This is a genomic window from Siminovitchia fortis, from assembly GCF_003605365.2.
Lineage (GTDB): Bacteria > Bacillota > Bacilli > Bacillales > Bacillaceae_C > Siminovitchia > Siminovitchia fortis.
This window is the reverse complement of record NZ_QYTU02000016.1, coordinates 1-57671: the sequence shown is the minus strand read 5'-3', so window position 1 is coordinate 57671 and position 57671 is coordinate 1. Positions and strand designations below refer to the sequence as shown.

Below are 57671 nucleotides of genomic sequence, written 5' to 3'. Positions count from 1 at the left end.
TTCATCCATAAACCGGTTGATCAGCTCGATCGTGAATCCTTTGCGAAAAAGGGCCTGCTGCATCCGCCGCCTGTATTCGTAACCTGTATATTTTTTGTATCGCCGTTTCATTTTTTCCGCTTCTGCTTTCAGGGTTTCCCATTCAAGACTTTCGTCTTTTTCATAATTGATTCCATCCATCGCCGCCAGGATGATTTCAGGCGGGAAGCCCTTAGTTGACAATGTATATTCCAATTTTTGCTTAAGCATTCGTTCTGAGAGCTTTTTATTTTGGGCGGCATACTTATTGCCCAAACGGATTGCATCTGCAACCTGCTTTTCTTTATTATATTCAGCCAATGCTTCATTTATCTTTATTTCGGGAACCCCTTTATTTGCGAGCTCCCGTCTCAGCACAAGCGGCCCTTTTTTCCCCGAATTGGCATATGTCCGCACATAGGCTTTGGCAAATTCCAGGTCATCAATGTATTTTTGTATAGTCAGTTCCTGTAAAACAACATCAATGATTGAATCAGGCCATTCTTTTTTTTGCAGGTGAGCCCTGATTTCAAGAGCCGAGCGCATGCGGTAGGATAAAAATTGTATGGCTGAATGATACGCCTTTCGAATCTCATCTTCATGCTGGACCCGTGTTAAATCCTGCTCCGACAATTCCTTTCCCTTTGTAAGCTGATATTTGATCAGGATATCTTCATCTACAGCAAACGCATAAACGTGATCGAGAAAAATATTGTAACGGCTCTGATTTTTCTTTTGGACAGCTATTTTGGTGATAACGGGCATGTTTTTCACCCTCATCCATATCAATTCATTTCTATTTTATCATAAACAGGCGAACACGTGGCTGTATTAGAATGATGCCTTAAGGAAAAGCTGATGTTAATTCTTTAGGAGGTGTGCAGGTTGAAGAAAAAGCAGGAATACAGGTCGAAAAATAAGCTTTCAGCCACCCAGGAGGTACTGTACCAACGGGAGTTCAAGCGGGCGGACCAGGCGGGCGGTTATTCACAAAGGGGACGAAGATAACTTTTTTCATGAGTGAAAAAATGTGTTAGGCAAATAATATGGAAGCAGGCAATGCTGCAAATCCCAAGAAAAAGGAGTTTGAGTATATGGGACGCTCACAAAATCAGAAAACCCGCGATAAAAATAAGCAAAAGCTTCCGCAAGTGCCAAAGCAGTTAAAGAGTGACGGACGTGATATTGAGTTTTCAAGGGAACTTGCGGACAATGACGACCTAGAAGCATTGGCAAGGTCTGAGGCCGCAGACCAAAGAGCCAAACGGCGGTAGGAAGGTACATGTGTGCCTTCCTTTTTTTGAAACGCCGGCTTATTCAATACTTCTCCACAAATAGAAGGAGGCATAACTTAAATAGGGATGCCAATCTTTGCTGTAATTTTCCATTTCTTCGTATGTAGGCTTTCTGTCTAACTGATATAGCTTTTTGATCGCATTTTGCAGGCCAATATCAGCCATGGGAAACAGATTCTTTCTTCCCAGGCCAAACAATAAGAAGCTCTGCGCCGTCCATGGGCCAATCCCCCTAATTTTTACCAGTTCCTTTACCACTTCTTCATCGGGCTTTTCCGCCAGTTCTGCAAGGTCCAACTCTCCACTGGCAATCATCTTCGAAAGATCGATGATATATTCTGCCTTCCGCTGGCTGAAGCGAAGATTCCTCAATTCACCGGCGTTCATTTTTGCTGCCGTTTCAGGCATTGGGAAAAAGGGGACGCCCTCGATTTCAAAGCCGAACGTTTTCACAAATTGTTCAGTGAGGGAAATGGCGAATGACATATTGACCTGCTGATGAATGATTGGTCTTATCAAAGCAGGATACAGCGAAAATTCCAGTACAATCGGCGTTCCAAAATGAATTTCGAATATATCATTCAATGCTGTTGTTGAAAAATGCCGATGAATTTCAACAAGCGGCAGATTCCATTGGAAAATGGAAGCAATTCTATCCATCACCTGCTGTTTTGTTTGAATATTGCTTCCCCTGATCATAAAAGCAGGCTGCTCTGTTGTACCGACTGCCTGAACATCGGCTACTTCCGGCTTCTCTTTATAAATCGGAACCCGGATCAGGCGTTTTTCCTTGTCGACGATATTCAACGGATCTCTTGCAAGCCTCTCCAAAGCCAAGTCAAAATGATAAGGACCATCTATGACAGCTTTTTCCTCCCACATATAACCATCCCCCTTATATTAAGAAAAGCGCAAGCGCCTTGCCCATCGACGTACAGACTGGAGTGCCTCCGACGAGATAAAGGAAACACGGCGAGGAACGAGCCGATGTTGACTTATCGTAGGAGGAGGTGCGAAGTCTGCTAGTCGATAGGCGCTGGAGCTAGACAACAAAAATCTTTGTTCAAAATTTTAAAGCTAAAACATCTTATGCTTTCTTACTCAGCAAAAAAGGCAGTTCCGCATTCAATCGATTGGAACTGCCTTCATTATAGAACAACATGGCTAATCTTCATAATTATGCTGGCTGTCGATTTTCCCGTCTTCGTCATGGATATAGGCCATGGTCCCTGCTTCTTTTGCGAGTCTTTTAGCCTCCTCTGCGGCTTCGGACTTGGAGCCGGTGGTACATTGCGGCTCGTCCACTCCCTCCTTCTTGACGGCCCAGTTCCCCTCATCATACGGTACCGCATGGAACCTTGCTTCATCTGTACCTGCACGCTCTTTGAAATATTCGTTCCTCTCTTCCTTTGACATTGTGTCTTCCTCCTCCTTTTCAATCATTTCTACACTTTACCCGGTCCTTTTACAAAAAAACATAAAAGCCCGGGAAGACCGGGCTTAGTGCGAAATGATCGGATTTTTGATTTTCTCCCTCATCATATAATCATCCAAGCTTTTGAACGTATATCCATCTTTCTTTAAGTCCTTGATGACTTTCTCCAGTGCATCAGCATTGTCTTTGGACACGGTGTGCAGCAGCATCACTGCTCCGGGATGAACTTGGGCCATGATGTTATCATAAGCATATTTCCATCCTTTCTGCTGATCTGTCTGCCAGTCTTTAAAGGCAAGTGACCAAAGAACATGGATGTAACCCTGTTCCCTTGCAACCTTTAAGGTTCTTTCGCTCAGAATGCCGCGGGGCGGACGCAAGTACTGCATCTCAGTCTGCCCTGTCAGGGCCGCTGTTTTTTCCTTTACCCTCTCCAATTCCTCCTGGATCTTTTCATCGCTGATCCCGGTCATGTCCGGGTGGCTCCATGAGTGATTTCCAATGATGTGGCCTTCTTGAACCATCCGCTTGGCCAGGTCAGGTGCACTTTCCAAATAATGGCCGGTCACAAAAAAAGTTGCGGGAACTCTTTCTTTTTTCAATACATCCAATACTTTTTCAGTATAACCATTTTCATATCCGTTATCGAAGGTTAAATACAAAACCTTGTCTCTTGGATTTCCTTTATAAAACGCATCATATTTTTCAAGAAGGCTGTCATAGGCCTCTCCGGCCTCCGCCTGCTTGCCTCCGCTCCCTTTCTTAAATCCCCAATGAATCGCGCTGTTAGATAGGGCCTCGGCAGCGTTCGCCTGAAAAAGAACGAGAAAAAATAAAGGCAATAATAACATCCATCGTCTCATTTATAATCCGCCTTTCACTCTTTTCCCTTAGATTTTTCCATTGCGGGATGATTCATCCGTGGTGGAGTTTTCCAAAAGAAAGACGAAAGGGGCTTTGTTTAGTTTTAATACTATGCCGAATGGGCGGGCCAAGCGAAAACTCGGCAGGCATTCCGTACCTATGCCTTCCGAACAAAAGAGATAAACGGAAACTTGGTAGCCATTCAATGCCTATGCCTTCCGAACGGACGGGCAAAACGAAACTTAGCCGTCACAGTCGCCAATCCAACCAAAAAGCCCAGGCATGCACCTGAACCTTATTGCTTCGCTTCAAAAGAGAAGCTTAAATGGTCCTGAATCGGTATCCAGGCACCGATTTCCTGGGAAGTTACATTTTTAACAATGATTCTGTGCTTCGAACCTTTCATCACCAGATAGACTTCTCCGAACGTAAGGCTGCCCTTTTCATGCACTGCCGGTGCGTAAGCATATAAATATCCCATTCTTGTCGGAGGTATATTGTAAACCTGGTGATGCTTCGTCCCTCCGCCGACAGCTGTTTCAAAAGACAGCGGCAGCTTCACTTTTTCAAATGCTTTTTGCTGCATCATTTTTTGAACGTCTTCGGCTTGGCCCACTTTGGCTGTAAGGCCGCCTTTGATGATTTTTTGGGCCTCTTGGACATAATGTATTTGATAATTCCCTGTTCCGCCGCGGTTGTCATAAAAATTTGTATTCACCTTTTGATATTGCCAATTCGGAGTTGTTTCTTGTGACTTATAATTCAAAGGCCATTCACCCAAGTAAATGGTTGCTCTGGCACCGAATGAAAAAGGTGACTTGGTCGCCGCCGATTCATTCAGCATCCGGATCAATTTCGGATTTTCTATTTTTATCTTGGATGACTCCAACAGCTCCTTGGTAAAATTGCTTGGCTGCAAGCGTGGCAGGTCAGGTGCTGGGTTTGTAAAAGTGTTCTCTTTGCTTATGTTTACAACAGAGGAAGGAACCTCCACACCTTTTTCTTTACTGCCTTCTTTTTTAGCTGCCATTACCGCTGAAGGCACCGATAAGAAAATCAACAGGGTGAACACCTTCAGGATGATGTGATGCCGTTTCATGTTGCATTTGCTCCTTTCGTGTAACCGGCAATAGAAAATGATTTTACGGTTATTTTTTCAAAAACCTGAAGGATTATCCCTGTTAAAGCAAATAAAATCCGATCCCCATGATAAAGTATGCCGCCAGCATCGTCAGCCCCTCAAACCAGTTGGATTCACCGTCATTAATGATAACAATGGAAAGCAAAACAGCCGTTGCCATCGAAACAAGCTCCGGCACCGTAAATACAAGCGGCATGTTTGTCGGAAAAAACAAGGAGGCAAGTACAAGGATTGGGGCTACAAACATGGCTACCTGAAGTGTAGACCCAATTGCAATTTCAACGGACACGTCCAACTTATTCTTATATGCCATGATGATGGCGGAAGCATGCTCCGCTGCATTGCCGACAATGGCTACGATAATGACCCCGATAAACAGCTCAGACCAGCCAAATTGTTCCCCAACCGCCGTAAAGGTGTGTACAAGCTTTTCGGACACATAGGCGACTGCCAGTGTAGCAAGGGCGAGTATAATAATCGCTTTCCACTTGGACCATTCGGGTTCTTCCTCCTCTTCTTCGTCAACATCTTCTACCCCATGATGTTTGGTTACAGGATACACCCCCCGGTGTGTCACCAGCTTAAAAAATAGAGCGGCCATGTAGAGGATGATCATGATAATGGAAATGCCAATGCTTAAAGCCATCGTTTTTTGATCATTCATGTTGGTCGTGAAGAGTTCAGGGATCAAAAAAGCGACAATCACCGCAAACATCAATAATCCGACGTTATGCCGAGCATCATAGATGCTGAATACCTGCCTTTTGTATTTCAAGCCCCCAATAAAAAAGGACAGCCCTGCTACCAGAAGCAGGTTCCCGATGACAGATCCTGTCAAGGAAGCGAGGACGACACCGATGAGGCCCGCCTTTAAGGCAAAAATGGAAATAATCAGCTCCACCGCATTGCCGAAAGTCGCATTCAGCAGTCCGCCGATCCGCGGTCCCGCCACAATTGACAGGCTTTCCGTCGCTCTCCCCATTACCCCTGCCAGTGCAATGATTGTTAAACAATAAACACCAAACATCGCCGCACTTGGCCAATGCAGCATGGATCCAATAACCGATGCCGGCAATCCCAAGGCAATCAAGATCAAAAATATCTTATTTATCATCCTCTCATTCTCCTCCTGACTAAGCCGCCTACACCTCGATGATCTCGAATGTTTCAGCCACTTCTATTGCGCCCTCAACAGATTGAACCATGGAACAATTCTTTTTGGTAAGCTCCATCGCTCTTTCGAGCTTCTCTTCCTTAAGCTGCGTCCCTGTTATTTTAAAATGCAGATGGACTTTTTCGACCCTGTTGGCCTTTCCTTTGTTCCTTTCGGCGTCAGCAGTAATTTGAATATCTTGCACATCTAACCGCATTTTCTCCAATATATTGCGCAGTATACCTCCGCTGCAGACTGCTAATGAGGAAACCAATAATTGATAGGGCCTGAACCCATAGTTTTCATCACCTGAGACATCAAGTCTCCCATATGGAAGCTCCACAAAGAAACCTCCTTCTTTCATTTTGAATTCCATCTCATTTCCCCTTTCAAAGCCTTTCGGCTAATTGTTTACATGAGAATTTTACCGAATTTTTCCTAATAATGGTTTCATCAAGGCCCGTTCATTACATTTTCCCTGCTTTTTTTGTAAAATAAGAATTGATCTCTCCCCCAACCATGATAATGATGGCCGAGAAATAAAACCACAGCATCATGACGATAATGGTTCCGATACTGCCGTACATCGCGGTGTAGTTTCCAAAATTGGACACGTAAAAGGAAAAACCGAGTGAAACAGCAATCCAGCCGACGCTGGCAAAAATAGAACCCGGCACGGCAGTTGCACACCGTATTTTAATACTTGGCGCCAAATAATAAACGACGAGAAAAACCAGGAATAAAATAACCGGTGTCAGCACCCATCGGATAACATTCCAAATTTTTAGGAATTGATCCGAAAGACCCAAATAGGAGAAAATGAACATTCCGAGCTGCTTGCCAAATACAGGCAAAAGCAGCGCAAGGATGAAAACGAAAATCAAGGCCACTGTCAATACAATGGATAAGCCTCTGCTTACTATGAAAGAGCGTTTTTCCTCCACTTCGTATGCCCTATTCAAAGACTTCATCAAGGCATTCATTCCTTTTGAAGCTGCCCAAAGAGTGGCTATAAAACCAACAGACAACAAGCCTCCGCTTCGATTATCCATAATTTCGGAAATGGTCCTTTCGATCATCGTATAGGTTTCCAGCGGTGCAAAATCTTTAAGCGTGTGAAATATATCCTGCTGGGTTAATGGAGTATAGGGGAGCAACGTGAACAGGAAGATCAGCATCGGAAAAAGGGACAAAAGAAAAAAATAGGACAGTTGGGCAGCAAAGCCCGTTACATCGTTATCACTGATTCTTCTTGCTATTTCTTTGCCGAAATCTATTATTTTATTTCTTTTTTTTCGGCGTTTTACCTTTTTCATTCCCAATTGGAACACCCCTTGTCGCTTCATACTTTCTGTTGGTTTATATAATTACCTTTCCCTATCTTAGCAAAACATTTTTCCAAATGAACTAATCAACTTGACAATCCTTCTATTTTTTTCAGAAGATTGGTATACGGAAATTATTATGAAACCAAAAAGAACACTGGGCAAGATTAAAGAGGAAAAAACTGAAGCGAGAAAAGAGACTGCGTAAAAATTTCTGCCTTCCCGGTATCGGGAAGGCTTTTAGTATTGACAACCCTTCGCATGCGTGAAATCATTGTATTCATAAATATAGCCCCGAGAGGATGAACCAAGTGGATCTTTCAAAAAACACACCCGAGAATATTGAGTATTTAATCGGGCAGATAACAGAGAAATTGCGCATGGTCAATGCCGCTGCCATGAAGCCGGAAAGCATCAACAATGAAATGTACGAAGAATTATTGGAAATCCATGAAATGGTGATGAAAAAAGACCATTTCAGCCCAAGCGAAATGCAAGCTTTGGCCGAAGAAATCGGAAGACTTAGAAAGGCCTGAGTTAAAAAGGATCGGATCATAGTGAGAGCCAAATTGGGGCTCTCTTTTTCTATCAGTCCTTTACATAGAGTGTATAAAGGGCTAACATTTAGATTAAAAGAATTCAAATAAAATAGGTGATGTCGTTGAAAACGTTTGAACAGTCCCGGCTGCTGAAAAGTCTGCCGAAACAATTTTTCGCGTCGCTCGTTGAAAAGGTGAACAGCGTGAGGGCTGAAGGCCATGATGTGATCAACCTGGGCCAGGGAAATCCCGACCAGCCGACACCGCAGCATATCGTTGAGCGCCTCAAGCTTGCAGCCGATCATCCTGAAAACCATCAATACCCTCCTTTTCGGGGGAAATCGGAGTTAAAACAGGCCGCTGCTGATTTTTATCTGAGAGAATACGGCGTCTCCCTCGATCCGGGAAAAGAGATTGCTATTTTATTCGGAGGAAAAGCAGGCCTTGTCGAGCTGCCCCAATGCCTTTTGGATCCGGGAGATACGATGCTTGTTCCCGATCCTGGCTATCCGGATTATTGGTCTGGTGCAGCTTTGGCAAAAGTACATATGGAAATGATGCCGCTGAAAGAAGAAAATGATTTCCTCCCTTCTTTTGATGACATACCGGAAGATACGGCAGGCAAAGCGAAAATGATGTTCCTGAATTATCCGAATAATCCTACAGGAGCTGTCGCCACCGAGGAATTTTTCCGGCAAACAGTTGAATATGCTTCCGCCCGTAACATTTGTGTCGTTCATGACTTCGCCTATGGCGGCATCGGATTTGATGGAAAGAAACCTGTCAGCTTCTTGCAGGCGGAAGGTGCGAAGGAAACAGGCGTCGAAATTTACACATTCTCCAAAACATATAATATGGCAGGATGGCGAGTTGCCTTTGCTGCAGGAAATGCGTCGGTGATCGAAGCCATCAATTTGATGCAGGACCATTTATACGTCAGTCTGTTCGGTGCTGTCCAAGACGCCGCTGCCGAAGCCCTGTTGGGTTCACAAAGGTGCGCAAAAGAAATCAGTGCCATGTATGAAAAAAGAAGAGATGTATTCATTTCAAGCCTTCGGGAAATCGGCTGGGATGTAAGATCGCCCAAAGGTTCTTTTTTTGCCTGGCTGAAGGTGCCGCAAAAATATACTTCTGAGGAATTCACCGGCCTGCTCCTGGAAAAAGCCCATGTTGCCGTAGCACCCGGAATCGGCTTTGGAGAGTATGGGGAAGGATACGTAAGGGTTGGACTGCTGACATCGGAAGAGCGCCTTCGCGAAGCCGCTTTGAGAATAAAGAAATTAGGCATTTTTTAATTTATTAAAGGATGGTCTCCCGTTTAGAACGGCCATCCTTTATTTTTTAATCATTCATTTCCCAAGAAATAAGTTTGCGTAAGAAAAGCACACAGCTAATATCCTGCTGCATGCTTCACTTCTCTTCATCCGGTATATAAGGCTCGATCAGTACTTCGACCCGCCTGTTGGCTTCCCGGCCTTTGGCTGTTTTATTATCCGCGATAGGCTGGAATTCTCCAAAACCTTTTGCACTGAATAAACGCGGATCCAATTTTTCATCTTCAAGCAGCACTTTCATGAAATTGACTGCTCTCATGACACTCAGTTCCCAGTTGGACTGAAATTCCGAGTTTTTGATTGGAACATTGTCAGTATGCCCGCTGATAATCACGCTTCTTGGCAGCTCCATTTCGAGCAATGCTGCAAGCTCCTTTGCGGTTTTCTTGTCGCTCTCCCTTACATCGGCGCTTCCGGATTTAAAAAGCACGCTGTCATTGATCGTGATCAGCAATCCTTCCGATGTCAATGAAGTGGAAAACTTGTCCTCATACTCTTTTTCCTGAATGTAATTATCAACCTTCTCTTTAAGCGCCTCAAGGATTTTCAAATCGGCTATCTCATCTGCGAATTGCTCCATCGGATCACTTTTAGGGTCATCCTCGGTTTCATCAATTTGCTCTTCGATTTCCAACGGTTTTTCAAACTCAACCGGTCCATCTCCTCCGACGAAAATCCCGCTGAACACTTTAGAGATCTGCTGAAATTTCTGCGCATCCACAGAACTAGCCGCAAACAGCACGATAAAAAGAGCAAGAAGCAGTGTCATTAAGTCCGCATAAGGGAGAAGCCAGGACTCCCCCAGCTCATCTTCATGCCGCTTTTTTCGTTTACGCTTGGACATTTGCCGCCACTTCACTTTCATCTTGCAATTCTTTTCTCTCTGTCTCCGGAAGATAAGAAGCCAGCTTCTGCTCTATCATTCTCGGAGCCTCTCCTTCAAGGATGGATAAAATTCCTTCTACCATCAACTCTTTCAATCTTACTTCCTCAATGGATTTCCGTTTTAATTTATTCGCAAATGGATGCCATAGCACATAGCCTGTAAAAATACCAAAAAGCGTTGCAACAAAAGCCGCAGAAATGGCTGCTCCAAGCTCGTCAGTATTATCCATGTTTCCCAAAGCGGCAATCAAGCCGATTACTGCTCCCAGTACTCCCAATGTAGGGGCATAAGTGCCTGCCTGGGTAAAAATTTGCGCTCCGGCAGCATGCCGTTCTTCCATTGCATCAATTTCGTCGCTGAGAACTTCCCGTATGTAGTCGGCACTCTGGCCGTCAATCGCCATTAAAAGGCCCTGCCTTAAAAAAGGTTCATCGACTTTTTCCATTTCTGCTTCAAGGGCAAGCAATCCTTCCCTTCTAGCCAGCTGCGCCATTTCAGAAAAAAGGATAATCAATTCCTTTGGTCTCGGCATCTTCGTTTCTTTGAAAATGATACCCAACAATTTCGGGATTTTTTTAATTTCGGATGATGGGAAGGCGATTGTGACACTGGCAGCGGTCCCCACGAAAATGACCAACATGGCTGCCGGATTCAGCAATGCCGTAATGTCAACACCTTTTAAAACCATCCCCACCCCAATGGCAATGACTCCGAGAACAACCCCGATCAATGATGTTTTATCCATTTGCTTCACCCTATACTTTAAAATGTCTTATCTATAATATCGGCTGAAGCAATAAAGTTTTAAGTGTCATTCATCATCCTTTTTCTATGTTTTTCCAGAGCCGATAAAATTTGATAAAAGTCTGAAAGTTGCCAGAGAGGAAAAACCTGCATTTGATGTGATACCCGGCGTACACTGTTATTGTTCTTAGTCAAAAAACCTTCTTTCAATTTTGTGCTCATATCGTTTAAAAATGGACGAATTCGTCTTGATTCCTTTTTTTGCAAGCATGCTGTTATACTTCAGTAACTTTTCGCTTAATTGTTTTCTTAGTTCCTCGGTTTCGAGTTCATCCTCGGAGTGGCGAATCAGATCCTCTATTGTCATCAATTCCTTTTTTGCCTCCATTTCGTCCGGAGAAAAGCCGGCATTTTGCAAGATCCGGTAGGCCATTTTTAAATCATCGGGAATCCCCTCCAACTTGTCTGGAGGAAGCGGCTTCCCCTTTCCGGAAAGGTTGTCAAATTCACCGTTCTCATAGGCTTTGCGGATTTTATCCTCGGAAATGTTATAAAACTTATCCACCTGATAGCACCTCCCGCTTTCATTATAGCATCAGGGGATTACCATTTATTCATGCCCTTTTCAAAAAAATAGATCAATAATTTCTCACTCTGTCGTACTTAATGGTGTGACCGGGCAAGCCGCCGTTATAGATGGCGGGTTTCCTCCAAAGGTCTCCCCCGTTAAAAAATTCCCCTTGCTCTCCAATTTTTTTTATATTATAATTCAAATCGTAATGATTACGATTTAAGTCGATAAACATTCATATCCTCACAATTGGATAATCATTTTAAAAGGAAAGGATTGAAGGGATGAGATCCAAATATCATTTTATCATCCTATTTTTCATTGCTGCTTTTATATTGGCCGGCTGCGGCAAAAATTCCGCCCAGGACGACGGTAAGAGTAAAGAGACTCTGACCGTTTACACTACTATCTTCCCTATTGAGGATTTTACAAGAAAGATCGGGGGGCCGCATGTGCAAGTCCAGAGTGTGTACCCTGCGGGAGCCGATGCCCATACGTATGAACCGACCATAAAAACCATGATGGCTATCGCCGAATCCGACTTATTGATTTATAACGGTGCAGGCCTTGAGTCTTTTATCGGAAAAATGGAGAGTTCGCTGAAGAACGAAAAAGTGGTGAAAGTTGAAGCATCCAAAGGGGTTCAGTTATTAAGCGGCGACGAGGAACATGAGCATGATGAAGAAGTACATGGCGGTGATGGACACCAGCATGATCAAGACCCTCATATTTGGATAGATCCTGAAAACGCCATGATTATGGCGGAAAATATAAAGAATGCACTCAGCGAAGAGATGCCTTCCGCCAAAGATGATTTTGAAAAAAATTATCAAGACTTAAGAGCGAACCTTCAACAGCTTGATGCCGATTTGCGTACGGTGATCGAATCGGCTGGCCGAAAGGAGATTTTGGTTTCCCATGCAGCCTACGGATATTGGGAACACCGATACGGATTGGAACAGATCAGCATCACGGGCATAAGCTCCGAAAACGAGCCATCCCAAAAACAGCTGCAAGCTATTATAGAAACAGCAAAAAAGCATCATATGAAATATATTATCCACGATCAAAACCCGGCTGCAAAAGTGGTGGATACAATCCAAAAGGAAACTGGGACAAAACCGCTCACTTTACACAACCTCGAATATATCACCGAGAAAGATAAGCAGAACAAAGAAGATTACTTCAGCATCATGGATAAAAATATTGAAACATTGAAAAAAGCATTGGCAAAATAAGAAAAGCGCAAGGCGCCCGTCTATCGGCGACAAGCTAGACTACGCTTGCGAAGGCGTAGCTTGCCTTCATCAGCGATTGGCTTAATCCTTGCGCCGATGGCGCCTGAAGCTGGACATCACGTTAATCTTGTTTGCAAAGAAAATTCGGTAAAATTTTATGCTTTCTTTAGCTTTTAATAATAAACCGGGCGGCACTCAAATTGTTAAGTGCCGCCCGGTTTTTGTTTTATCCAGCTAGCGCCCAACGGGACGCTTCCGTATTTCCTTAAACTGCCGCTTCCACTTTTTCCAAGGCAAGAGCTGGTCCGAAGAATTCATATCGGATGTTTTCATCGGAAACGCCCAGCTGCACAAGCATATTTACAACACTTTTCAAGAATGGCTCAGGTCCGCATACATAGCAGATCGTGTCTTTAGTAATTTTATCTGCCAGAAATTCTTTTGTAATATAGCCTGTAAAGTGATGTCCGCCGTCTTTGTTCGCCGGAGATTGATATCCATAGTAGCAGCTGCCATGTTTAAGTTTTCCTGCCAACTCACAAGCTTCTTCACTGAAGGCGTGTACACCCTCATGTCTTGCTGAATGAATATAAGTTACTTCACGATCAGAATTGTTTTCAACCAAAGTTTCAAGCATGCTCATCATTGGTGTAAGTCCCACTCCGCCGCTGATCAGTGCTACCGGGGCAGTTTCTTTCATATTCAATACAAAGTCTCCCGCAGGGGCACTTGCTTCAAGTGTATCACCAACATTTACATGATCATGCAAGTAATTGGATACTTTTCCGACTGGTTCAAAATCCGCTTCTCTTTTTACAGAGATTCTGTAATATTCCTTGCCAGGTGCACAAGATAAGCTGTAATGGCGGATGGATGTAAATTGCTCACCAGGAACACGAACTCTTACAGATATATATTGGCCGGCTTTATAGGTTGGGAGCGGCTTTCCGTCTTTTGCTTTTAAGTAGAAGGAAGTAATGACGTCACTTTCCTTCACTTTGTCGACAACTTCCAATTCTTTAAAGTCTTCCCAGCCGCCTTCTTCGGCTTCTTTATACATATTTGCTTCAATGTCAATAAACACTTGTGCGATTACGCCATAGGCTTCAGCCCATGCATTAATGATCTCATCTGTCGCCGCATCGCCAAGCACTTCTTTAATGGCTTCCAATAAATGTTTTCCTACGATTGGATAATGTTCCGGTTTTACCCCAAGACCGCGGTGTTTATGAGCTACCGGCATAACTGCAGGAAGAACACTTTCCAATTGATCGATATTTTTGGCTGCTGCCAATACCATATTCGCGAGAGCTGTTTGCTGGCGTCCTCTTGACTGGTTGGCGTGGTTAAAGATGTTAAGCAATTCTGGATGATTATTAAACATGTTTTTGTAAAATACAGAAGTAATTGTAACCCCATGTTCCTCCAATACTGGAACTGTTGATTTGATAATATCGATTGTTTTTTGTGAAAGAGCCATTTTTCATTCTCCTTTTAAAAGATGTATTTAATATATATCTTTAATTTCACTTTAATGGATTCAAATGAGAGCTACAATCCCTTTTTAGGATGTGTAAAAAAGCTGACAAAAACCCGACGCAATTTGTTCACAAAAGATGCATTTTAAATATATGTTTGAAACAAATCCCATTGCAGAGCGCTCTACTGCCCTTTGGAGCTTTAAAATGGTATGATATTCAGAGGTGATGGAAAAATGAGATTGACAAACTACACTGACTATTCTTTGCGTGTTTTAATATACCTTGCATTGAAAAAGCCCGGCGAATTGGCAAATATTACAGAAATTGCAGAGTCGTACGGCATCTCAAGAAACCATTTGACAAAAGTGATCCATGAGCTTGGGAAAATGGGCTTCATCCATACGATCCGCGGACGCGGCGGCGGCATCAAACTGGCGCTTCCTCCTGAGGAAATCAATATCGGAGAAATTGTGAGGAAAACAGAGGATGACTTCAATATAGTGGAATGCTTCAGCCAAGGTTCCGGACATTGTGTCATCTCCCCCGTCTGCGGCCTAAAACATGTCCTTAACCGCGCCCTATCCGCCTATTTGGCCGTCTTGGATGAATACACGCTTGCCGACATCGTAAAATCTCCTTTCGATTACCGTGCTCTGCTCGGAATGGAGAAATAACATTGATTGGATTTACCTTCCTGTGCTGTTAAAATAAAACAGACTACTTTTTTACAAAGGAGAATGTATATGGCTGAATTTCAGGAAACACTTGAAAAGTATGCAGAGCTTGCTGTAAAGGTAGGCGTCAATGTTCAAAAAGGGCAGACGCTTGTGGTGAATGCAACAATTGACAATGCGGAATTTATTCGGCTTATAGTTAAAAAGGCATACGAAGCCGAGGCCAAAAATGTTGTTGTCAATTGGAATGATGATGTCGTGACTCGCCTGAAATATGATATGGCACCTGATGAAACTTTTCATGAATATCCGCTGTGGCGCGCCAAAGAAATGGAGGAGCTGGCGGAAAACGGTGCAGCCTTCATGTCTGTCGTTTCTTCCGGCCCTGATTTATTGAAAGGCGTCGATCCCAACCGGATTGCCAACTTCCAGAAAGCAGCAGGAAAAGCGTTGAATAAATATCGCCAATACATTCAATCAGATAAAATCAGTTGGACCGTCATTGCCGCACCATCCGAAGATTGGGCAAATAAAGTCTTCCCGGATGCTCCTCCCGAAGAGCGGGTCAACAAGCTGTGGGATGCCATCTTCAAGGCAACAAGGGCCGATCTCGACGATCCGGTCCAGGCTTGGAAAGACCATGACCGCAATCTTCACGAAAAAGTCGACTACTTAAATGAAAGACGCTATAAAAAACTGCATTATAAAGCGCCCGGCACCGACCTGACGATTGAACTTCCGAAAGGCCATCTATGGGTCGGAGCTGGCAGCATCAACGAAAAAGGCGACGAATTCATGGCCAACATGCCAACTGAGGAAGTTTTTACAGTACCTTATAAATATGGCGTTGAAGGTACAGTTTCAAATACGAAGCCGCTCAGCTACGGCGGCAACATCATCGATGGTTTTACGCTGACTTTCGAAAAAGGAAAGATCGTTGATGTGAAGGCCGAAGAAGGCGAAGATATTTTGAAGGGATTGGTCGATACGGACGAAGGCTCCCATTATCTAGGTGAAATAGCACTCGTTCCTTTCAATTCCCCCATCTCTCAGTCAAACATTTTGTTTTACAATACACTGTTTGACGAAAATGCATCCAACCATATTGCAATCGGAAGCGCCTATGCCTTCTGTCTGGAAGGCGGCAAAAACATGAGCCAGGATGAACTGGAGAAGAACGGATTGAATACGAGCATCACCCATGTGGACTTCATGATCGGCTCCGAACAGATGGATATTGACGGAATTCTGGAGTCAGGAGAAAGCGAGCCGGTATTCAGAAGCGGAGACTGGGCGTTTTAGAAATAAGAGGTTTGGCGTTCGCGCCAAACCTCTTCCATTTATTAATAATCAATTTCTGTTGCCCAATTGCCTCCGAATTCATCTAAATAACGATCTTCAAATTCTTCCAGCTCTTCCATCAATGGAATGTCGACAAGACTCCTTTGGCTGTTGTCCATTCCAGCGGGGTTTTTTGGTCCAAATGCTGATTCCTGCTTCCTTTTGACAATCACAGAATCATCCCACCGCTTCATCACGGAGGAACCATCCGGATTGTACATGACTCTTTTTGACAGCTTATCCATTGCGACATCTCCCCTTTTTTAAAAAAATATTCCGAGAACACCGGCGGCCAGAGACGCCTACAAACAAATAAATGGAAAAGCATACTCATCTATACCCTTAAATACGATCAGTAAACATGAAATTTAAATTATTTTTTTCCATCAGGTATAATGGGTAGCAGTTTGACATCAATGAGGTGAAAGAAATGGAACAACGCCCAAGCAAGAAAATGAAAGAATCACTGACTGTAAAAACAAGCCACGTATCTCCTCCGGATACAAATCATCATGGCAATTTATTTGGCGGAAAGTTAATGTCTGATGTGGATGACGTAGCATCCATTGCTGCCGCAAGGTTTTCACGGAAACCTGTTGTCACGGTATCAACGGACTCCGTCGACTTTTTCAAACCGATTCGGATAGGCGATGCCGTTACAATGGAGGCGATTGTCACATGGAGCGGTACAACGTCTATGGAAGTATTTGTAAAAGTCTTGTCTGAGCATTTGATTACAGGCGAGAAATCACTTGCCGCTTTTTCTTTCCTTACATTTGTCGCTTTGGATGAAAACGGCCGGCCATGCCCTGTACCTAAAGCGATTCCGGAGTCGGAGGAAGAGCGCTGGCTCAATGAAACAGCCAAAGCACGGGCAGCCCATCGCCAAAAAAGAAAAAAAGAGAGCAAGGAATTGGCTGATTTTTTTTCAAAACTAAACCTGTGACCAGGAATATATTGGATGATTACATTTTCGCGCTTTTTTTACAGGAAGGTTAAGTTTATATAACAGCCGCCGTCGATATGAAAATAAAATCGGTGAGTTATCAACGCTTATGTCAGTTTTTGCCCTTTTTTGTCTGTAACAATTTCTTCCTCCTGCCATTTACAGCAAGAAATATCCCTATAAATTTATTATACTTAATGTAGGATATTACAAGTAAAGGCAAGGTGGTACATATGTTTTCGAACACTGAAATCGGGATTGACCTGGGAACAGCGAATGTTCTAGTTTATACAAAAAATAAAGGGATTATTTTGAATGAGCCATCCGTTGTGGCGGTTAATACAAATACAAAGCAAGTGGTTGCATTTGGAGCGGAAGCAAAAGAGATGATCGGCAAAACACCTGCCAGCATTACGGCCGTCCGCCCGCTCCAAGACGGGGTCATCGCTGATTTTGACATCACCAGCCAAATGTTGAAGCATGTCATGAAAAAAGCCGGAAAAACGTTGGGATTTGCTATCCGCAAACCGGATGTGGTTGTCTGTACGCCATCCGGGGCCACCTCTGTTGAAAGGCGCGCCATCCATGATGCGGTCAAATCATGCGGAGCAAAGAATGTTCATTTGATTGAGGAGCCTGTTGCTGCTGCCATCGGAGCCGATCTTCCTGTAGAGGAACCTGTCGCAAATGTCGTTGTGGATATCGGCGGGGGAACAACGGAAGTAGCCATCATTTCTTATGGCGGTGTTGTCAATTGCAATACCGTCCGGATCGGCGGTGACTTGCTGAACGAAAACATCATTCAACACGTGAGAAAAAGCTACAATCTATTAATCGGGGAGCGGACAGCAGAAAACATCAAGATCGAAATCGGTTATGCGCTTGTTGAGCATCCGGAGAAAAAAATGGATATCCGGGGACGGGACCTTGTAACGGGGCTCCCGAAAACGGTCACGTTGAGTTCCTATGAAATCCAGGAATCATTGAAAGAATCATTGCTTCATATTTTAGAAGCAATCCGTGCTACATTGGAAAACTGCCCGGCTGAATTGAGCGGCGATATCGTAGACCATGGGGTCGTTTTATCAGGGGGCGGCGCCTTGCTGAATGGCATGCAGGAATGGCTGAGTGAAGAAATTATTGTTCCTGTCCATATTGCACCAAACCCGTTGGAATCCGTGGCAGTAGGAACGGGGAGGGCTCTCAAATTTATCAATAAACTTCAGACCGTTGGAAAGTAGCAGTACCCATAAATTGACGGAAAGAGCGGATTTTTCTTTGGAATCTACAATTTAAGGGCTTTAGGCAAAAACGGACACGATTATTGATGATTCGTTACCGTTTCACAGGCCTTCCCGTAAATACGGGCACGATTAGTCCAGGTTCGTTACCGTTTCATAGGGCTTCCCCCTAAGACATGCACTAATGGCGCCCCTCTTTGGTAAATAATGGATTTCCGCTTTGTTTTTACTGATAGGATTCCAAATATATAAAAGCTGTCCGGAAAGTCACTTTCACTGACTTTCCGGACAGCTTTTTTTATTATAGTTAAAATTTCACCGAATTTTCTCTTCAAACGAAGATTACATAATGTCCAGCTCCAGGCTCCAACGGCGCAAGGATCAAGACGAATTGACTGTGGTGGCTGAAAAGCTCCCTCATCAAAATTCGGCTTGTGCTTGTCGCCTAAGGGGGCGCGCCTTGCGCTTTTCTTATTTCAATGGACCTTCTTCATCCATCAGGTCTTCCTGCCCACTTGAAGCCCGAACCTCATCAGTCAATGCATCGATGCTGCTACGAACATTGCCTTTTCCAGACAAGTTCTCCAACAGCTCTCTTACATCGATGCCGGAAGAAGCCTTCAAAGATTCCTGCATACTTGCCATCAGATTGGTCGCATAGCCGGTAACCTTATTGGCTCCGCCTTCTCCCTGCCCTCCTGTGTCAACAACGGTAATCTTATCGATGTTTCCAAGGGGCGCGGCGACTTGCTTCGCATATTCAGGAAGCATCTTCAAGACCATATCCAACACGGCAGCCTGCCCGAATTGCTCGAACGCCTCCGCCACTTTGCGTTTCGCTTCCGCTTCGGCAACCCCTTTGAGACGTATCACTTCCGCTTCGGTCTCCCCTTGTGCACGCTGTGCATCAGCTTTTGCGATTCCATCCAGACGTACCCGTTCCGCATCAGCTTTGGCGGTCGCTTCCACACGGTATTGATGGGCATCTGCTTCAGCTATCTGCTTCGCCTTATCTGCACTTGCCGCCTGCTCCACGGCATAGCGGTCTGCATCTGCTTTCTTCTTGACTTCCGAGTCATATTGACGCTCACGGCGCAAAATTTCTTTTTCTTCCAGTTCAATCTGCTTTTGACGTTCAATGATTTTAATCTGCATTTCCTGTTCGGTTACTTCCTGCTTGGCACGCGCTGTTTCCAGGTCATAAGCCTGGTCGGCATTTGCCCTCGCCGTATCCTGATCGCGGCGGTATTCAGCCATTTTCAGTTGATTCACTTTTTCCGCTTCCGCGATTTCCGTGGCACGTTCAAGTTCGGCTTTTTTCGCTTCTTTCGCAGCTTCCGCCCGCTTGATACGGGTTTCTTTTTCCGCGTCAGCCGTTGCGATGTCCGCGTCACGTTTCACCTGAGCGATCCGCGGCTTACCGAGTGAATCCAAATAGCCGTTTTTATCACGGACTTCTTTAATAGTAAAAGATACAATGACAAGACCCATTTTGGCCAGGTCCTGTGAGGCAACGCGCTGTACCTCTTGAGAAAATTTATCCCGGTTTTTATAAATTTCTTCGACCGTCATGGAGCCGAGTATGGAACGGAGATGGCCTTCCAGCACTTCCTTCGCTTCGTTCTCTCTTTCTTCTTTCGTTTTTCCCAAAAACTGTTCGGCAGCCGTGGCAATTTCTCCGATGGAACCGCCGATTTTAATGATAGCCGTTCCGTCCGCCATTACTGGAACACCCTGCTCCGTATATACTTCAGGCGTGGTTACTTCAAGCTTGCTTGACAGCAAACTGAGCGGCTGCGCCTGCTGAAAAACCGGAAGGACAAAAGCACCGCCGCCCCGGATAATTTTAATTTTATTCCCTGCATCATCCACATGGACGTTTTTTCCCCCAAGATAGCTTCCTGTCACGATCAACGCTTCATCAGGACCTGCCGTACGATATTTGGTGATAAATACGGCGATTAACGCAATCAAAATAAAAACAACGACTAATAATACAATCATTACACCAAAAGGCATCAATCAATTCCCCCTCGTTAAGTAAAATTCTTTTTGTATGGCATTACGTGCAATACACCATCTTTCACTTCGATCACCAGTATTTCAGACCCTTGGGAAATGGGCACATCTTCAAAACTGGCTGCCGGCTTGGAAATCATTCCGCTGTAGCTCTCAATCACCACTTCCCCGAAACCTTTTTCAGGGATGGAAATGCTCACCGTTCCGATTCTTCCCTCCAAAGATTTTTCAGTATAGCTCAATGACTGTTCCGCGGAAGACATGGGAATGAGGACAAAGACGTTGAGTATCGTGTCCAGCAGAAGCGCTGCTAGTGCGGCAATTCCCATGATGAGAAAGCTGTTCAGAGAAGTGACCGCTTCAAGAATATATCCGCCGGCGGAGAAAAAAGTAATAAAGGCCAATATTAATATTGGATTTAGAAATCCGGCCGCTTCCCCCAGTCCTTCCAGGACATCTCCAAAGAACAGGTACAGAATCGTCAAACTGCCTGAGGCGATCAACAAAATCAAATAGATGGTTTCAATTGGCATACCGAACAGAGTCATACCCATCCATCCTTTTTCATGATATTGAGGAAATCACTGTCATACATCCCGCCTTTTCTCTTTTTTATCGCGATAGTCATCATACGTTCGAATGAACATTAAGTTTCATTTTTTGTAAAAAATTATACAGATACCGCTCCTTGAACTGACTGTTTGGCCGTTTCCCTCCTGCATATGGTGACAAGAAGATAAACGAGCGGCGTATCCAAGATGGCCACGACAAACTTAAAAGAATATTGGCTTAAAATCAGCCCGATCAAGGCCCCAAACGGCATTGTGCCATAGAAAGCGATGATGATGAAAATCGTTGTATCAACAAGCTGGCTTATCATGGTTGAAGCATTGTTCCGGATCCACAGCTTCTTTTCTCCATGTCTTTTCTTCAAACGGTGAAATACAGTCACATCAAGGTTTTGGCTGATCAGGAACGACAGCAGGCTTGCCAATGTGACACGGAATCCGGCTGAAAAAATGGTTTCAAATGCAGCCTGGTTTTCATAGAAAGGCGCCGGCGGAAGTTTCATAGTGACATAGATGAATATTACAGCAAGAAATTGCGTGATCAATCCGGCCATAACCGTTTTCCTGGCCGCATTTTTACCGTAGACTTCAGTAATCGTATCCGTGATTGGATAGGTGAAAACATAGACGATGACCGCCGCCGGCAGTATGACCCAGTTCCCGATGCTGATCAGTTTTACAGCGAGTATATTCGATAAAATCAACAATCCGACAAAAGCACCGTTTAAATAGAGAAGCATTCACCATTCCCTCCTAGCGGTTATCCACTTTTTCCGGATACAGATCGTGATTCAGCATGCGATATTCCGCCATCTGCTCATATTTCGTTCCGGGCTTTCCGTAATTGGAGTATGGATCAATGGACAGGCCGCCTCTTGGAGTGAACTTGCCCCATACCTCGATATATCTGGGATCAAGGAGTTTGATCAGATCGTTCATGATAATATTGACGCAGTCTTCGTGAAAGTCGCCGTGATTGCGGAAGCTGAACAGGTAAAGCTTGAGTGACTTGCTTTCGACGATTTTTTTGTCGGGAATATAGCTTATGTACATTGTCGCAAAGTCCGGCTGATTGGTCTGCGGGCAAAGTGAGGTGAACTCAGGACAGTTGAATTTGACAAAATAATCCCTGTCCGGATGCAGATTATCGATGGATTCCAAGACTTCAGGCGAATATTCGAATAAATATTTAGTGTTCTGATTCCCAAGCAGCGATAAGTCATTCAATGTATCTTCGTTTCTTCCGGCCATTTAAAAACCTCCCAAATTTCACCCGTTTTGTGAGGAAGGTTCAAAAAACCAGGCATCAAAAAAGCCATATCGCGCGGATATGGCAGCATTGTATAAGCCATAGTTTTTTATAGAGGGTTAACGCTATGAACCTCTTCCCATCCGGGTGTTTATAATGATTTCATCAATAATGATATCTGAAGAGGAGAACATGCGTCAACCACCGATTTTAGGGAGCAGAAAGAATCGGTGTGCGTCATGCTGTTTTTTCTGTCCTATCTTCGCTAAAATAAGAAAAAACGACTGGAGGAATCGCAGATGTCCTTATTAGATGAAATCCTTGATTATAATAAAGTTTTCATCGATGAAAAAATGTATGAAGCTTATGCGACAACGAAATTTCCCGACAAGAAGCTTGTTATTCTCACTTGCATGGATACCCGTCTGGTCGAGCTTCTGCATAAAGCAATGAACATGAAAAACGGTGATGTCAAGGTTGTCAAAAATGCGGGGGCGATCCTGACACATCCGTTTGGAAGTATCATGCGCAGCCTGCTCATCGCGGTATATGAACTGAAAGCCGACGAAGTGTACGTCATCGGACATCATGATTGTGGGATGAGTGCAATTGAAAGCGGACAGGTCCTTGAAAAAATGCAGGAACGCGGAATCACCAAGGAAACCTTGGATATCATCCAAAATTCCGGGATTGATCTTGATGAGTGGCTGACCGGCTTTGACAGCGTCGAAGAAAGCGTCGAACACAGCGTCAACATGATCCGTAACCACCCGCTCATGGCAGATGAAGTGCCTGTTCACGGCCTGGTCATCGATCCGCGGACCGGAAAACTTGACCTCGTTGTCAATGGCTATGAAACGCAGCCGGCTAAGTAGGAATTGATCGCAGCTGCTTAAGCGGAGCATTCAGGTTTAAACGAGAGTTGGGAGCTCTTACAAGAGTTGGAGCTTTATACGTGAGTTGGAATTACGCCGGACAGCCCGGCTGTCCGGGGCCGTTTCTTTTATTTTGCTGCCGCTCCCCTTCCGGAAAATTGATAATCATAGCAGGTCATATAAAGTTCTTGCAGTTCCTGCAATGTCGGTACTCTTGGATTATTGGCTGGGCTTCCGCTGTCCATCGCATCCTTTGCCATTTTTTCCACTGCCAGATAAAATTCTTTTTCATCAATCCCCCAACCTTTTAGATTGGGGATGTTTAAGTCACTGTAAAGCCCTTTTACGGATTCTACCGCAATGTCCGCAGCTTCTTCATCCGACAATTCCCCGTCAGGTCTAAAAATCCGTCCCAAGTCTGCCAGCCTTTCTATACATGAATCCCTGCTGAATTCCAGAACCGCCGGCAAAAGCATAGCATTGGAAAAACCATGAGGAACATGGAACAACGCTCCGATTGGCCTTGACATCCCATGGACGAGACATACAGACGCATTGGTAAAGGCCATGCCGGCTTTTAAAGATCCAAGTGCCATTTTTTCTCTTGATACCATATTGCTGCCGTCTGTATATGCATCCCGAATATTGTTCACAATCAGTTCCACGGCGGAAAGTGCGAGCATGTCTGTCATCGGATGGGACTTTTTTGACAAATAAGCCTCAATTGCATGACTTAATGCATCTACTCCCGTTGCAGCTGTTACATGTTTCGGTGAAGATTTACTCAACCCGGGATCCACGATTGCCGCGGCCGGCATGAATGCGGGCTGTTTGATCATCATTTTGACTTGGTTGGACGTGTTTGTTATAACGGTAACGTCGGTTGCCTCGGAACCTGTTCCGGCTGTAGTCGGAATGGCAATATGCGGAATTGGAGGCAGCTTGGCCAATCTTTTTCCTCCCACAAACTCGTCAATATTTCCGTCATTCGCCGCAAGGACGGAAACAGCCTTAGCGGTGTCAATGCAGCTTCCCCCACCCAAAGAAATAATGAGATCACAGCCGTTTGCCCTGAATATTTTTAAGGCCTCCGCCACGTAATGATCAGTCGGCTCTGTCTCCACCCCAAGGTAAACAGTGCTGTCCACCTCACAATTTTTCAAAAAAATCTTGCATTTTTCCACATTCCCAAGGTGCTCCATTACTTTGTCAGAGATGATCAAAGCGTTTTTTCCCTTTTGGGCAGCTTGTTCCCCGATTTTTAAAAAAGAATCAGGACCATATGTAATTGACGGCGGTGTTCTTAGTGTAAAAAATGAGTTCAAATAAATCCCCCCTACTAATCCTATTATACGAAAATTACAAAAATATTCCAAAAAGAAAAAAGCTAAAGCAGAATCCTGTTTGTGTAGAAAATAGCTTGTTTTAAAGAGAGAAAATTTCATAAATTAGTCAAGCCAAAATTTATACTTTTAAATGGGGAGAATTTATATTATAATGATACATGTGCTTTTTCCAATAGACATATGGCTCCGTAGCTCAGAGGATAGAGCGTCGGTTTCCTAAACCGTGCGTCGCAGGTTCGATTCCTGCCGGGGCCGTACATACAGAGACAAATAGCCCGGTCAACACCGGGCTATTTTTATTACCAATCGCAATCTTCATGCTCGTGTCTGCGTCTTTCTTCTCTGCATCTACACTCAAATTCACGTCTGCGCTCTTTTTCCCGCTCTTCACGCTCGCCTCTTTCTTCACGGCAGAAGCAAACGAACCGCCTTCTCCGTCTTTCTCTTTCCCTTTCTTCACCGACAAATTCATCTTCAAATTCAAAATGCATTTATATCTCTCCTGTTCATTTAATTTAAGTCGGCCGACTCGTTAATAATATATTGCGGATTGTCGAATGCGATTGGACAGAGTGTCTGATAGAAATGAGGATTTTTTGTTGTGGAAGGTTTTTCAAATTGTTGTCAAAAAATTTCTGTGAAGATTACCGGAATATGAAAAACAAAAAACGGATGAAAAAAACGGTTATCCGGCCCCGAGTCAGTTTCCCCCCCTGCCCTGATTTGGTACTAATAGAACAGTTCTGATCATACTCTTATTAAAGAAAACGATCAGAAGGAGTGTATAGTTAGTTGAAAAAAATTAAAGTTGGTTTACAGCCCATTGTGAGCAGGATAAATTTACCCACCGTTTTGAAAACAACTATACTTCCGGGAGACTCAGTTGAAAGATTATTTATTGCAACCCAGGTTGGAGAGATCTTTTACATAGGTAACGGAAGTTTAAGGACTTTTTTAGATATTCGCCCGCGTATCATAAAGCTGGGAACTTCTGAACAAGGTGTTTCCGGCGGTGGATATGATGAACGGGGATTGCTCGGGCTGGCGTTTCATCCGGAGTTTTATTATAACGGCCTGTTTTATCTTCATTATCCAGTAGCTGGAACCCAAGGTCCGGGTGCTCTTTCTGAACGTTTTAAGCCTGACCCCTGTGATCCGAAAACTTTAAATCTAAAGTGGATCAATAGAGAAACTCAATATGATCATATCGATACAGTTGAAGAATGGATGTTACAATCGAATGGCCATCCCCAAAGACGAAGGACATTGCTTAACTTAAGAAGACCATTTTTTAACCATAATGGTGTCAATAGCTTAAACTTTTCACCTGAAACAGGAAAACTCGTTTTAACAATCGGAGATGGCGGATCAGGCCATGACCCATTTAATTTAAGCCAGGATGATATGGAAATTGCCGGTAAAATAATTGAAATTGATGTAGTTAAGAATACATTTATCTATAATCCACCCGTAGTCACCCGCTTTAATGAACTTCCCGCACCTATTCAGGAAACGCTTACCGTAATTGCCAAAGGGGTTTGAAATATACCAGGCATATCTTTTCAAAGGTTTTATAATCAATATATTAAATATGCAGGAAATGTCGGACAGGATTTGGCAGAGTCAATTTTTTCATTTGTTCATTATAAACCAATACCGGTTACTCAGCTTGTTCATGCTTCTTTAAGAAATACCGAACCTGACCTGGAAGGATTTATTAACTTTGGCTGGCGGGGGTGGGAAGGTGCATTTCCTACTTCGATTATTAGGGACTGCACTAAAAATCCGGCTTTGGATGAGAAAACAATTGCTTATTACGATGAAGCAGTAAAAACTTCAGTAAACCGTCTTCAGCCATTAACCAGTTATTATCATAAAGATCCCCGACCCGATAAGTTTGGAGGAACTGCACTTACAGGCGTGCAAGCCTATATGGGAAATGAAATTCCCGATTTAACGGGAAGCGTTGTGTTTACCGATCTGGCCCGGGATGAAGAATCTCAGGGGGTTTTAGCTTATACAAGGGTAAGAACAGATTGTAAGCTCAATGATTTTAGCGTTATTAAAACCAATTATAATTTTGGGCCCCGATCCGCTCATTTTGTTAGTCTGGGAACGAATCTGGATCATACAAGACTATATTTAGGGGTTTATGGATCTATGAAAGTGACTGATTTTAACCAGGGTACTGTTTTTGAAATTGTCCCGGATTCATAACTTTGAACCTCTCATGACTAAACTCATACGATTGGGGTTTATGAGTCAAGAAATTGTCCCGTCAAACCTCCCTGCTTCCTCTATTTCCCCATTTAATGCCATAAGAAAAAAGCCGCCATAAAAATGGTGGCTTCCAATACTTCACGAATATATTCAATAACTTGTTATAACTGTATATCTCAAGATAAATTGCCGCGATAATATTCTTTTTTAAACCTAAACGACGTATGCCCTACCTCTCATACATCCTTACGACTCCGCAGTCGATCCAGTGTGATTAAGTTCTTAATTATTTAATCAAGAACGCCAAATATTTTTTTCATCTTTGATATTTCAAGTTCATTCGGAAAAGCATTCATTCTATCATACCATGTAAACAAAATAAATGAAAGCATACCAGCAGGGTTATTAAATTTTGGTAAAACAAAAAAGGGAAGATCTCTCTCCCCGTCTACAATATGAAATATGCGATTGGAGTAACAATGACTATTGTTAGGATAACCCGCTGAACCCAAATAATGATCAGCTGCGGTATGCTAAGCGGTATTTCAGTTGATACAATACATGGAACGACGGCAGAAAAGAAAATGATGCCGGAAATAGATACAACAGCGATGACGAATTTCACGATAAGAGCGGCTTCTGTGACAAGCAATGCAGGAAGGAACATTTCCGCAATGCCCAAGGATGCCGCTTTAGCAGCAAGCATGGGATCGGGCAATTGAACAAGCAGCGTAAACGGGTAAAAAATATAACCAATCCAATCAAATACAGGCGTATATTCAGCCAGTACCAGTCCCAACAGCCCAATGGAGAGAATAGAAGGCAAAATCGCCATGGCCATTAGGACTCCATCCTTCAGGTTAATCCAAATATTTTCAATCAATTTTGGCGATGAATTGACTGTAGCTTTTGCTTCTTTCCAGGCTGCTGCAAAGCGGTTGCCGCGAATTTCCGCTTCCGGCTGCGGTGTTACACCCTCATAATACTCATCTTTGATTTTGGACAGCGGCCAAATTCTGGATGTGATGGCTGTAACGGCAAATGTCACGATGAAGGTGACCCAGAAAAACGTAAGCCATATGTTCATCAAGTCAAGGGTTTTCGCCACAATGACCATAAACGTCGCAGAAACCGTTGAAAACCCTGTAGCAATGATAGCTGCTTCTTTGGCAGTATATTTTCCTTCTTTATAAATGCGATTGGTAATAAGCAGTCCGAGAGAATAGCTTCCTACAAAAGAAGCGACAGCATCAATAGCCGATCTTCCCGGTGTTTTCCAGACAGGGCGCATGATTGGGCGCATCAGCACTCCGACGTATTCAAGCAATCCGTATCCAACGAGCAAAGCAAGAAATACGGCTCCAATAGGAACGAGCAGTCCAACAGGAACGACCAGTTTTTCAAACAGGAACGGCCCCATGTCAGGTTTGAACAGCCAAGCCGGACCGAAATGAAATACAAGCATGAGTCCAACTAAAAGCCCGATTGCTTTGAAGATTGAAAAAATTATATCGACAGAAGACTTTTTCCAGTTTCCCGAAATGAATGGATACAACGCCCCCGCAACAATAACGATCAGTGCATAATATGGTGTTAAAGCAGCAACGTTTGCCTGAATAAAAGAAACGATATGATCCAGCATAATGGAATTACTCTCGCCAATTGTAACCGGAACGAAAAACATGAAGGCACCAATAAAACTGTAGACAAAAAACTTCCACATTTGACTGTTTGAATCCGCCTTTATTACTGCCGTTTCTTTCTCTTTCCTCATCGCATCCAACTTTCATTCCTCCTTTTAAACTTCATTTCCCTTTCGGGTTGCCGTGCCGCCGGCATAACCAGCGGCACGAACGCACCGATTATCATCCCTTTCCTGATCCCATCACCCTCCCCGTCACAAACTGCATCCAGGCATATACACCGGCTTTTACCGTTTCGGAAACTGCCGAGTCCTTTGTCGGATCGAGACAGACAAAATCTATATATCGCACTTCCTCCCGCTTGCCGATTTCCATTAACGCGCCAAATAGTTCCGTCGTCGTCATGCCGCCCGGCGTTGAAGCGGGAACGCCCGGTGCCTGGGTGATATCCAAGACATCCATATCCACCGTCACGTAAATGATGCCTGCTTTTTCAGACAGGCGATCGATCGCTTCGTTGACAGCAGCAGGGACGCCTTTTTCCCTTGCCTGTTTTAATGTGACCATGCGAATCCTTTTCTCTTTGGCATAGCTGATCAGAGGACGGGCGTTGAAATAGCCGTGAAGCCCGATGTTATATACGTTGTCTCCTTTGACAACGCCGCCATCGATGAGTTGGCGGATCGGCGTCCCGTTGGCGGGACCGAGTTCAGCCGGATCGCGGACATCCAAATGGGTGTCGAGCTGCAGAATGCCGATCGTCTCTTCCGGGAAGGTTTCTTTGATTCCGCGGACAGCACAGGCAGTCGTTGAATGGTCCCCGCCAATCATGCAAAGGGCCGTTTCCGGATATTGTCTTGAAAGATATGCACAAGACTCCTGAATCCGTTTATGCGATTCCGAAATATTGGTTGTGTGCATGGCCACATCGCCCGCATCCGCCACATGGAATGGCGTTAAATCTAAATCTTCATCCAAATTGTATGTTGCATAGCTTTTCCACATTTTCCGAAATTCCTGCGGGTATAAAGAAGCGCCCGAAACGCTGATAGAGGAGCGCGAAATAGGCGCTCCAAAAAGAATCAGGTCCGGTTCGCCCTCCCCCTGCTCCAGCGGACGGACCCATTGGTGAACAAAATCTGGTTCACCCTCAGACGGATTCCAGAACCACTCGGGTTTTCTCAGCCAGTTTTCTCCCATCTGTTACACCACCCGGATTCCTTTTTTCCAAACGGATTTGACATGGTTGACCCCGAAAAAATATTGGAGTTTTTGGTAGTTTTCGATATCCCACATGACAACGTCGGCCTGTTTTCCTTCTTCCAAAGAGCCCGCTTTATCCTGCCGGTTGATGGCACAGGCAGCATTGTATGTTGCCGCAGTCAATGCCTCTGCTGGCGTCATGCGCATCAGGATGCACGCCAGGTTCATGACAAGCGGCATGGAAGTTGTCGGGGACGACCCAGGATTGCAGTCGGTGGAGATGGCTACCGGGACGCCCGCGTCAACCATTTTTCTTCCGGCTGCTGCCTGCTCCCTCAAGTAAAGCGCCGTAGCGGGCAACAGGCAGGCGATGACGCCGGACTCTGCCATAGCCCGGATTCCTTCATCTGATGCTTTCAGCAAATGTTCAGCCGAAATGGCGCCCACTTTGGCTGCCAGTTCCGCCCCGCCGTATGATTCAATCTCATCAGCATGGATTTTCGGAATGAGCCCATATTTTTTCCCCGCTTCCAAAATCCGCTCGGACTGATCAGGCGTAAAAACGCCTTTTTCACAAAAAACATCATTAAACTCGGCGAGTTTTTCCTCCGCTACGACAGGAAGCATCTCATTAATTAATCGATCAACAAATTCATCTTCGCGTCCCTTATACTCCTGCGGGACGGCGTGGGCACCCATAAAAGTCGGCACGATGTCGATTGGGTGGGTCTGCTGCAGCTTTTCCATCACGCGAAGCTGCTTCAGTTCAGTTTCCAGATTCATGCCGTATCCGCTTTTTCCTTCCACCGTCGTAATGCCGTGAGCGAGAAATGAATCGAGCCGCCAAGTTGTTTGTTCAATGAGTTCTTCTTCCGTCGCTTCCCGGGTCATGCGGGCAGTGGCATGGATGCCTCCGCCTGCATTCATAATCTCCATATAGGTCGCGCCTTCCAGCCTCATTTCGAATTCCCGCTCGCGGCTTCCTCCATACACCACATGTGTATGAGGATCCACAAGCCCAGGTGTGACAAGGCAGCCGGAAGCATTAACAATGTCTGCCTCCTTCTCTCGCTCCCCATACTTCTTTTCAAGCTCGGCCGTTGTTCCAACCGCCTTGATCACGCCTTCTTCCAGCCACATACTTCCATCTTCAATGATTCCAAGCTCAGACATCTTTTCTTTAACCCGCGGACCTTTGCCATCTTGTGAGAGCGTTGCAAGCTGTGAAGCATGTTTGATCCAAACCGGTTTTTCCACTCTATCAGCCTCCATACAAAAGGGGTGTGTTACACCCCGTTCCTTATTGAAAAAAGTTTCGTGTTCTGTTACCCTGCCAACCATATAAAAGGCAGCCCACTGCGGAATTTACTCCTTCTCCTTCAGCATTGGAATTTTTACGCCTTTTTCGCGCGCTGTTTTTTCCGCCAATTCATACCCCGCATCCACATGCCTTGCGATGCCCATGCCGGGGTCTGTCGTCAATACCCGTTCAAGCCGGGCTTCCGCTTCTTTAGTTCCGTCAGCGACAATGACCATACCGGCATGGAGTGAGTACCCCATGCCGACTCCTCCACCGTGGTGGACGGATACCCATGTGGCACCTCCAACTGCATTGATGAGGGCATTTAAAATCGGCCAGTCTGCCACAACGTCCGAACCGTCCTTCATTGCTTCCGTTTCCCTGTTCGGAGAAGCGACCGAGCCCGAATCCAAATGGTCGCGGCCAATGACAATCGGAGCTTTCAGCTCGCCGTTTGCAACCATGTCATTGATGATTTTTCCGAAGCGGGCACGCTCGCCGTATCCAAGCCAGCAAATGCGTGAAGGAAGCCCCTGGAATTGGATTTTTTCCCGGGCCATCCGAATCCAGTTGCATAAATGTTTGTTTTCGCTGAATTCACGTAAAATGACTTCATCAGTTTTATAAATGTCTTCGGGATCTCCGGATAAAGCCGCCCAGCGGAAAGGCCCCTTTCCTTCACAAAATTGCGGACGGATGTAAGCGGGGACAAAGCCCGGAAAATCAAATGCATTTTCAACGCCTTCATCCTTTGCAACCTGGCGGATGTTGTTCCCGTAATCAAAAGTAACGGCGCCTTTATTCATCATCTCAAGCATGGCTCTTACATGGTCCGCCATGGATCCTTTGGAACGTCTCACATATTCTGCTGCGTTTGTTTTCCGAAGCTCTGCCGCCTCTTCTAGCGACATGCCGGCAGGAATGTATCCGTTTAACGGATCGTGTGCAGACGTCTGGTCCGTCAACACATCCGGAATGAAGTTTCGGCGAATCATTTCCGGCAATAGTTCTGCTGCATTGCCCAACAATCCGATCGAGAGAGCTTTCCCCTTGTTTTTCGCTTCTTTCGCCAGCCTGATCGCCTCATCAAGGGAATCCGTTTTCACATCTGTATAACGGGTTTCAATTCTCCGGTCGATCCGTTTTTCATCGACTTCAATCGCGATGCAGACCCCCCCGTTCATCGTGACTGCCAGCGGCTGGGCTCCGCCCATTCCGCCAAGCCCCGCCGTTAAAGTAATCGTATTTTTTAGTGAACCATTAAAATGCTGTTTGGCGAGTTCGGCAAATGTTTCGTATGTCCCTTGGACAATTCCCTGGGAACCGATGTAAATCCAGCTGCCTGCCGTCATTTGTCCGTACATCATCAGCCCTTTTTTATCAAGCTCATGGAACGTCTCCCAATTGGCGTACGCCGGAACAATGTTGGAGTTGGCAATCAGAACCCTTGGCGCATTTTCGTGAGAACGGAAAACGGCAACGGGCTTTCCGGATTGAACCAGAAGCGTTTCATCACTCTCCAATTCTTTTAATGAGCGGACAATCGCATCAAAACAGTCCCAGTTGCGGGCTGCCTTCCCTATTCCTCCGTACACGACTAGTTCGTCGGGATTTTCCGCCACCTCCGGATCCAAATTATTCATGAGCATTCGGAGAGCTGCCTCCTGCAGCCATCCTTTTGCATGAAGTTCGGTCCCCCGATAGCGGACAACCCGTTCACTTGCAATCGCTTTCAAAAATATCATCCTCCTTTTCTGACTTTATTGTACATGTCGGCATCACCAACCTGTTTTATAATCTGATGATTTTTTTATAATCTGTTTCATCACTGATCCCTTACAAACACTTCTTTATAATTGATTTTTGAAAAGGGACCCTTTTCCTTCAATTTAAGGGCCCATTCGAAATTCTGTAGGTGTCTTTTTTTCAAACTGTTTAAACTTTACATTAAAATAAGTCCGATGATGGTATCCGACAAGACGGGCAATTTCATCGAGCGGCAAATCCGTCTCTTTCAACAGGCGTTTTGCCTCGACGATTTTGATTTCATGCAAGGTATCACGGAATGTTTTTCCCGACTCTGCCGCAAACCGCCTGCTCAGCGTACTTTTATTGATACGGAGCGCCTTTGCACAGTCCTCCAAATTCCATTGCGGGTTCCAGTAGTTGGATTCCATCAAGCTTTTCACTTTTTCAACGAGCGTCCTGGTACCCGTATCCAAGCTTCCATGTGTTTCCGTCAGCAGGCGGGTCGTAAATATCAGCAGCGCCTGGACGATCCGGTATACGACCGGCTCCTGAGTGATTTGCCGAAATACTTCGTGATAGGCGCCTTCCCAGTCCGGCTGCTGCAGCTGGCGTGATTTCATATAGCGGCGAACTTGTGCCAGCACACTCGTAATCCGGATTCTGACCATTTCCGGCGGAGGATATGGGCTTGTATATCCGAGAAATTGATGTTCCATCCACTCGCGGATCCCCTGGATATCGCGATTTTCAAGCATCTCAATCCAATGCCTCTGTTCCAGGGGCGTTAAAAACGGATCCATTGGCGCCCAGCTGATTTGTTCCATTTTAGCCAAAATTATGTCATAGCCTTCGAAAAAAATCATTTCGGTCAGCTGTTTCGTGCGATCATACATTTCTTTCAACGACAAGCCCTTCCAATGCATGTTCATGACGATGGCGAGCGGATCGTCGCATTCTTTCTTCCATTGTTCAAAAAATGCATGGAATTCCTCGCGGTAAAGTTCATCTTCCGGCAACTTTCCTACGCACAAGATAAACTGTGAAAATGCAAAAATCTGCTTTTCCCTTGAAAAAGAAAATTGCTGGAGCCTGGAATGGACGACCGAAAGTTTGTCCGGGTCCTCCGCAAGCAGCGCCGCCATTAAAATCGGCTCTTTTATTTTCTGGCCGCCCAGAAAAAAATCAGAGTAATCAATTGGCCTGTCCCGCGCTGTATCCGGATACAACGGTGCCTCCCTTTTTTTGTTCCTGATTTGAAACCGCAGCTGCTGGATGCATTTCATCAGTTCATCCGGAGCGATCGGGCGAAACAAGACATCTTCGGCCCGGAAACGCAATCCCCTGTATGCCGTTTGAAATATGCGCTCGGATGAAATTCCGATCCATCGTACTGATTGCAGCCACCTTTCGAAAGAATCATCCTTCTGCTCCCATTTATCCATATCGATAATGAACAAATCAGGCTGTTTTTCCGCGGAAGCCGCCGTCATTTTTTTGAATGAATCAAATGGGATCAGCTGTATCCCGGTCAGGTGCGATTCCACGAACCATTTCATCCCCCGCGCTTCCAGCTCGTCTGCCGTAAGAAGATATATCACCATATGCCCCACCACCTTCTTTTTATTATAGCAAATAGGCAATTTTCTCTTTAACGGCGAATAATCCGGACTCTCTTTTGTTCAATAATAACAGCAAGGGGTTTTCTGCTCCCTTGCTGCTGCTCATTCATGTGAAAAATTTTCCGTTATCGAATAACTGCCCCCGTTTCGGGCCCGACATAAATATTTCTTTTCCCCCGGCTTGTGTTGATTGTGACCACGTTGGGATAAGGACGGTCAAGAATTTCATACGTCAGGCCTCCATAGCGGGAAGGCGTAAGGCTCCAATCAGAATTTTGCTTGACCGGTTGAACGCCAAGTCTATAGGTCCGCCAAGTTTTAGCGTTCGCAGGAAGGTGTACTGTTCCTTTTTCCTTTCCGTCCGGCATTGCTCCTCTCATTTTATGAAGCAGTTCAAGATTTTTGGCGGCAGACAGATCATAATTTTCCACGCCGTATTGCTTCGCCAGTTGGCGCCTGTGGGCCGGACTTGAGTCAACCCCGATGCTTTTTAAATAATCGACGATGCTGTTGCCGGAATAGGTGCCGGATGAATGTACTTTTCCCGATGGCTTAGCAGCAGGCTCAGAGGCCTTGCCACGTTCCACATCCTTTTTAAATTGTGTCCTGGTAATCCCAAATTGGGCAAGATACGCGAATGGATCTGTATGTGTAGTTCCTCCCAAGTGTTCCCGTATCCAATTATGGGATTTTATCCCTCTGTCCCCAATTCCGGTGCCGGTATCCAAAGTTTTGGGCAGTCCTGCATCATCCGCAAGCTTCCGTAACAGCCAAATATAAGCCCCATAATCCTTTTTGAATATGTCAGGATCATTCGTGCGTGCGAGTTCAACTTGTGCGTAGGCGTACGGGTTCGCTTTCGGCCCCGCCCCGTATTGGAATTTTCCAACAGGGGCCAGCTGTACAATCCTTCCGCCGCTTCCGACAAAATGAGAAGTAAACGCATTGCGCCAGTTGGCTGTCATAAATTCCACTTCCGCATCAAGAGAATTCGGTCCGGTGTTACGAAGGTTTCCGGATTCATGAGCAATAATGAACCTGCTCGATCTGATCGGTATATCCGGCAGGCCGGGGATGATTCTTTTTTCAATTTTATATGCCATAAGAATCCCTCCTGCTTTATTTAATGCGCCTGTCCTGAAAATGGAAGGGCAGGCATCATGTTAAATGTGGTTTAAAATAAAAAAAGGCCCGGCGCCTTTCTCAAGACAGCCCGGTTTTATCGTAAGCTTCCACTTTTTATAGAAGGCACTGGTGATGCGGACAATACATTTTCTATTTTAAATGTTCTGAAGGAATGCTTTTGATAACAATATGCCTGGATTACTGTATTTGAAATGGAGAGAACTTTAATGATACGTTTCGTGAATTGCCGGTTGGAGGACATATAAATGATTTCCACATTCCCTTTTGACATGGCTGCACGTTCAAAAACCTGCTTCATTCAACCACCTCCGGAATAAATGTTTGTTTTATTGTATGCGAACGTATATTCGTTAATCAATGGTAATTAATTCATGTAATTGCAGCTCTTATTTAGGAAATAATATGTAAAGCTAATAAAGGAGGGAATCCGTTGAATAAAGATCTTCAAAAGAAGAGCATGAAGCTTGCAGGCAGACAGTACAAGTTAGATGGCACCAATAGGAAAGATTCAATATCAAAAGGAATTGCCACGACCCACGAACAGGTTAGCGATGCATACACTGAAGGGCAGATCGACCCCGTGATTGAGAATGTGGATGGAGAAGACACAAAGATTACAGAAAGGATTTTTGATTGAGGAGGGACAATCATGTCTGAAAGAGGACAATATCAAAACGGCGACGGGCAGTATAAAATGCCGAAAGCACTTCGCCGGGACAAAAAATTCGCATACCGCGTGGGGTACACAGCAAGCACAGGAAATGACACGGGCGGAAAAGACGAGCCAGGAAAAAGAACGGATTTATAAATATGGAAACAGATGGCTTCGGAAAAAAACAAAGCCATCTGTTTTTATTTTTTAAAAAGACTGATATAAACTTTGAGAGAAACAGCAAAATGAGCTATACTCATAGTTGAATAAACGGAGAAACCTCTTCGCTTTTCATTAATAGATGTTGAAAAGCGGGCATTGTATTAAAGAGTGGAGGGGATCAATGTGCAAATGGGAGTTTTAATCGGGTTGTCCGTCTTTTTGGGTGCGGTAGCATTATTTCTAGTCTACTATATTGGATCCGTGCTGGATTCAAGCGACTCAAATACAGTAGACGAATTGCCTTCTGAACAAAAAAACAACTGACAAAGCCGCCTCCTGCAGCATGCTGCAGGAGGCTTATCTATGGAATAGATTCCGGGCATGGGCATACATTTAAACAAGGAGGAATGCTCATGCAATTATGGGTCACACTTGGATTGACAGGTGTTTTGGCTGCCATTGCCGGATTTCTCATCTACTATATTCATACAGTTTTGGATTACGATGACGCAAGCACAATCGACCCCTTGCCGCCGCCGGATAAAAAAGATAACTAACCGAAAACTTTCCTGTCTTATGACAGGATTTTTATGTTTGTAGGAAAAAAAAGAGGGAATAATATATATATCTTCATTGTTTCCACACTATCAATCAAATAGGAGGGAACTGGAATGGATTTATCAATTTTGATCGGGCTTGTTATATTTTTGGCGGTAGTCGCTTTGTTCCTGGTGTTTTTTATCAGTTCCGCCCTGAATTTTGACGACGCAAGCAGAGTGGACCGGCCTCCTGCTCCCAAGAATTTTAAAGAAAAAAGTGAACACTGACTAATTTTTAGCCCCTGCCAAATTCGGCAGGAGCTTTTGTTATTGTAGTTCGGAAATAAATTTTTGATACAAACCGTTCAGCATTTGAACAACAGTCCCTTTTTTTCCAGGCAAAGCTTTCCCTTCGAAGACATTTACAGGGACAATTTCCTGGATCGAATTCGTAAAAAATATTTCATCTGCATGAATGAGTTCCCGTTTTTTGTACAGCCCTTCTTCTGCCGGAATGCCCAGCCTTTTGGCAAGCCGGAAAATGAACTGTCTTGTAATACCGTTCAGTATCCCGGTTTCCACCGCCGGCGAATATATCCTGCCGTTTTTCACCCAAAACAGATTCGAAGTGACGCCTTCAGCCAAATAGCCATCCGCAGAAAGAAAGATGCCTTCTTTTCCCGGATCAGCACCCAGCTCCCGCTTGGCAGCTATATTATTAAAAAAGTGATGGGATTTTAAACGAATTTTCGTTTCGGGCGTATTGCGGCAGATTGTCAATAACACCGCTTCCTTTTCGCGAAGCGGCTCCAATGGAGAAAGTTCCTTTTGAAAAAGAATAACTGTCGGATCCGAATACAGGCCAGCCTGCAATCCTACTTCCGCCGGTCCGGCCGAGACATTCATCCGAATATAGGAATCTTGTAATTGATTAAGCTCCGACAGCTTTTCTATTACAGCCATCACTTCTTCCCTTTCAAAAGCGCGATTGATTCCCATTTCCGAAAGTGCTGCATTCAGCCGCTCCAAATGTTCATCGAGCAAAAAAGGGATTCCCCCATATGTACGAAACGTTTCAAACGCACCCACACCATATAAATAGCCATGGTCAAAAGGTGAAATGCGCGCTTTTTCTTTTTCAATAAATTGACCGTTTAAAAAGATATACATATTAATTCACAGCCATCCGGTTAAGTTCAATAAAGTTTTTCAACAGTCTCTCCCCCGCTTCGGTCATAATCGATTCAGGGTTGAATTGCAAACCTTCCAATGGATAATCCCTGTGCCTTATGGCCATTACTTCCTCTTCCGAGCTCCACGCTGAAACAACCAGGCAATCAGGAAGACTTTCCCTGCTAACAATCAATGAGTGATAACGGGTAGCGGAAAAAGGCTGCTCAATACCGCTGAAAATGGTTTTCCCGTCGTGAGAAATATCCATCGATTTACCCGGAAGAAGATTATCTGTTTTGATCAATTTTCCTCCAAAAGTTTCAGCAATGGCATGGCAGCCAAGCCCTACGCCAAGTATAGGAATTTTACCCTTAAACTGTTGAATTGCTTCGCTTGTAACCCCTTTTGAAGCAGGCCTTCCCGGCCCGGATGAAATAATAATATATTCCGGATGCAACTGATTGATCTTTTCAATTGAGAGCTCGTCATGCCTTCTTACTAGAATATCCTTCTCAACCTTGCCAAGTGCCTGAACAAGATTGTATGTAAAAGAATCATAATGGTCGATGACAAGAATCATGCGAATGCCCCCTCTTTCTCCGCCTCTTTTTTGGCTTTCCAAAGAGCGGTTGCTTTATTCAATGACTCTTCGTATTCCGCTTTCGGGTCGGAGTCGATGACGATGCCCGCACCAGCCTGAACATGGCACAGCCCGTCCTTGATGACCATCGTCCGGATCACAATGTTCAAGTGCGCATCCCCATTGAATCCGATCCAGCCCATTGTTCCTGTGTACACTCCCCGTTTGACCGGCTCAAGTTCCTCGACAATTTCCAGCGTTCTTATTTTGGGCGCCCCGGTAATACTGCCGCCTGGGAAGACCGCTTCAATCAGTTCGTATACACTTTTATCTTCGGATAATGTTCCACTCACATGTGAAACGATGTGCATAACATGTGAATATTTTTCAATCACCATCAATTCATCCACATGCACGCTTCCGAATTCACACACCTTGCCAAAATCATTCCTTTCCAAATCAACAAGCATAATATGCTCCGCTTTTTCCTTTTCATTGGAGAGCAGCTCTTTTTCAAGCTGCCTGTCTTCTTCTTCGTTGTTTCCCCGCGGTCTTGTTCCGCCAATCGGCCTTGTTCCGACTTTTCGTCCGGCTTTTTTTATTAAAAGCTCCGGGGAACCGGAAACAATCTGGAAATCCGGTGTATGAAAATATCCCATATAAGGGGAAGGATTCATTTTTCGCAACTTTAAATATATATTGATCGGTGTTGTGAAAAGCTCCTCCGATTGCCGGACCGTCAGATTGACCTGGCAAACGTCGCCTTCCCGTATATAATCTTTCACTTCTTCAACAGCTTCCGTGAACTCTTTTTCTGTAAAAGTTAACTTAGGCTCCACTACATCACTCTCATTTAGAAAATCAGCCGGCTCTTCCAAGCCTATTTCCGCTGCCTTCATCCAGGATGCTTTCAATTCCTGCAATCTGTCTTCAGCCGGCTCTCCATTCAAAACCATGATCCATAAACATTGTTCCTCATGGTCAAACACTGCCCATTCATCAAAAACAAGAAAATAAAAAAGGGGAAGCCCGATATCATCCTCGGCTTTACGCGGCAGCTCTTCAATGCACCAAGCATAATCGTAGCTTATATATCCAATGGCCCCTCCCTGAAAATCGGGCAGCCCTGGTATCGGCGGGAAGGAAAACCGCTCCATCCACATTTCCAGCGCTTGAAGAGGTTTTCCTTCTATCACTTCAGTCTGATCGCCTTGCTTTATTTCAATTTGCTGTTCATCTGCATGAATAATCGCAAACGGGTCGATTCCTGCAATGCTGTATCTTCCCGAACGTCCGCTTTCCAAAAGAACATGCTGGTCTTTATTTGCGGTTAAGTTTACATACGCCTTGAAAAATTTATCCGGTTCGAACGGAATTTTTTCAAAAATCACAGGCTGCTCCATCAATGCAACACTTCCAATCTATAAGTTAATCGGCATTTCTTAATACCGGGACAAGACAATAGGTTAATAAGCCTGCACATACGACGGGAATTGTCGCCAGGCACAAAATCAGCTGGATGTTTAAACCGATCTGTAAAAGCAATGAAGTACATGCGTAGGATAAAGGTGTCAAACCCAAGGCCGCAATCATTAAAAAGCTCATAACCCGGCCCAGCATTTTTTCTTCCGTATTCGCCTGCAGCATTGTCATGATTGGCACGTTTGTAAAAGCCATCAATAGTCCGACAGTTCCCATCAGCCCTAATACAACCCACAATACATCTGCCACTCCAATGAAAAACATGAACATACCGGCTGCTGTTACTGATAAGATTGAAATTTTCCCCTTGTGTCTTTTGACGTTTATGATACCAAATAGAGCGGATCCAACAATGGTGCCGACTAGGATGCTTGATTCCATCATGGAAAAGACAATCGCTTCCCCATTAAAGACATAATCAGCAAGGATTGGGATTCCCATTGTCAACGGACCGGCCAGAAAAAAGTTCATGGTGATTGCCAGGCCGAAAATGGCAATCAAAAAGGGTGAATTTTTCACATAAACAAACCCATTCTTCAAAGATTGAAGAAATCTCTCTTCTGAATTTTCCAAATCCGATGAGCGGCTGTATTTGATCAACACGGTAAGGATCGCTGCAAAAAATGTTGCGCAGGCCATGATGCCAAAAGTATGAAAGAACCCAAAATGGCTGATGCCCAGCCCTGCAAAAAACGCCCCCGAAATAGAAGCTGAAGAACCGATGAACGAGTATGCCGAATTTGCCCGGGTCAGCTGATCTTTTTCTACCAGCTTTGGCAGCAGGGACGTCCTGGCCGGGACTTGAAGTGCATCTGTTATTCCAAAAACAAGCGCAGCGGCGATAAATATATGAACGGACTCTACTCCAGATTTTAAAGCAAACAGTATCGAAAGGACAAGCATCATCTCTGTCAACATGCAAATAAAAATGATGTGCGTCTTCTTGAATTTGTCTGCGATAACTCCGCCAATAGGCATAAAAATGATCCGGGGAACCGAGGAGGCAATGAAGATCAGCCCAAGACCTGTGACCATTTGAAGCTGTTTCAATACGAACCACGACTGAGTGAAAATAAACATCGTGTAACTGACATTGGCAATAAACCCGGAAACAATTAGCAGCATGAACGGTACACGTTTATAAAGCGGCAAACTTTTTTCCGACGATAGAACCGCCTGCATGTTGATATCCTCCTATCTTTTCTTGTATGGAAAAACCTCATATTGAAACACGTACTCCAGTCCTTCTTCGGGCTGATTATGTTCAAGTTCGTCAATCAACTCCTGCAGTTCATCCAGCTTTGTTTTTAGTTTCTCTGTCTGCTCTTCGGTCAATATAAGCTTCCTGAAATCCGCTTCTGCCATCGTACTGCCTTTCATGACGGAGACGTCTATCGTCTCAAGATGTTCCGAAACTTTTTTTAGCGGCAATAAATAACTTTCCAAAACAGCGCTGTGGAAATCACCGGTCACTTCAGGGGAAATTAAATCGCTTTTGACATACAGACGTCTTGCAATCGGCCTGTAAAACTTTTGCACAATGCCGTTCTTTTCTTCTGTCCTCTCGACCACGACAAGCCCACACTTTTCAAGTTCCCTTAAATGATAATGAATTTTCGACGCAGGCATATTCAAAATATCCCCGATCATCTTCCCTGTTTTCGCTTCATCAAAGGTCTCCCAAAGTATTTGAATTCGTAATGGGTCGGCAATTGCTTTCACCTGGTCAAGACTTTCAATTTGATAAATCTGCAACATTCAACAAACCTCCAACGTTCAACTTTATTTAAACGTATTATAATACTTAAATGGCCCCTAAAACAAGGGATGCCATGGGTGAATCGTTCGACAAATTTTAAGGGGTCAGGCCCCCAGCGCGTTAAAGCGGTGACGCATTAACGCAGCGGGGGCCTGACCCCTATTTTTTAATCTTCTTCGCTTTTCCGGTCTTTCCGAAATTGTTTCTTTCCTCTTTCAAAGGCTTCTTTCGCCCTTTTCAAGTCTTTTCCTTCAAGATAATAGGCGATGCCTGCCTGTCCGATTCCATAGGTGACGGCACCTGCCACGGCCCCGGAAATCATGTTGCCGGCAGCGGGGATCATCTTGGCCGCCGAGCGGACACCTTCCCTTACGGCGAACGCCACTCCGAGATTGGCTCCGACTGCGCCGATAAATTCGGCGGCAGCCACCCGGTTGACTTCCCTTCCGGCAATATAGGCAATAGCCATGATCATCAAAGCCTGCAGCCCGGTGAGCAGAGGCATATCGGCGAACGGTACTGGCTCAATCCCGATCAGTACGGCCATTCCGGACATGGTTACGATGACTTTTTTGGCCGCTTTTTTTTTAGCGGAAACCGCCTTGGACGCCTTCGCTGTTTTCAGCTTGGCATCGTTCGGCAGAACTTCCACGAGATATTCCGCCAGTTCATCGACGTTCCAGCGCATATCGTACACGACTTTTCCGGACTCATCAAAATCAACATACGTACAGACTGGAACCGTTGTGATAAGAGGAATATCATTTTCTTTAAACCGCTTTTCCATCAGCTTCATCGCCGTTTTGATGTTTTTCGCTTTTTCCGGGTTCGCATCCAGCGGCAATTGCTTATAGTAAGGCGGATCGAGCTCGTCCACCTGCGTGACTACACAAATGACCGGCACATCATAATGATGGATTTCCTTGATAAACGCCCGCAATCCGTTCAATTCCTGCAAATCCTCTTCCACCCGCGCATCCGTTTCCTTTGCTTTGATCAAAAACAGGAATACATCGGGCTGTTCGGCTTCCAACTCCTTTTTCAACTGGGAAACAGCCGTGTCAGTGTCTATCGATTCAAGCGGCCTTTCGCTTTCACCGAGTCCACGGGAATCCAGCAGTCTGATTTTTTTATCATCATCCGACGGATACCAAAGCCATTTTCCTTGGCCGGTTCCTGCCTTTACGGAGCTTACCATTTGCTTTTCCTCACCAAATAATGCATTGATGAGCGACGACTTTCCGGCGCCTCTCCTTCCGACCAGGGCAATCCGTGGTTCCCGCGCTTCAACCGTCAGCTCTTTCAGTTCGCTGAGCTTGGACATTATTTTTTGCTTGGATTTTCCTGATATAGGAAGCTTATCAATATGATTTTTTATATTTGAAAAAACAGATCCGAAACCTGAACTATTTTGGCTCATGATCATTCCTCCCCGGCTTCGCTTTTAGTGCGTGTTCAAAAAGTTGACAAATCAGAAGCAAGAAGGTCGAGGCGGCTAGTTTCGCGCAGCGGAATGTATGCTTTTAAATACATGAGCAGCACAGAAACGAGCCAACGAAGAGATTCGCCGCTTATCATTTGGCGACTTTTTGAACATCCTCTTTTATATATTTTCCCCCAAATGAAAACAATTGAACCTATGTATTCCAGTTTTTCCGCCTAAAGATTATAATAGATGAAAGGAAGGGAAAGGTGAAATATGGAACTGCTCGACTGGTCATACATGAGGCATTATAATATTAAAGCCCGTTTTGAACCCTTTTTTCATTCAGACGTTATTTTTAGACAAATCAAAGATTACTATTTTATATATACGGTTCGCTGGTCGGATTTGGATCCGGTGGTGAATCGCGGACATTTGGAAGAAATGGAAATATTGATGAACCGCGAGCTAGGGACGGAACATTCCTATTTTAAGAGATCGGCATTTTCAGACAGCGGACGGAGTGAATATCATGGCCGTTCATCTTGAACCATCCTTTGAAGAGCTGGAAAGAACCCTTCGCAGACTGAGAGAAGAAGATATTGTCTATTACGATGAAAAAAAGGATCGGGAAGCGGTTAAGAAATATTACCGTAAAGTGAATATCCGGAAGCCGAAATTCCAGCAGCTCCATTCGCTCTTGGAACGGACTCACAAGAACAGGCTCCCCTATTTTATAAGCAAAGACCAATTTTTATACACATGGGTCGACCTGCAGCCGGACTGTACAATCAAAAGCATTTACTCCGGAAAGGAGGACGACCCGGCGGAATTGATCAGAAAAGACTTTGAAGTAAGCCGGCGCTATGACGAATTCCAGGAATTTCTTGCCAAGAGGGGACAGGCTCCCTTACACCAGCCGGTTCCGGAGGAACTCAAGTTTAATGCGGAACATATTGTGCCGCAGTCGTGGTTCATCGGCCGCGAACCCATGAAAGGGGACTTGCACCATCTATTTGCCTGCGAACCAAGCTGCAATGCCGTCCGCTCCAATTTTCCCTACTTCGATTTTCCGGACTATAACCCCGAGTCTCCTGCCGAAACAATCAGAAATCACTGCGGTGTCGCAGCTTCAGATCTGTTCGAACCTGAATTCGGGAAAGGGACCGCTTCCAGGGCCATGCTCTATTTTCTGCTCCGCTACCCGAAATCCATTAAAAAGCGGTTCAGAAGCAAGGTCAATTTTAACCTGTTAAGAAGGTGGAACGAACAATTTCCTCCAGACCTGTATGAAAAGCACCGGAACCAGGCCATTTATCACATTCAAGGGAACCGGAATCCGTTCATTGACTTTCCGGAGCTGGCCGACGTCCTTTATATACCATTAAGATGGTGACCGCCCTCCTTACAGTGAACGGTCACCTTTTTTACTGCCTTCTTCGGCGCTCATCTTATGCTTTGCGCCAATAGGCTGCGCGCCTTGCGCTTTTCTTAATTTACGTGCTTGAAGCCGGCAAATTTGCCTTTATACAGCCGCTTTCTTTCAATGGGGAATCCAAGTTCACGCGAGTATTTTTTCAATTCCCTCTCATCTCTCGGATTGGCTAGGGTCACAACCGTGCCGGCTGCTCCCATCCTTCCCGTCCTCCCTGCACGATGTACGTATTGGGAAGCATCTTCCGCAAGATCGAATTGGATCACATGGTTCAAACCGCTGACGTCCAGGCCACGGGCCGCAATATCGGTAGCCAGTAAAATACTGATCTCTCCTGTTTGCAGCCTTTTTAAGGCCCTTTCCCTTTCGTGTTTTCCAAGATCGCTGTGAAGGAGTTCAAGTCTTACCCCCTCATATTCCAGTTTATCTGCAATCACATTCATATTGCCGACAGATCTGATAAAAACAAGCCCCTTCATGCCGTCCATCTTGGCAATTTTACCTAGCAGCTTCGTTTTTTCCCGCGGCTCGCATAACAAATAACAGTGATTGATAGAGGAAGGAATGGAAACTGATTTTTCCGCCGTAAGCATTTCCGGTTCTCTTCCGATCATGGCCTTTACCTGATCGGGGTCCTCCAGGCTAGTCGCGGAAAAAAGGAGAAGCTGGCGGTCATTTAATGTTGATTTAACGATTGTGCGGACTGTTTCCAAATGTTCCTTATTCATAAGCTGATCGCCTTCATCCAAAACAATCGTTTTCACTTCATGCATTTTTAGTTTTTTCATCTGAATGAGCTCCAATATCCTGCCGGGTGTCCCTGTCAAGACATGGGGCTTCTTTTTCAACCTGTCCACTTGACGTTTGATATTGGCTCCTCCGACAAGAGCAGCACTTGTTATACCGGTTCCCGCCGACCAATTTTGGACTTCCTGGTGGATTTGCATAACCAGCTCTCTTGAAGGTGCAAGGATCAGCGCCTGGGTCATCTGCTTTGATTCGTCCACCCGGTCAAGGAGCGGCAAAAGGTAAGCAAGCGTTTTGCCGGTGCCTGTCGGGGACTTTGCGATTATGTCTTTTCCTTCATATATCAAGGGAATGGCTTTCTGCTGTACAGCCGTCAATTCATTAAAGTCGGATTTTTCCCATAATTCCTTTATCGCAGGTTTCAGCCTGCCTATCATATCCTTTGTCTCGGTCATCATTTTTCCTCATTTCATTTGGCCCGGGTCTCTGCGTTTAGTTCCCTCTTTTCATGGGCCGCAGGTGAGACCAAAATATTCTTTTTGTATTCCTCCCCGGTCAAAATTTCGCCGGATTCTTTTTTGAACATTACATGCTCTTCATTAAACTCTGCGGGAGTCGCTATCCCTGCCGAAGCGGCCAGATTGAACAAACCTTCGCGAAGGGAAATAATATAATTTGCTACCCTGTACATTTTTTCTTCAATGACAAGCGCTTTTTCACGGTGAGGGTCTGTCGTAGCTACCCCTACGGGGCATGTATTATTGTGGCAGACCTGCGCCATGATGCAACCGGCTGAAATCATCATTCCCCTTGCTGTGTTCACGAGATCGGCGCCAAGGGAGAGCGCATAAGCGGCCTTGTCAGGCGTAACCAGCTTGCCTGACGCAATAATTTTTAGTTTATCACGGATCTTGTACTTTTTCAGCATTTCATCGAGAATGGGCAAAGCCGAAAAAAGCGGCAGGCCGGCTGCATCCGAAAGCTCCTGGAAGGTCGCCCCCGTTCCGCCTTCTCCCCCATCTACTGTTATGAAATCAGGCACTTTACCGCATGCAGCCATTTCGCCGGCCAGCTTTTCGGCTTCCGCTTTTGAACCGACAACAACCTTGATTCCTATAGGCTTCCCTCCGACTTCTCTCAGTTCCTCGACAAAATCCATCAGACTGGTTGTATCATGAAAATCCCGGAATCGGTTCGGGCTGTCAATCGTTTTCCATGGCGCGACATTCCGGATTCCCGCAATTTCAGGGGTCACTTTTTCCCCAAGTATATGTCCTCCTCTTGTTTTTGCCCCCTGGGCAAGCTTTAATTCAAACGCTTTGATTTTTTCGATTTCGCTTTTTTTCTTGAATAATTCCCAGGAGAAATCTCCATCCAGTGTTCTCACTCCAAATAAAGCCGGGCCGATTTGCATGATAATATCCACGTCACCTTCCAAATGATATTTGGACAGCCCTCCTTCACCAGTGTTCATCCAGGTGCCTCCGGCAAGCCCCAATCCTCTGGATAATGCGGTGATGGCATTTTTGCCCAACGCCCCGTAACTCATCGCAGACTGGCCGACAAGCCCCTTTGCTTTGAACGGAAATCTGCATGTGTGTTCGCCGATTACGACGGCGTCCTCGTCCGTTAGATAATAAGGATCTACAATGGCATCCTCCCGGTGCTCTCTACGGTTAAACAGGCCTTCATGGTCAATCTTATAGAGTTTTGTCTTGATTTTTGGGTTCTGGTCGCTCCTAAGTTCCTCATTCAATTTTGGGAACATGGCGTTCCTTATGTAAAAGCCCGGCTCTTCAAAATCACGCTCCGACCCAAAGCCTAGAATCCGCTCTTTATACTTTCCGGCTTTAACAACATTTTCATACTGGAACCTGGAGAATGGCTTGCCTTCACGGTTATTGGCGAACAAATACTGCCTGAGCTCCGGCCCGATATTTTCCATAAAGTAACGAACGTTTCCAAGCACCGGATAATTTCTTAGGACAGAGTGTTCTTTTTGCCGGCGGTCCAAAATGTAAATCCAAACAATGGTAACAAGGGGAACTAAAATGCAAAGAATCAATATACAAAACATGATGAATGCCAGCCACTCAGTCAAACTCATTGAAAAGCACCTTCCAATCTATAAATAATTCTATTTTCCCTATACCATTCATAGCGAAAAGAAAACCGGAATCTGTCTATTTTCATAGATAGATTCCGGCTTTCTGTTGATTATAATCAGTTCAACTCACCCAGAAAACAAATTTCTACTCTAGTCCTTGCTAGCTATGCAAACTCCCTTTTAACCAGGCGCGCGGACGGTATGGACCGACCGGGATTTGGATCAAGCAGGTTTTTCCTTTCGAATCAATCCTGTAAAGCTCATCACAACGGTTTGCATCGAAGCCCAGCAGTGGATGCCCTCCCATTCCTAAGGCACACGACACCAGAAGCAGTCGTTGGACGAGAATGCCCGCTTCCATCTGCTGAATGCGATAACCCCTATACCTCAATTCTTCTCTGAGGTGATCCCTTTCGCCAACGACATGCAAACAAAGCGGAACTTGATACAGATTTACATTGGGGATTGTTAATCCATTTTGTAAAAACTCCCGGTGATCCCCCTGATTTATCTTTCGAAGTGCATGAACGCTATTGTCATAAGAGTAGACACCATCTGGGACTCCCTCTACGTTATAAAAACTGCCATACAAAGAAATACGTGTCTCAATATTTCCATTCGATTCGTCAAGGTCACTCTGATACGAGAAAGAAAAGGTTTCTTTCAATAAAGTGGATAGTTGTGTTTGACTCACTTTCCCTATTATAAAATCGATATCAGGTGAATACCGCTCCCTGCAAACGGATGCGAGATCGTACGAAAAGCTCTCCGTAAACGGCAGCAAGATCATCTCTGTACCTAAGGAATGCTTTGTACGTTTATTATTCTTTATCTTCACAAATGACTCCGTTGTTTCAAACATTGAAGCTTCATTGACTTTTTTCAGCATCGGATAATCAAGGATTCTCTTTGAACGGTTATAGGTGTCATGCTTTAATAACGGCACTTCCTTGCACAATTCAGAGGCTGAAACAATTTCCTCTTTGCGATGATCGTTGTCAACGACATTGATTGATTGGTTCATAGATAATGGGATCACGGCATAGACACTTTCATCATGATCGGACAGCCCAAGCAAATGATTGATCGCCCGATCAAGAAATTGGTAGCATACCCGTGCAGAAAACCCCATCCGATTGGCCACTTTCAACGATTGCCCAATAATCACACCTGCATCCAGCCCTTGGAGTCTGTAGGAAAAGTTATTATATTTATAGAAATTTTTCCAAAAAACTGTTGAGACGAAAATGGTGCAAAAACAGTCCGGAATATGATCACCATTTTCCAGACTTCTGGATAAGTAGAAATCGTAATTTCCTTCTCGCACCAAAATGAGGCGGTGATGTGCCACATCATAATGGTAAATGCCCTCTGGAGCTTCTTCGAAATTTACATATACATATATTTCATTAGGATACAGTGCCCCTCCAGAGGGAACAAACCTCCGTAACGACTGGGCTTTACCCTCGTTAAAAGCGAACTGAGAGTATTGAGTAAGACCATATACATACCATAAGAAATGACCCAACTCCACCAGTCCGGGTTTTAGATGTGCTTCCCTTTTCTCGAGCTTTAAAGGCACATCTGCGTTAAGCGGAATCTCTGGTAGTCCCCGGTACAGTTTATAGGGAAGCGGTGCGTCTTCCCAATCCACCTGCCAATCCGGCGGAGAGACTTTTTCCGTGTTGAAATGCAGATGGTGCAGAAATGTTTCCAGTTCCAATCGAACGCCTCCTACTCTACCATTACGGGAACGGATGGGGATTTGGATTTAGCTGTTCATACGATAACGGTGCCTTCATAAATCCCAGTTGCATTGGTACCGTGAGCACCCTCTCCAGCCCTTTCACACGGGTTAGATGATGCCCAAATGTCATCGGTAACATCCCAGGAATCAATACCTTTACACAGAATAACCCGTTCCGTTTGGTTACAGGTGATGTTTGGTCAACCACAATAACTTCAAGGTTTAATCGGCGGAACCTGTTAAGAATATCCTGAAGATCATCCTTTAAATCATTATTTCTTGGCGGCCGCTCGAATTCCTCAGCAAATGTCCGTAAAGGACGGTGGTCATTCATTAAAAAATTCAGTCGTTCTTCCGCTTCCGGCAGACCGTAGAGCAGGCCATGGTCTTCCATGGTGCGCACAGCGAACGGATCTCGCAGCATCCTTTCATATTTTTGGCGGTTTTCCTCCAGTTTATCGCCATGCCTAGACATCATTCCTGCGAGTTCGTAAATTGTACTTTTTACAGCCCTTACAGGATCAGGGTTAGCTCCGGCTGCACAAATGAGGTTTAACCCCTTTGATTTTCTGTTTTTTGCCACTCCCCAAACGCTCGGAATCCCATGTTCCATCGTTGAATTATAAAAATAAAGATCATATCCTGCCACCTCACACACCCGATCGACCATCAGCTGTAATTCCTTGTCACCGGCAGAGCCAAGGTCAATGCCCGGAAGGGGGAGCTGAGCATACCAGGTTAACAAGAATGAGTCTCGCTCGACGACCTCCATAATGGCATGGAAAATAGCTTCCTCCAAACTCCCTCCCAATGCACATCCATTTGAAGTTTCATAAACAATGCCTTCTCCATAGCCCAAACTGTAATAGGCGAGTAACTCCGGAACGAGAATAGGACGATTGTGTAAAAGCGAGTAGCCCCAGACCCAATTCATTGGATAATCGGGATGAAACGGTTTAAACGGAAAATCAGGCTTTTCATATTGCTCCTTATCATGTAAACCTACTCTTGCAGGATTTAGTGCTTGATTCTCTAATTGACGATAACTACCACGTACTACCGTCCTTTTTCCACGGGGCCCGATCCCGCAATATCGCTCCAAACCTTCCAGAATGGCAGTCAGCTCACTCATTTCATAAGAATTAGACCTTCCTGCTACTCCTTCATCGGCTCCAAACAGCGGCATGTTGACTATAACATCCGCAAATGGCAGCGTGAAATCCTGTACTTTCCCGTTCATGATACCCGTACGTTCATCGAGATAATCTTTGACCAACACGGCTTTTAATTCATCCATCGAGCGACAGCGATAACCATCACTGCTAATTTTCGGACTTGATTCCAACTTGACTCGGGCTAATTCCGATGTATCATCAGGTAATTGACTGCAGACCGGGCACGATGAGTCGGGCAAGAAAAAGTGACTGGAGTTCGTTAACGTTCTCAGGTTCGTAATAAAAATCCTTTCTTCCAAGCTGCTGGGTTCTCCTTGAAGAACCTTTTGCACTTCGTTACAAATCAAAGCTGCCATATGCGATAGGCTGGTTCGTGATGCCCATGCATCTTGCCTCGCACTTTCTTCTGCTGCCATTTTCATTTGAAAATTCCATGTTTCTTGACGATCAGGTCCGGCTATCAAGCGCCGTAAGTCTGCACAGCGGGAACATCCCGGTGTATCGGGACGTACGAATGGACCAATGATTCCTTCCCCAAACGAAACGAAACCCCGAAGCCACGGGATACGTGCGGATCTGAATCTTTCTTCCGCTTTTTGATGAACTGATGGATGCCAGGCATCGTGCAGCACCAGAGCTAGTTTTGTATCTTCGGGAACCTCTTCTATTATGCTTTGACGCTTAACGATGAAGCTTTCGGACAATTGATCATAGACAAAATCCGCTAATAACCCCTGTCCGTCAATTAGAATACGGGCAGCCATCAAGAGTCCCCCTCTCGTACCTGCACACCAAACACCCCTGCCATTTCCTGTTTTAGAAAAGGTTCAAATGTAAGATCATAAACGAATAGCCGTTTGCCGCTTCGACTTAAAGCTTGAATGGCGGATTGTAATAGCTGCAACTGTGTCCATTCATCACAGGAGGGGATTTCAAGCTTGGTTTCCGTTTTTTTAAGTAAAACCGCTGACTCCCTCTCTTGTCTCATGGCGGAATTCACCTGATTTGGAGTATCCAAAAGCGCTTGTTGCAGTGCATTTCGTAATGCCAATGTTGTGTTTAAACCTACATTTGAATACCAACGGCCATTTGATCTTACGCCTAGCACGGGGAAGCCTAATATTTCCTCTTTCAAGCCGATTGTCGGTGAACCGTTCAAGGTAGTCAGAGCTTTTAAATAAAATCTGCAATGCTGATCTTTAATTGACCCTAACGGCATATGAAAAATCGTATGCTGTTGATCACTCTTTCTTTTTTTCAATTCTTCCTCTAAATAAACCTGCAAGCCCCGACATACAGCCTCTTCAATTGTCTCTCCTGCACCGATGCCTATAAATCCCTCGGTTATGTTCGCGCTAACTTTATCATCCTGTTTTTTGAACTCTAAGGAATCGATCATTTGTGAAACATACATTTCAATGCCAGTCAGGCCCGCCTCTCTTTTTGCTTCCTCATGCGTTAGGCCGGCACAGACAACTTCTGACAGAAGCTCTGCCGGTCCCTCAGACATTGGATTAACCGCCTGAACAGAACACTGGGCAAGCGGAAGCTGTGACAAACTTCGTTCTTCCCATGTATGGAATATGCCAATCTTTTCAGAAGTTAATCGACTGAAATGTTCCAAGAGGTTAGTCGGCGGGTTATCTCTGGCCGGTTCCTGTTTGAGCCTTACATCAAGATCTTCAACGAGCTTGGGCGTAAATCTTCTAGATATAACCAGCGGGTGTGTGATGAATGATAACCAATCACCTTCCAGCGTATCAAGATCAAGCAGGTACATTTGATTACTCTGGTCTGAATCTGCAATTCCTGTAACATTCTTAAACAATTCGAAGACAGCGACATTTGCCAGAATCGATCCCGTTGTTGGAGAGAAAGGATGAGACCGCTGGTCTAGATGCAATGCAGATCGATGGATTCGGCGCCACGCGGACTCCCAGCACCCTTCCGATTCCGGATGAAATAATGGGCCAGAAAGCCCCACTTGCTGTAAACATATAGCGGGAACAAATGACTTCTTTTCCTCTTTGCAAACTAAGTTAAGATTTCTTAGCTCATTTACATTTCCATCCTGCGAGACGTACAAAATCCAATCATAGGGATGCACAACTTCTTTCCAAAAGCTTTTTCCCGCCTCTTTTTGAAATTGCACCTCCGCTAACTCTACATCGGAATCCGCCTTGCTGGCATTTTGCACCAGTTCGTTCAGCCGCAGCCGACTGGTAGGAATAGAATCTGTAATCATGACATTTAATTTAGGCAACCCCGATTCGATCAACGCTGAAGCCAATGAAACTAGAAAGGGGCCTGAGCCAACAGCCAGAACTTTAGCTTGACGATATGTTTGAAAACGATAAGCACCGGATTCCGCAAAATTCTCTATAAATTCAATTTGCGAAGCATATTTTTCAAGAACGGAACTATTTAACTGATGAGGAGTGTCTTTGCTTACATCCCGAACAAAGCCATTCTTGTACAGCGTTTCTCCGATCTCATAAACCCTGTTCCGATACGGTGTCGTTAATCCCTTTGTCAAATCTTCCAATGTTTTCTCGCCATTGAACATCGGTATCAACTTTTCAATCCATTGATAAATCGTATTGCCTTCCATTCGAAATGAACTCAAGTTATTTCGGAAATACACACCCCCCTTTGAATCAGGGAGAAAAAATGTATCCCTTTTCACCTTCAGACGTGAGGACGAGTTAAGTTTTGACATTCAGCTCCTCCTTATTCCTAATCGATACGAATTGCATATTATCATTTTATGTACTTTTAGCTGTCCAGTATGATAAAAGAAAAGCGCAAGCGCCCGTTTAGCGACGTACAAACTGGAGCCCTCCGCAATGAGATAAAGGAAACACGGCGACGTAGGCAGGCTCAAACAGCGACGTCCTGTCGCTTCGCCTGCACTAGCACATCCTGTGCGTCGGAGCCGATGTTGACTTATCGTAGTGCTCTGAGCAACTTCCTCGAATAAACATCCACGCAGAAAAAGCGAAGCTTTTTCGAGGAAAGGAGGGCGAAGTTTGCTAGTCGCTGGGCGCTGGAGCTGGACAGTCATTCTTGAAAACATATATTTACCTTAAAAGAAAAGAAACGCCTTGCATAAGATTATGCAGAGGCGATTTCTTTCATAAAATAACCATTTTTTCTTTTGACCTAGATAAAAAATCCTCCAAAACAACCAAAGCCAAAGCCAAAACAACCAAAGCCAAAACAACCGCCACAGCGAAAACAACCACCACAGCGAAAACAACCGCCACAACGACCACAAAGCCTACTGTCAAACTGAGTCGGATATTGGCTCACATAACTCATAGGAGTTAATTCGCTAACATGGTAATTATCCATTCCCAATGTTTGCAATTCGTTTTGGTAATGCTGCATTTGTACCTCCCCTTTGTTTTTAATATTTAGGGCAAACCGAAACCAGACAAGAGAGTCGAATTGAAATACTTAAAAACCTCTGCTCTCCTCAACAAAATATGATGCTTTTAGGTTGTTGTTACTGATGTAAGAGCCTATTTCACGTTGAAGGCATTATAGAACGTTACCGGTGATTTTTTATAGAAAATGGTTTAATAAAAATAACGAAAAAACCTCCATTCTTTGAATGAGGCCTTTCAATGTTTATCTTATTTTCGGTGGTTTCCGATGGGGCGCCGCCTGTTCAAAAGCATAGGCAATCTTTAATAGGACAGCTTCACAAAATGCGGTTCCTGTAAAAGAAACGCCGAACGGTTCACCGTTTGGAACAAACCCGGCCGGAACAATGACGGTTGGATATCCAGCCCTGGCTGCGATCACAGAGCCTCTGTCCCCTCCAAACATTATCGCATCCAGCTGGTGCTCTTTCAATGCATGGTCGATTCCTTCATCTCTTGAAAGCCGAAGATCCTGATCCAATGTGAGAATATATTCCGGTTCGGTCAGCGTACCGCTCGTCTCTTCCGCCATCTCCAATAGCTTTTGCCCGTATTTCAGCATTCTGTCCGGATGATCTGTGTTAAATTTTATGACATCTGCAAGAGACCGGATTGGATTCGATGGATGGGTATTTTGAAGATACGCATTGAGCCCGACTTTGAATTCGTATGTAAAAATGTCAAAACCCCATGTATGCCTGGCAGAGGGGATTTGAATATTTTCGATGAGTTCTGCTCCAAGCTCCTTTAGAGTTGATTTGGCCTCTTCCATCAGAGCTAATTTATGCTTGCTTAAGCGGAGGGTGAGCGGCTCACCCGCAATTCCGATCCGGACGCCTTTTATATCGGTGTCCTGAATTTCAGCAACATAATCTGCTGCAGCCGAAGGCGGAATTGCCCCTGTTGCCGGATCTTTTTCATCTGCTCCCGCCAATGCCCCGAGAAGATAGGCGGCGTCTTTGACCGTTCTTGCCATGGGGCCGGGCGTATCCTGGCTGTGCGCAATGGGAATGATGCCCCGCCTGCTTAAAAGCCCGACTGTCGGCTTGATTCCCACAAGCGAATTTTTCAATGAAGGGTTTAAAATCGATCCGGATGTTTCAGTCCCGATGGCTGCTGCAGCAAAATTGCAGGCGACCGCCGCACCGGATCCCGAGCTGGATCCTCCAACGTCCAATTTCCCCGGTCCGTAAGGATTCAAAGTCTGTCCGCCTCTTGAACTGTAGCCGCTCGGCATTCCGATTGTCATGAAGTTGGCCCATTCCGTCATGTTTGTCTTCCCAAGCAAAACGGCTCCCGCTTTTCTCAAACGGTCGGCAACAAAGGCATCCCTTGACGCGATATGATTGGCCAATGCAAACGAACCCGCAGATGTGTGCATCTTATCTCCTGTATCGATATTGTCTTTTAAAAGGATGGGAATGCCGTGAAGCGGCCCCCTCGCCCCTTTAGTTTTTCTTTCTTCATCCAGTGCCGCAGCGATATGCAGGGCATCCGGATTGATTTCCAAAATGGAATGGATTTTTCCGTCGTGCGCCGCTATCCTATGCAGATACATTTGTACCAGCTCGCGTGAAGTCACTTCACCCTCCGTCATTTTTCCCTGCATGTCGTCAATTGTCGCTTCAATCAGCCAGTTGCCGTAACTATCCATAGTTTCTCTCCTTTATTTTTAAAATAAAAAAGCCACTGAGAAAAAGAATGAAAGAGCTGATATAAAAAATGATATCAATCGTAAAAAGGTCAATGATCAAACCTCCGAGCATCACCGCTGCCCCTGCAAAAACGGACGTCCAAAAATGGTAGTATCCGATTGCTGCTCCCCTGTTGGATTGACTCGTAAAATCCCCGAGCATTGCTTTTTCACTTGTTTTTTGCATTGCCCCGGCGGCTCCCAATAAAACTTGCAAAATATATACCTGCCAAACATGGATAACAAGCGGAAAAAATAAGAGCAAAACGGACATCCCCCAGCTATTAATGAGAAGAAATAATTTCCTCCCCATCCGGTCTGAAAGCCTTCCAACCATCACGTGCACAAAAGCCGAACTGATTGTAAACAAGCCGTAAGAGATTCCATATTGAAGAAATCCGCCGCCAACCTCCTTTATGAAAATCAAATAGAAAGGAAAAACAAGACTGCTGCCGAGAATTGTAATGCTTTGAGAAAGTATAATCCACCTCATTTGCCATACTCCTCATAAAACTGGTTTACAAACCTTTCCTCCGGATCATATTCCCTTTTCTTTTCAAAAAACTGGCCGGCATTGGGATACGCTTCCTTCATCTGCGTCTTTGATGGGTAATGATAGTAAGGCAAGTAATAGGATCCATCAAAATCCAATACAAGATCAATCAGTTTCCTTACAGCTTTTCCCGTCTTTTCAATTTCCTTGTCAGAAGTACCCTGATTGATTAAAAATACGAGTGCAAACATATCTTGTTTTGCATAAGAAAGGAAGGCTTCTTCATTTTCAGGCACATATCTTACGGTAATGTTCAGGACATTCAAATTTTCTTCTTCCAAAATATCTCTTAATCTATCAATGAATACCGGGAATTCATCAACTGGGACAAAATATTCCTGCAAAATATCCGTATCGTTTTTGCCTTCATAGTCCAAAAATTTCACTTCCGGCCGCATCACATTATTTCGGGAAATCCATTCCACTTTCCCATCTTTAAACGCATGCTTTTGTACATACCAGACAAAGTTTTTCCCCCAATCAAACTTCCTTGACAGGCCGAAAGCAAACCTATTCCGCCTCACAAATTTTTCATCCTGCAGTTCATTGTAATCCTCAAGCTTCTTTCCGCCTTTCTCCAAATAATAATTTGTCACATACATTTCCGTTAAAAAGTGATTTGGAGCGACAGATATTCTGGAATTGTGCATTTCGACTTCGGGGTTTGCCAGCACATTTTCTTTAAAATATTCCGGATAATCATGATAATCGATCCATTCGTTTTCCACTCGATAAAGCACATCATCCGTCAGTTCAATATCAACGTCCAATATGATTCCGAAAAGCCCGTATCCTCCATTCACCAGCCGGAACAGTTCCTCATTTTCGGTTCTGCTCACATTCAATATTTCTCCATCCGCATTCATAAGCCGAAAAGCCTTGATGCTTTCGATTAGAGGACCATAACGAATATCACGGCCATGCACATTGACACTCATGGAGCCGCCCACTGTGAAAATATTCGGCGCCTGCATTGTTTTAACAGATAAGCCGTAAGGATTCACTGCTTTCTGGACATCCTCCCACGTCGCTCCGCTTTGGACAGTGACCACCTTCTCCTTTTCGTCCACTTCAAGAACTTTGTTATATGTAGTCATATCCATAACAATGGCGTCTTTATAGTATGTATGTCCACCCTGGCTGTGCTGTTTGCCAGCAATTGAAATTTTTAAATTTTTATCTTCCGCCTCTTTCAAAAGATCTTTCATTTGATCGACTTCTTGCCCTTGAACTACTTCCCTCACTTTAACGGGAACAAGACGACCTACATCAGTCATGAGGCGTTCATCGCTATCCTTATGTTGAAAAGAGTACACAAAAAAAGCACCATATCCCGCGATAAATAGAATGAGTAATATGACAAAAATCTTTTTATTCAATGAGAATCTTCTGTGCATCATTTTTAACATCCCCGCGCTTTATTTACATTCAGTTTACTTGATTGGAAAGAAGCATGGAACAATTTTAATGAAAAGGCATGCATTAAAGCCAGTATTTTCATTGTTGAAATACTTCTAAGTTATTGTTAGTTTTGTTACATTGTGCGGTGATCATATTGCTTTTAAGCTCCTATTCATCACAAATAAAGACATGAATGAAACCACGAGTGCATCCGTCTCGTCTAATGTCAAAGTACGGTAAGGGGGTTACAGTCTTGAATGAAACAGCTGCTGAAGAGCTCCAAACTTCAGATATCGATATATTATTTGATCAGATCATGACGGATTACGGCCAGGTGTGCAGGATTGTACTTAAAGTAAGGAGTCAGTTTTGTCTAAGAAGGAGAATCTTGGTTATATATAGAAATTAGGTATATGTCAATTTTCACTAGCGTTGCATAAATGCCGTTAGA

The 57671-nt window shown here is 44.7% G+C and carries 59 protein-coding genes, 1 tRNA gene and 1 pseudogene (1 of these 61 running past the window's edge); 20 read left to right on the top strand and 41 right to left on the bottom strand.

All coding sequences use genetic code 11. From position 1 onward, the window contains the following. A protein-coding gene (gene recX, locus D4N35_RS08810) for a recombination regulator RecX (RefSeq protein ID WP_120072573.1) crosses the window boundary here: on the bottom strand, nucleotides 1-783 show its 5' portion. 18 nt of this gene lie to the left of the window's left edge; 783 of the gene's 801 nt are visible here — the first part of the coding sequence; it begins with the start codon at nucleotides 781-783; its stop codon lies off the left edge, out of view. Nucleotides 784-903: 120 nt separating this feature from the next. Here recX and D4N35_RS08805 point away from each other — a divergent pair, with 120 nt between their 5' ends. Further along, a complete protein-coding gene (locus D4N35_RS08805) occupies nucleotides 904-1026 on the top strand; it encodes a YfhE family protein (protein ID WP_120072571.1) in 123 nt (40 codons plus the stop codon). Between the two features lie 86 nt (nucleotides 1027-1112). Then, a complete protein-coding gene (locus D4N35_RS08800) occupies nucleotides 1113-1292 on the top strand; it encodes a YfhD family protein (protein WP_120072569.1) in 180 nt (59 codons plus the stop codon). A 39-nt stretch (nucleotides 1293-1331) separates the two neighbouring features. Here D4N35_RS08800 and D4N35_RS08795 read toward each other — a convergent pair whose 3' ends face one another. The 7 genes from D4N35_RS08795 to D4N35_RS08765 form a co-directional block, all read right to left on the bottom strand. Further along, complete coding sequence (locus D4N35_RS08795; RefSeq protein ID WP_120072567.1) at nucleotides 1332-2195, bottom strand: DNA-3-methyladenine glycosylase family protein; 864 nt, start codon at nucleotides 2193-2195, stop codon at nucleotides 1332-1334. 282 nt (nucleotides 2196-2477) lie between these two features. Next, nucleotides 2478-2729, bottom strand: a complete 252-nt coding sequence (locus D4N35_RS08790; protein WP_120072565.1) for a DUF2188 domain-containing protein — start codon at nucleotides 2727-2729, stop codon at nucleotides 2478-2480. Between the two features lie 84 nt (nucleotides 2730-2813). After that, nucleotides 2814-3611: a delta-lactam-biosynthetic de-N-acetylase gene (gene pdaA, locus D4N35_RS08785; RefSeq protein ID WP_120072563.1), complete on the bottom strand. Its 798-nt coding sequence runs from the start codon at nucleotides 3609-3611 to the stop codon at nucleotides 2814-2816. Between the two features lie 296 nt (nucleotides 3612-3907). Then, nucleotides 3908-4711 carry a YfkD famly protein gene (locus D4N35_RS08780; RefSeq protein WP_120072560.1) on the bottom strand — a complete coding sequence of 268 codons (804 nt, stop codon included), beginning with the start codon at nucleotides 4709-4711 and terminating at the stop codon, nucleotides 3908-3910. An 82-nt stretch (nucleotides 4712-4793) separates the two neighbouring features. Next, nucleotides 4794-5867, bottom strand: a complete 1074-nt coding sequence (gene cax, locus D4N35_RS08775; RefSeq protein WP_120072558.1) for a calcium/proton exchanger — start codon at nucleotides 5865-5867, stop codon at nucleotides 4794-4796. Nucleotides 5868-5895: 28 nt separating this feature from the next. Continuing rightward, nucleotides 5896-6282: an OsmC family protein gene (locus D4N35_RS08770; RefSeq protein ID WP_120072556.1), complete on the bottom strand. Its 387-nt coding sequence runs from the start codon at nucleotides 6280-6282 to the stop codon at nucleotides 5896-5898. A 91-nt stretch (nucleotides 6283-6373) separates the two neighbouring features. Next, nucleotides 6374-7228, bottom strand: coding sequence for a YihY/virulence factor BrkB family protein (locus D4N35_RS08765; RefSeq protein ID WP_235870342.1), 855 nt, complete (start codon nucleotides 7226-7228; stop codon nucleotides 6374-6376). A 314-nt stretch (nucleotides 7229-7542) separates the two neighbouring features. On the opposite strand from D4N35_RS08765, the gene D4N35_RS08760 reads away from it, so the two are divergent. Both D4N35_RS08760 and D4N35_RS08755 read left to right on the top strand, forming a co-directional pair. After that, nucleotides 7543-7767, top strand: coding sequence for a DUF1128 domain-containing protein (locus tag D4N35_RS08760; protein ID WP_120072554.1), 225 nt, complete (start codon nucleotides 7543-7545; stop codon nucleotides 7765-7767). A gap of 125 nt (nucleotides 7768-7892) precedes the next feature. After that, entirely contained in the window at nucleotides 7893-9065 is a 1173-nt protein-coding gene (locus tag D4N35_RS08755) for a pyridoxal phosphate-dependent aminotransferase (RefSeq protein ID WP_120072552.1), read from the top strand. A 115-nt stretch (nucleotides 9066-9180) separates the two neighbouring features. On the opposite strand, the gene motB is transcribed toward D4N35_RS08755, so the two are convergent. The 3 genes from motB to D4N35_RS08740 form a co-directional block, all read right to left on the bottom strand. Continuing rightward, complete coding sequence (gene motB / locus D4N35_RS08750) at nucleotides 9181-9948, bottom strand: flagellar motor protein MotB (protein ID WP_120072550.1); 768 nt, start codon at nucleotides 9946-9948, stop codon at nucleotides 9181-9183. Next, nucleotides 9935-10735, bottom strand: a complete 801-nt coding sequence (gene motA / locus D4N35_RS08745; RefSeq protein ID WP_120072548.1) for a flagellar motor stator protein MotA — start codon at nucleotides 10733-10735, stop codon at nucleotides 9935-9937. Before motA ends, motB begins: the two co-directional genes overlap by 14 nt. A 186-nt stretch (nucleotides 10736-10921) precedes the next feature. Next, nucleotides 10922-11299: a DnaJ family domain-containing protein gene (locus tag D4N35_RS08740; RefSeq protein WP_120072546.1), complete on the bottom strand. Its 378-nt coding sequence runs from the start codon at nucleotides 11297-11299 to the stop codon at nucleotides 10922-10924. A gap of 290 nt (nucleotides 11300-11589) precedes the next feature. Between D4N35_RS08740 and D4N35_RS08735 the strand changes: the two genes are divergently transcribed. Next, nucleotides 11590-12543 carry a metal ABC transporter substrate-binding protein gene (locus tag D4N35_RS08735; RefSeq protein WP_120072544.1) on the top strand — a complete coding sequence of 318 codons (954 nt, stop codon included), beginning with the start codon at nucleotides 11590-11592 and terminating at the stop codon, nucleotides 12541-12543. A gap of 265 nt (nucleotides 12544-12808) precedes the next feature. Here the strand turns inward: D4N35_RS08735 and hmpA are convergent, their stop codons facing one another. Next, complete coding sequence (gene hmpA / locus D4N35_RS08730) at nucleotides 12809-14023, bottom strand: NO-inducible flavohemoprotein (RefSeq protein ID WP_120072542.1); 1215 nt, start codon at nucleotides 14021-14023, stop codon at nucleotides 12809-12811. 234 nt (nucleotides 14024-14257) lie between these two features. Here hmpA and D4N35_RS08725 point away from each other — a divergent pair, with 234 nt between their 5' ends. Together D4N35_RS08725 and D4N35_RS08720 are read left to right on the top strand one after the other, a co-directional pair. Continuing rightward, nucleotides 14258-14698, top strand: coding sequence for an Rrf2 family transcriptional regulator (locus tag D4N35_RS08725; RefSeq protein ID WP_120072612.1), 441 nt, complete (start codon nucleotides 14258-14260; stop codon nucleotides 14696-14698). Between the two features lie 69 nt (nucleotides 14699-14767). Next, complete coding sequence (locus D4N35_RS08720; protein ID WP_120072540.1) at nucleotides 14768-16000, top strand: aminopeptidase; 1233 nt, start codon at nucleotides 14768-14770, stop codon at nucleotides 15998-16000. Nucleotides 16001-16041: 41 nt separating this feature from the next. Here the strand turns inward: D4N35_RS08720 and D4N35_RS08715 are convergent, their stop codons facing one another. After that, complete coding sequence (locus D4N35_RS08715) at nucleotides 16042-16284, bottom strand: hypothetical protein (protein WP_120072538.1); 243 nt, start codon at nucleotides 16282-16284, stop codon at nucleotides 16042-16044. A gap of 185 nt (nucleotides 16285-16469) precedes the next feature. Here D4N35_RS08715 and D4N35_RS08710 point away from each other — a divergent pair, with 185 nt between their 5' ends. Further along, nucleotides 16470-16985, top strand: coding sequence for an acyl-CoA thioesterase (locus D4N35_RS08710; RefSeq protein WP_120072536.1), 516 nt, complete (start codon nucleotides 16470-16472; stop codon nucleotides 16983-16985). 233 nt (nucleotides 16986-17218) lie between these two features. Beyond that, the gene (gene mreBH, locus D4N35_RS08705) at nucleotides 17219-18226 is read left to right on the top strand and encodes a rod-share determining protein MreBH (protein WP_120072534.1); all 1008 of its coding nucleotides are present in this window, start codon (nucleotides 17219-17221) and stop codon (nucleotides 18224-18226) included. Nucleotides 18227-18697: 471 nt separating this feature from the next. Here mreBH and floT read toward each other — a convergent pair whose 3' ends face one another. The 4 genes from floT to queF form a co-directional block, all read right to left on the bottom strand. Next, the gene (gene floT / locus D4N35_RS08700; protein ID WP_120072530.1) at nucleotides 18698-20245 is read right to left on the bottom strand and encodes a flotillin lipid rafts scaffold protein FloT; all 1548 of its coding nucleotides are present in this window, start codon (nucleotides 20243-20245) and stop codon (nucleotides 18698-18700) included. Nucleotides 20246-20262: 17 nt separating this feature from the next. Beyond that, entirely contained in the window at nucleotides 20263-20793 is a 531-nt protein-coding gene (locus D4N35_RS08695; protein WP_120072528.1) for an NfeD family membrane protein, read from the bottom strand. A 122-nt stretch (nucleotides 20794-20915) separates the two neighbouring features. Next, nucleotides 20916-21554, bottom strand: coding sequence for a queuosine precursor transporter (locus D4N35_RS08690; RefSeq protein ID WP_120072526.1), 639 nt, complete (start codon nucleotides 21552-21554; stop codon nucleotides 20916-20918). A 13-nt stretch (nucleotides 21555-21567) separates the two neighbouring features. Further along, a complete protein-coding gene (queF, locus tag D4N35_RS08685; protein ID WP_120072524.1) occupies nucleotides 21568-22065 on the bottom strand; it encodes a preQ(1) synthase in 498 nt (165 codons plus the stop codon). 297 nt (nucleotides 22066-22362) lie between these two features. Between queF and D4N35_RS08680 the strand changes: the two genes are divergently transcribed. Next, nucleotides 22363-22938 (top strand): beta-class carbonic anhydrase, encoded by a 576-nt coding sequence (locus D4N35_RS08680; RefSeq protein ID WP_120072522.1) that lies wholly within the window; start codon nucleotides 22363-22365, stop codon nucleotides 22936-22938. Between the two features lie 128 nt (nucleotides 22939-23066). Here D4N35_RS08680 and D4N35_RS08675 read toward each other — a convergent pair whose 3' ends face one another. Continuing rightward, on the bottom strand, nucleotides 23067-24263 hold the full coding sequence (locus D4N35_RS08675; protein ID WP_120072520.1) for an iron-containing alcohol dehydrogenase: 1197 nt from the start codon (nucleotides 24261-24263) through the stop codon (nucleotides 23067-23069). 203 nt (nucleotides 24264-24466) lie between these two features. Here D4N35_RS08675 and D4N35_RS08670 point away from each other — a divergent pair. After that, nucleotides 24467-24539, top strand: a tRNA-Arg gene (locus tag D4N35_RS08670). A 44-nt stretch (nucleotides 24540-24583) separates the two neighbouring features. On the opposite strand, the gene D4N35_RS08665 is transcribed toward D4N35_RS08670, so the two are convergent. Continuing rightward, the gene (locus D4N35_RS08665; RefSeq protein ID WP_120072518.1) at nucleotides 24584-24775 is read right to left on the bottom strand and encodes a hypothetical protein; all 192 of its coding nucleotides are present in this window, start codon (nucleotides 24773-24775) and stop codon (nucleotides 24584-24586) included. 301 nt (nucleotides 24776-25076) lie between these two features. Here D4N35_RS08665 and D4N35_RS08660 point away from each other — a divergent pair. After that, a pseudogene (locus D4N35_RS08660) lies at nucleotides 25077-26501 on the top strand (PQQ-dependent sugar dehydrogenase). Between the two features lie 451 nt (nucleotides 26502-26952). Here the strand turns inward: D4N35_RS08660 and D4N35_RS08655 are convergent. From D4N35_RS08655 to D4N35_RS08625, 7 genes are all read right to left on the bottom strand, one after another. After that, nucleotides 26953-28278: a YjiH family protein gene (locus D4N35_RS08655; protein WP_120072610.1), complete on the bottom strand. Its 1326-nt coding sequence runs from the start codon at nucleotides 28276-28278 to the stop codon at nucleotides 26953-26955. Nucleotides 28279-28369: 91 nt separating this feature from the next. Next, nucleotides 28370-29347 (bottom strand): agmatinase family protein, encoded by a 978-nt coding sequence (locus D4N35_RS08650; protein ID WP_120072516.1) that lies wholly within the window; start codon nucleotides 29345-29347, stop codon nucleotides 28370-28372. 3 nt (nucleotides 29348-29350) lie between these two features. Next, nucleotides 29351-30607 carry an imidazolonepropionase gene (hutI, locus tag D4N35_RS08645; RefSeq protein WP_283903013.1) on the bottom strand — a complete coding sequence of 419 codons (1257 nt, stop codon included), beginning with the start codon at nucleotides 30605-30607 and terminating at the stop codon, nucleotides 29351-29353. 108 nt (nucleotides 30608-30715) lie between these two features. Continuing rightward, on the bottom strand, nucleotides 30716-32386 hold the full coding sequence (hutU, locus tag D4N35_RS08640; protein WP_235870341.1) for a urocanate hydratase: 1671 nt from the start codon (nucleotides 32384-32386) through the stop codon (nucleotides 30716-30718). 153 nt (nucleotides 32387-32539) lie between these two features. Further along, nucleotides 32540-34000, bottom strand: coding sequence for a helix-turn-helix transcriptional regulator (locus tag D4N35_RS08635; RefSeq protein WP_120072512.1), 1461 nt, complete (start codon nucleotides 33998-34000; stop codon nucleotides 32540-32542). Between the two features lie 143 nt (nucleotides 34001-34143). Further along, nucleotides 34144-35121: a DUF3597 family protein gene (locus D4N35_RS08630; RefSeq protein ID WP_120072510.1), complete on the bottom strand. Its 978-nt coding sequence runs from the start codon at nucleotides 35119-35121 to the stop codon at nucleotides 34144-34146. 116 nt (nucleotides 35122-35237) lie between these two features. Then, entirely contained in the window at nucleotides 35238-35462 is a 225-nt protein-coding gene (locus tag D4N35_RS08625; RefSeq protein ID WP_120072508.1) for a hypothetical protein, read from the bottom strand. A gap of 132 nt (nucleotides 35463-35594) precedes the next feature. Between D4N35_RS08625 and D4N35_RS08620 the strand changes: the two genes are divergently transcribed. From D4N35_RS08620 to D4N35_RS18085, 5 genes are all read left to right on the top strand, one after another. Beyond that, nucleotides 35595-35801, top strand: a complete 207-nt coding sequence (locus D4N35_RS08620) for a YozQ family protein (RefSeq protein WP_235870340.1) — start codon at nucleotides 35595-35597, stop codon at nucleotides 35799-35801. A 12-nt stretch (nucleotides 35802-35813) separates the two neighbouring features. After that, nucleotides 35814-35972 carry a hypothetical protein gene (locus tag D4N35_RS18100; protein ID WP_164876325.1) on the top strand — a complete coding sequence of 53 codons (159 nt, stop codon included), beginning with the start codon at nucleotides 35814-35816 and terminating at the stop codon, nucleotides 35970-35972. A 189-nt stretch (nucleotides 35973-36161) separates the two neighbouring features. Next, complete coding sequence (locus D4N35_RS18095; RefSeq protein WP_164876324.1) at nucleotides 36162-36302, top strand: hypothetical protein; 141 nt, start codon at nucleotides 36162-36164, stop codon at nucleotides 36300-36302. A gap of 89 nt (nucleotides 36303-36391) precedes the next feature. Further along, nucleotides 36392-36535, top strand: a complete 144-nt coding sequence (locus D4N35_RS18090) for a hypothetical protein (RefSeq protein ID WP_164876323.1) — start codon at nucleotides 36392-36394, stop codon at nucleotides 36533-36535. Between the two features lie 114 nt (nucleotides 36536-36649). Continuing rightward, nucleotides 36650-36805: a hypothetical protein gene (locus D4N35_RS18085; RefSeq protein ID WP_164876322.1), complete on the top strand. Its 156-nt coding sequence runs from the start codon at nucleotides 36650-36652 to the stop codon at nucleotides 36803-36805. Nucleotides 36806-36844: 39 nt separating this feature from the next. Here D4N35_RS18085 and pabC read toward each other — a convergent pair whose 3' ends face one another. The 6 genes from pabC to D4N35_RS08590 form a co-directional block, all read right to left on the bottom strand. After that, complete coding sequence (gene pabC, locus D4N35_RS08615; RefSeq protein WP_120072506.1) at nucleotides 36845-37687, bottom strand: aminodeoxychorismate lyase; 843 nt, start codon at nucleotides 37685-37687, stop codon at nucleotides 36845-36847. A 1-nt stretch (nucleotide 37688) separates the two neighbouring features. Beyond that, the gene (locus tag D4N35_RS08610) at nucleotides 37689-38270 is read right to left on the bottom strand and encodes an anthranilate synthase component II (protein WP_120072503.1); all 582 of its coding nucleotides are present in this window, start codon (nucleotides 38268-38270) and stop codon (nucleotides 37689-37691) included. Then, nucleotides 38267-39673 carry an anthranilate synthase component I family protein gene (locus D4N35_RS08605; protein ID WP_120072501.1) on the bottom strand — a complete coding sequence of 469 codons (1407 nt, stop codon included), beginning with the start codon at nucleotides 39671-39673 and terminating at the stop codon, nucleotides 38267-38269. Before D4N35_RS08605 ends, D4N35_RS08610 begins: the two co-directional genes overlap by 4 nt. A gap of 25 nt (nucleotides 39674-39698) precedes the next feature. Further along, nucleotides 39699-40934, bottom strand: a complete 1236-nt coding sequence (locus D4N35_RS08600; RefSeq protein WP_120072499.1) for an MFS transporter — start codon at nucleotides 40932-40934, stop codon at nucleotides 39699-39701. Nucleotides 40935-40946: 12 nt separating this feature from the next. Further along, nucleotides 40947-41510, bottom strand: coding sequence for an ArsR/SmtB family transcription factor (locus tag D4N35_RS08595; RefSeq protein WP_120072497.1), 564 nt, complete (start codon nucleotides 41508-41510; stop codon nucleotides 40947-40949). 167 nt (nucleotides 41511-41677) lie between these two features. After that, entirely contained in the window at nucleotides 41678-42931 is a 1254-nt protein-coding gene (locus D4N35_RS08590; protein WP_164876321.1) for a GTPase, read from the bottom strand. Between the two features lie 279 nt (nucleotides 42932-43210). Here D4N35_RS08590 and D4N35_RS08585 point away from each other — a divergent pair, with 279 nt between their 5' ends. Both D4N35_RS08585 and D4N35_RS08580 read left to right on the top strand, forming a co-directional pair. Next, complete coding sequence (locus D4N35_RS08585) at nucleotides 43211-43483, top strand: protein YuzH (RefSeq protein ID WP_208646286.1); 273 nt, start codon at nucleotides 43211-43213, stop codon at nucleotides 43481-43483. After that, nucleotides 43467-44330 carry an endonuclease I family protein gene (locus tag D4N35_RS08580; RefSeq protein ID WP_120072493.1) on the top strand — a complete coding sequence of 288 codons (864 nt, stop codon included), beginning with the start codon at nucleotides 43467-43469 and terminating at the stop codon, nucleotides 44328-44330. The genes D4N35_RS08585 and D4N35_RS08580 overlap by 17 nt, the downstream gene beginning before the upstream one ends. Nucleotides 44331-44425: 95 nt before the next feature. Here D4N35_RS08580 and D4N35_RS08575 read toward each other — a convergent pair whose 3' ends face one another. The 9 genes from D4N35_RS08575 to D4N35_RS08535 form a co-directional block, all read right to left on the bottom strand. Further along, nucleotides 44426-45574 carry a DEAD/DEAH box helicase gene (locus tag D4N35_RS08575; protein ID WP_328591074.1) on the bottom strand — a complete coding sequence of 383 codons (1149 nt, stop codon included), beginning with the start codon at nucleotides 45572-45574 and terminating at the stop codon, nucleotides 44426-44428. An 11-nt stretch (nucleotides 45575-45585) separates the two neighbouring features. Next, nucleotides 45586-47223, bottom strand: a complete 1638-nt coding sequence (locus tag D4N35_RS08570) for an FMN-binding glutamate synthase family protein (RefSeq protein WP_120072489.1) — start codon at nucleotides 47221-47223, stop codon at nucleotides 45586-45588. 160 nt (nucleotides 47224-47383) lie between these two features. Next, a complete protein-coding gene (locus tag D4N35_RS08565; RefSeq protein ID WP_120072487.1) occupies nucleotides 47384-48946 on the bottom strand; it encodes a SagB family peptide dehydrogenase in 1563 nt (520 codons plus the stop codon). Nucleotides 48947-48968: 22 nt separating this feature from the next. Further along, on the bottom strand, nucleotides 48969-50909 hold the full coding sequence (locus tag D4N35_RS08560; protein ID WP_120072485.1) for a TOMM precursor leader peptide-binding protein: 1941 nt from the start codon (nucleotides 50907-50909) through the stop codon (nucleotides 48969-48971). Beyond that, nucleotides 50909-52864, bottom strand: a complete 1956-nt coding sequence (locus D4N35_RS08555) for a putative thiazole-containing bacteriocin maturation protein (protein WP_120072483.1) — start codon at nucleotides 52862-52864, stop codon at nucleotides 50909-50911. Before D4N35_RS08555 ends, D4N35_RS08560 begins: the two co-directional genes overlap by 1 nt. A gap of 443 nt (nucleotides 52865-53307) precedes the next feature. Continuing rightward, the gene (locus D4N35_RS08550) at nucleotides 53308-53535 is read right to left on the bottom strand and encodes a heterocycloanthracin/sonorensin family bacteriocin (protein WP_120072481.1); all 228 of its coding nucleotides are present in this window, start codon (nucleotides 53533-53535) and stop codon (nucleotides 53308-53310) included. Between the two features lie 243 nt (nucleotides 53536-53778). Beyond that, on the bottom strand, nucleotides 53779-55227 hold the full coding sequence (locus D4N35_RS08545) for an amidase family protein (protein ID WP_120072479.1): 1449 nt from the start codon (nucleotides 55225-55227) through the stop codon (nucleotides 53779-53781). Continuing rightward, nucleotides 55220-55759 carry an MFS transporter gene (locus D4N35_RS08540; RefSeq protein ID WP_120072477.1) on the bottom strand — a complete coding sequence of 180 codons (540 nt, stop codon included), beginning with the start codon at nucleotides 55757-55759 and terminating at the stop codon, nucleotides 55220-55222. The genes D4N35_RS08545 and D4N35_RS08540 overlap by 8 nt, the downstream gene beginning before the upstream one ends. Beyond that, nucleotides 55756-57198 carry an FAD-binding oxidoreductase gene (locus D4N35_RS08535; protein ID WP_430722765.1) on the bottom strand — a complete coding sequence of 481 codons (1443 nt, stop codon included), beginning with the start codon at nucleotides 57196-57198 and terminating at the stop codon, nucleotides 55756-55758. The genes D4N35_RS08540 and D4N35_RS08535 overlap by 4 nt, the downstream gene beginning before the upstream one ends. A 275-nt stretch (nucleotides 57199-57473) precedes the next feature. Between D4N35_RS08535 and D4N35_RS18275 the strand changes: the two genes are divergently transcribed. Next, nucleotides 57474-57629: a hypothetical protein gene (locus D4N35_RS18275; protein WP_186306625.1), complete on the top strand. Its 156-nt coding sequence runs from the start codon at nucleotides 57474-57476 to the stop codon at nucleotides 57627-57629. Nucleotides 57630-57671 lie beyond the last annotated feature (42 nt).

Coding starts and splice junctions, on each gene's coding strand:
- D4N35_RS08800 (WP_120072569.1), top strand. CDS start 1,113: ATGGGACGCTCACAAAATCAGAAAACCCGCGATAAAAATAAGCAAAAG.
- D4N35_RS08795 (WP_120072567.1), bottom strand. CDS start 2,195: ATGTGGGAGGAAAAAGCTGTCATAGATGGTCCTTATCATTTTGACTTG.
- D4N35_RS08790 (WP_120072565.1), bottom strand. CDS start 2,729: ATGTCAAAGGAAGAGAGGAACGAATATTTCAAAGAGCGTGCAGGTACA.
- pdaA (WP_120072563.1), bottom strand. CDS start 3,611: ATGAGACGATGGATGTTATTATTGCCTTTATTTTTTCTCGTTCTTTTT.
- D4N35_RS08780 (WP_120072560.1), bottom strand. CDS start 4,711: ATGAAACGGCATCACATCATCCTGAAGGTGTTCACCCTGTTGATTTTC.
- cax (WP_120072558.1), bottom strand. CDS start 5,867: ATGATAAATAAGATATTTTTGATCTTGATTGCCTTGGGATTGCCGGCA.
- D4N35_RS08770 (WP_120072556.1), bottom strand. CDS start 6,282: ATGGAATTCAAAATGAAAGAAGGAGGTTTCTTTGTGGAGCTTCCATAT.
- motB (WP_120072550.1), bottom strand. CDS start 9,948: ATGTCCAAGCGTAAACGAAAAAAGCGGCATGAAGATGAGCTGGGGGAG.
- motA (WP_120072548.1), bottom strand. CDS start 10,735: ATGGATAAAACATCATTGATCGGGGTTGTTCTCGGAGTCATTGCCATT.
- D4N35_RS08735 (WP_120072544.1), top strand. CDS start 11,590: ATGAGATCCAAATATCATTTTATCATCCTATTTTTCATTGCTGCTTTT.
- hmpA (WP_120072542.1), bottom strand. CDS start 14,023: ATGGCTCTTTCACAAAAAACAATCGATATTATCAAATCAACAGTTCCA.
- D4N35_RS08725 (WP_120072612.1), top strand. CDS start 14,258: ATGAGATTGACAAACTACACTGACTATTCTTTGCGTGTTTTAATATAC.
- D4N35_RS08720 (WP_120072540.1), top strand. CDS start 14,768: ATGGCTGAATTTCAGGAAACACTTGAAAAGTATGCAGAGCTTGCTGTA.
- D4N35_RS08715 (WP_120072538.1), bottom strand. CDS start 16,284: ATGGATAAGCTGTCAAAAAGAGTCATGTACAATCCGGATGGTTCCTCC.
- D4N35_RS08710 (WP_120072536.1), top strand. CDS start 16,470: ATGGAACAACGCCCAAGCAAGAAAATGAAAGAATCACTGACTGTAAAA.
- mreBH (WP_120072534.1), top strand. CDS start 17,219: ATGTTTTCGAACACTGAAATCGGGATTGACCTGGGAACAGCGAATGTT.
- floT (WP_120072530.1), bottom strand. CDS start 20,245: ATGCCTTTTGGTGTAATGATTGTATTATTAGTCGTTGTTTTTATTTTG.
- D4N35_RS08695 (WP_120072528.1), bottom strand. CDS start 20,793: ATGACTCTGTTCGGTATGCCAATTGAAACCATCTATTTGATTTTGTTG.
- D4N35_RS08690 (WP_120072526.1), bottom strand. CDS start 21,554: ATGCTTCTCTATTTAAACGGTGCTTTTGTCGGATTGTTGATTTTATCG.
- queF (WP_120072524.1), bottom strand. CDS start 22,065: ATGGCCGGAAGAAACGAAGATACATTGAATGACTTATCGCTGCTTGGG.
- D4N35_RS08680 (WP_120072522.1), top strand. CDS start 22,363: ATGTCCTTATTAGATGAAATCCTTGATTATAATAAAGTTTTCATCGAT.
- D4N35_RS08665 (WP_120072518.1), bottom strand. CDS start 24,775: ATGCATTTTGAATTTGAAGATGAATTTGTCGGTGAAGAAAGGGAAAGA.
- D4N35_RS08655 (WP_120072610.1), bottom strand. CDS start 28,278: ATGAGGAAAGAGAAAGAAACGGCAGTAATAAAGGCGGATTCAAACAGT.
- D4N35_RS08650 (WP_120072516.1), bottom strand. CDS start 29,347: ATGGGAGAAAACTGGCTGAGAAAACCCGAGTGGTTCTGGAATCCGTCT.
- D4N35_RS08635 (WP_120072512.1), bottom strand. CDS start 34,000: ATGGTGATATATCTTCTTACGGCAGACGAGCTGGAAGCGCGGGGGATG.
- D4N35_RS08630 (WP_120072510.1), bottom strand. CDS start 35,121: ATGGCATATAAAATTGAAAAAAGAATCATCCCCGGCCTGCCGGATATA.
- D4N35_RS08625 (WP_120072508.1), bottom strand. CDS start 35,462: ATGAAGCAGGTTTTTGAACGTGCAGCCATGTCAAAAGGGAATGTGGAA.
- D4N35_RS18100 (WP_164876325.1), top strand. CDS start 35,814: ATGTCTGAAAGAGGACAATATCAAAACGGCGACGGGCAGTATAAAATG.
- D4N35_RS18090 (WP_164876323.1), top strand. CDS start 36,392: ATGCAATTATGGGTCACACTTGGATTGACAGGTGTTTTGGCTGCCATT.
- D4N35_RS18085 (WP_164876322.1), top strand. CDS start 36,650: ATGGATTTATCAATTTTGATCGGGCTTGTTATATTTTTGGCGGTAGTC.
- pabC (WP_120072506.1), bottom strand. CDS start 37,687: ATGTATATCTTTTTAAACGGTCAATTTATTGAAAAAGAAAAAGCGCGC.
- D4N35_RS08610 (WP_120072503.1), bottom strand. CDS start 38,270: ATGATTCTTGTCATCGACCATTATGATTCTTTTACATACAATCTTGTT.
- D4N35_RS08605 (WP_120072501.1), bottom strand. CDS start 39,673: ATGGAGCAGCCTGTGATTTTTGAAAAAATTCCGTTCGAACCGGATAAA.
- D4N35_RS08600 (WP_120072499.1), bottom strand. CDS start 40,934: ATGCAGGCGGTTCTATCGTCGGAAAAAAGTTTGCCGCTTTATAAACGT.
- D4N35_RS08595 (WP_120072497.1), bottom strand. CDS start 41,510: ATGTTGCAGATTTATCAAATTGAAAGTCTTGACCAGGTGAAAGCAATT.
- D4N35_RS08590 (WP_164876321.1), bottom strand. CDS start 42,931: ATGAGCCAAAATAGTTCAGGTTTCGGATCTGTTTTTTCAAATATAAAA.
- D4N35_RS08585 (WP_208646286.1), top strand. CDS start 43,211: ATGGAACTGCTCGACTGGTCATACATGAGGCATTATAATATTAAAGCC.
- D4N35_RS08580 (WP_120072493.1), top strand. CDS start 43,467: ATGGCCGTTCATCTTGAACCATCCTTTGAAGAGCTGGAAAGAACCCTT.
- D4N35_RS08575 (WP_328591074.1), bottom strand. CDS start 45,574: ATGATGACCGAGACAAAGGATATGATAGGCAGGCTGAAACCTGCGATA.
- D4N35_RS08570 (WP_120072489.1), bottom strand. CDS start 47,223: ATGAGTTTGACTGAGTGGCTGGCATTCATCATGTTTTGTATATTGATT.
- D4N35_RS08560 (WP_120072485.1), bottom strand. CDS start 50,909: ATGGCTGCCCGTATTCTAATTGACGGACAGGGGTTATTAGCGGATTTT.
- D4N35_RS08555 (WP_120072483.1), bottom strand. CDS start 52,864: ATGTCAAAACTTAACTCGTCCTCACGTCTGAAGGTGAAAAGGGATACA.
- D4N35_RS08550 (WP_120072481.1), bottom strand. CDS start 53,535: ATGCAGCATTACCAAAACGAATTGCAAACATTGGGAATGGATAATTAC.
- D4N35_RS08545 (WP_120072479.1), bottom strand. CDS start 55,227: ATGGATAGTTACGGCAACTGGCTGATTGAAGCGACAATTGACGACATG.
- D4N35_RS08540 (WP_120072477.1), bottom strand. CDS start 55,759: ATGAGGTGGATTATACTTTCTCAAAGCATTACAATTCTCGGCAGCAGT.